Below are 56,255 nucleotides of genomic sequence, written 5' to 3' on the forward strand. Positions count from 1 at the left end.
CGATCGCGAAGCGGTCGTCCCAGGAGCGGGTTTCGCTCAGTTGCTCGCGGATCCGTGACACCTCCTTGCCCCACACCTCGTCGAGGGGCACCGGAGAACCGGCCAGATCGGCCGGGCATACGCCCAGAATCGGGCCCGCGACCACGGGCGACAGCCGCACCTGCACACACTCGGCACGCTCGCCCCACCCCCGGACCCCGCCTCCGGAACCGAACCCGGGGCCCGCGACAAGGCTGCCCCGATGTCGCCGTCCGGAGCCGTCCTCCACCGTGGACGGGATCGCCCCGAAGTCAAGGATCAGCATCACCGCCGGGTGCGGCACCACCCGCAGGCCACCGGCGGGCGAGGTGGCAACCCGGAAGCCCGCCATATCGACGCCGGCCGGCCCGATGCGCCGCTGCGGGCGTGCGACATCCCACGCGGCGGAGTCGTCGCGATGGTCACGTTCACTCGTGGTGGACGCCATTACTCAATGCTACCTAGGCAGACCGAGGAGGGAACATTTGTCCAAGCCACCGGTGTGCACCGGCGGCGACAGTGGAGTCATGACTTCTCCGGACAGGCACCAGCATCCCCGTGCGAACGACGAAGCCCGAGCCTCCGAGGGCTCGGTCATCGACCTGGAGCACGGCGACATCTACGTTCGCCAGGACGGCCCCCGCGACGCCCCTGTGCTCCTGCTCATCCATGGATCCGCCTCCTCGGGCCGTTCGTGGGACGCCCTGGTCCCGCTGCTGGCCGGGCTCCACCGCGTCATCCGGATCGACCTGCCGGGCCACGGCCGCTCGGCCGAGCCGGACGACGGCGATTACGCGCCCCGGGAGCAGGGGCGCAGGATCGGCACGGTGCTGGACCGGCTCGGCGTCGAGCACGCCGTGGTCGTCGGCCACTCCAGCGGTGGCTACGCCGCGACCGCGCTCGCGGAGCAACGGCCCGAGCTGGTGACCGCGCTCGCGCTCATCAACACCGGCCCAGGCATGGATGCCTTCATCGCAGTGGGGCCCGCCGCGTTCCGCCCCGAGCAGTGGCCGCCGCCCGACGAGCAGATCCGCCAGTTCGCGAGCACCGGGTTCCGTGCGGGCTACGACGTGCCACAAGAGCTCGTCGAGGAGCTGCGTGGCCTGCCCCTCCACGGGATCACCGCGATCACGACGGCGATGCGGGCCTCCACCGCCTATCTGAACGAGCGTGCGCTCCCGGACCGGCTTTCGGCCGTCGGTAAGCCGCTGCTGGTGATCTTCGGTGACGCGGACCTCAGATGGCGGCCCTCGTCCGCAGCCGACTACCGCGTCGTCCCGGGCGCGGAGGTCGAGCTGCTGCCCGGCTCCGGGCACACGCCCATCGTGGAGGACCCGCCAGGCACCGCCGCGCTTCTCCTGCCCTTCGCCGAGACCCACGCCGTTCGAGAACGGGAGGGGTGAACGACGGGTCGAATGACGGGCGGCTCCGCGTAACCGGCGGATGGAAACGGCCAGTTCGTCGTACGTGGGGAAGCATGCGGCTTCCTATAGTTTTAAACGGCATCCCGTTGAAGGACGGGTCCGGACCCACCCGTGAGGGAGCTCGCATGGCCTTTGTCCATCGGACCACCATGACACCCACCAAGCTGAAGTTGCTCAGCGACTGGCTCCCGAAGCAGAGCTGGTTCGTAGGCGACCCGAAAGCGACGGAACTCGTCAAGGCAGGTGGGTTCCGTCTGGACGACCCGGAGGGCGCGGTCGGCATCGAGATCATGGTCGTGGCGGATGCCGCCGCGCAGGGGCCGGTGGCGTATCTGGTACCGATGGGGTACCGGGGTGCGCCGCTGCATGGCGCCCCCGGCGAGGCGTTGATCGGAACCTCCGAGCACGGGGTGCTCGGCACCCGGTGGATCTACGACGGCGTCCACGACCCGGTGGTGACGGCGCAGTTGAGTGCTCTCCTGAGAGGCGTGGCTGTGCCGCAGCACCAGAGCGAGAGCGACACCCCTGACCCGACCGTCACCGTGCAGGGAACGGGCCCCGGCGACGGGCTCGACGTTCAGGTCAACCGCGTCCTGCAGTCGGTGGAGGCCGCACAGGGGGCCTCCGGCCGCCTCGTCGCCGGATGGACCTGGCCGGACGGAACGGCTGCACGGGGCGTATTCGCGGCCGTCGTGCCGCGATAGGGGTCGTACGAGCGCCCTGTCCGGCCTCGTGCCCTCACCAGGCCGAGAGCCCGGGTCTCCGGCTTCGGACAGACCGGCTCCCGCTCCGCACCCCCAGTTCACGGGCCTTGACCGATGAACTGGGGGTGGGCGCCAAACAGCTTTGCTCTACGAGTCGTTGGAGCGGGGGAAGGAGACCTCCACGCGGCGGTTCTTCTTACGGCCCTCTTCGGTTTCGTTGTCGGCGATCGGGTACTGCTCGCCGTAGCCGCGAATCTCGAAGGTGACACTCGGGAGCTTGGGTGCGAGCACCCCCTGCACGGCATTGGCCCGTTGCTTGGAGAGGACGTCGCCGTGCGCCGAGGAACCGAGGTTGTCGGTGAAGCCGAAGACGCGGACCTTGGTCGCGTTCTGCTTCTTGATCTCCTCGGAGATGGTGGCGATACGGGCATTGGCCGCACTGCTCAGCTTCGCGCTGTCCTTACCGAAGAGAACCTCGGCCTGAAGGGCGAAAGTGATGTCGGCATTGGTGTCCTCGCGACGCTCCTCGCCGCCCATGTCCTCGACGATGGACTTGATGTCGAGGACGCGGACATCTCCGAGGGTTGCGCCGTCCCCGAGCATCAGCCCGGGTGAGTTCGCGTCGACCTCGACAGGCGGCGAGGCGCTCGGGACGGCGGTGGGGTTGTCGTCCGCCGAGGCCGAGGTGGCACCCCAGAGAGTCGAGGTGCCGAGGACCACCGCAGCGGCGGTGCAGACGCCGATACGGCGTCGCAGTGCGGTTCGGGATGCGGCTGGTGTGGGGGTGGAAGGCTGCATAGCGGTCGTCACCCCGAGATCTTGATCGTCGCGGTGGGCATGGTGGGAATCTGGAAGTCGACCTCGGTGGTCTCCGCCGGCGGGGCGGGGAACTGGGCGAAGAACGGGGTCTCTCCGCCTGGCTGGAGGCCGTCAAACTTCGTGCAGAGGCACCGGCCGTCGGTGTCACGCAGAATTAGGTAGCGCTTCTTTCCCGCCTTGTCCACCAAGCTCGCTCCGGCCATGGATGCGCCGTTGCCCACAACTTCCTGCTCGAGTCCTTGCCATCCGACGGCGGCCCAAATCTGCTTCGATCCGTTCTTCACACGCCCCTTGACCGTGACAAATCCGCCGGACTCACGCTCAGCCGAGCTGACAATGGCCTCTACGCCGTTCTTGCCCTTTATCGTGGCAAGCACCTGGCCTTCGTCCTCTGCTTCAGGCCCGGGCGCCTCACTCTTCCGGGCATCGGAGGACGCGGACGGCTCCTTGGTCTTTCCCTCCGCCTTGTCCGATCCGTCGTCGCCGCCGCATGCCGTCAGCGCGACAGCCATGGCTACAGAAACAGCCGCCACAGCGACTCCCTTGAAGCGAATCCGGGTCATGGCTACACGCATTGGCGTGTTCCTTTCGGTGACGTTCATCTACTTATCGGCCAGGTGGACGGAGAAGAGGTCTGCCAGGTCCGGCAGGAGATCGATGTGCTTCGGGTCGATGTCAAAGTCTTCGTCATCGCAGACGACTTTGTAGGCCTTTTCCTCTTCGGCATCGTCCGTGTCGTCATCGTCCTCCGCCGAGGCGCTCGGAGTGGGACGCGTGTCCTCTTCGATACGGCAGCGGGGCTCGATCACCGCTCGTGCGGTGGCCTCGGCCTTCGTCGTCTTCGTACTAGTGATCACCGATTCGCCGACCGTCTTGTCAGTCTTGACCTTGACGGTGTAGGACGCCTCGGGCCAGAAACCCCTGTTGCAGGAGACCTGGTGGGCGTCGTTCTGCGACGCGAGCCACTCACCGGCGGCGCATGATCCCGCTCCGATGTCCCGGCCGCTCAGGAGGTCGTCCCATGCGTCAAGGTCGAAGGCTCCCGGCCATGACCACTCGTCCCGAGCGTCCTGGGCCGCCGCTAGTGCCGCCGCGTCCGCAGCGGTCTGGGCCTCGTTCTTCTTCATCGACGCCTGGCCGACGGCGAAGTAGGCGAACGCAAGGAAGAGCAGGCCCGCCACCACCATGATGTAGATGGGGAAAGCCTGCCCTGACTCGCGGGTCTGTTTTGTCAGCCCTCGCCCCCACCGGTGATCTTGCTGATCTGCCCGGTGATAGCGGTCCCGATCGTCTCGCCGATGTTCGTCGTCACGAGCGCCGCGATGATCGCCACGACCACCACGATGATGCCCAGGTACTCCACAGCGCCCTGCCCCTGGTCCGCCCGGGCCTTCATGCGCTGGACAGACGTGTTCGCCCAGACCTTGGCATTGACGGAAGCCTTCAGCATCAGGTTGCTCATGATGTTCCCCTCCGGGTTCGGCCGACCGTGAGCCGGCCGACGCGTAAGTCTCGTTGGTGGCACCCGTGTTACCGGCTTCCTCCTGGCCGGTGCCGCTGGTGACATGAGAAACGTACGGCTGGACGGTCTGTCCGGCGGAGGGTCCCAGGGCCCAAAGACGGACCCAAAACGCGCGCTGGGCCCATCTCTCCGTGCGTGCCCCGGGTTCGGGGCCCCTCCTCCGATCAGCCATGGCTGCCTGTCCCCCTCGTCGCAGGTCCCGAGCCCGGCTCCGTGCCGAGCCAGCGGGCAATCGCCTCGCTGCGGCTGCCGCTGCGCAGCTTGGTGAAGATCCTGTTGATGTGGTTCTTGACGGTCTTTTCGCTGATGAAACAGGTAGCGGCGATCTGCTGGTTGCTCATGCCCGACGAGATGAGCTCCATGACCTCCGCCTCCCTCGAACTCAGGTCGTACTGCTGTCTGTTGGCCGCCTGGGGCCTGCTCGGTTCTCTGTCAGACGAAGACTGTGCCACAACAGGTTGCAGTTGCGAAAGACCTCGCAGATGTCCGGCCCGTTGCACCCCCGCCCCCGAAGGGCCCCGCGTGCCGTACGAGTTGTTGCCCGGAGGCTGGGCCGATGAGGTGGGGCCGGCCGGGGAAACGTCCGGTGTCAGGGCCGCACCGAGCCCCTCGGGGAGCTGCGTCGGCCGGTGCTCCCTCCCTTGGCGCATATGGGTGAGCAGTGCGTTGGCCGCCGTGGCGGTGAAGGGGGCCCGGCCGCTCCTCGTGTCGCGTACGGCCTGCACGAGTTCGTCCGCCGTGAACTCGCCGTGCACCAGATAGCCACCCGCGCCCAGACGCAGGGCCTCGTGCACGATGTCGCTCTCGCGGCTGTACGTCAGCATCATCACGGGTGCAACCTGCACCAGGTGCGGCAGGGCGGAGAGGCCGTCCACCCCGGGCATCCGGACGTCGAGCAGGATGACGTCGGGGCGGTGGCGTACCGCCGCGTCGTAGGCCTCGCGTCCGTCCGCCGCCTCTGCCACGACATCGATGTCAGCGCGGCCGCTGAGCAGGACCCCGAGTCCTGCCCGTACGACGGGGTTGTCGTCCGCGACGACGACCCGCAGGGGCCCGGGGGCAGGCCGCTCGGGTGCTGCGGGGAAGGCGGGCATCGGCTCGGGGCCCTGGGGCGACGAAGGCGGGAGGTGGGTGGTGGCCGGGAATGCGGGGGAGCTGAGTTCCGTGCTGAGCGGGGCGCCGTGCGACGACGTGTGCTGGGAGGCGTGGTTCTGTGCCGACCAGTCCTGGCCCGACGCGCGCGATACGTCATCCGACATTCTGCGACCTCCTCTCAGGTCTCGTGGGGGTGGGGACGGAAATAACACGGGGAGTGCTGGAGCGGTGGAGCGCTACGGCCGGTGTCCGGGCCGCCGCAGCGGTTACGGGTCCGCCCCGGCCTGGAACAGTGCGGCCGTCGGGAGTTCCACGCGGACCTCCGTGCCCTTGGCCGCCTCGCCCCTGCCGATGCGGATACGGGCGCCGATGGAGGCCGCGCGTTCGACCATGCCGACGAGCCCGAAGTGGCCGGCCCTTCGCAGGTCGTCGAGCGTGGTGCCCTTGGGAAGTCCTTGCCCGTCGTCGTACACGCTGACGCGCAGGACGTCGCCCTTGATGCCGGCGAGGACGATGAGGTAGGTGGGGTGGGCGTGCCGGTTGGCGTTCTCCATCGCTTCGGAGGCGACGGTGAGCAGCTGTCTGGCGACGACCTGCGGGACCGGCGGTACGGGGGTGTCGCCCGGGCTGCGGAACACCGCCTCCACGCCGTGGCGGCGGCTGAAGTCATCGGTCCTGGTTCGGAGTTCGGTGATCAGGTCCACGCCCCCGTCGAGCCCCGATTCGCGGCGCAGGTCGGAGAGGAGTTCGCGGGACTCGGCGGCGGCCCGCCGGGCCGAGCGAGCCACCAGCTCCGCCTGGTGTTTGACGGTCGGGGGGTCCATGCGGTCGGCGGAGCCGGCCAGGCCGTCGGCGGCCAGGGCCAGGCCGTGCAGGGTCTTGGCAACGGAGTCGTGCATCTCCCGGGCCAGCCGGCCGCGTTCGCCCTCGACGGCCTCGCTGACGGCGAGCCGGGCCCGGGTCTCGGTCAGGGCCTGGCTGGCCGCGCCGACGCGGAGCATCAGATTGCGCAGGGCCACTCCGACAGCGCCGGCCAGGATGCAGAAGCCGGGCAGGAGCAGCACGTCGGCCAGGCTCGACTGGGGGCGGTTGTCGACGCTGTAGGCGGCGGCGAGGATGAGGCTCTGCACAGCCGCGAAGATTCCGGCGGCACGCCAGCCGTAGAGCAGTCCGGCGAGCAGCGGGGTGCAGACGACGGCGTAGCCGAGGGTCGACTCGGGGGTGGCGGTGAACAGCAGCAGCGCGCCGAAGACGGTGTCCACGCCGAGGAGCAGCGGGTGGCGCACGAGGAGCGGCCCGAAGCGTTCCCAGTCGCGGTAGAGGGCGTACGAGCCGACGAACGTCACGAGGACGGCCGATCCCACCAGCCAGCCCGCGACGCCGGGGGCGCTGTTGTCGATGGCCTGCGGGGTGCCGATGGCGATCATGGCGAGCCGGAAGAGGAACACCTGCCTGGCCAGCGCCTGGAGGGCGTTGACCTGGATGGAGACCGTGGGTGCCGGGCCCACCGGGGTGGACAGGGTGTGGCGGGGGTCCGTGGGCTCGGGTCCCGGGTGCAGGGAGATCGTCATCGGCCGGCCGCTCATTCCCCCGTCAGGGACCCGAGGTCGGTACCGGATCCGAGCAGCATGGCGGCGCCCATCAGGAGCACGGTCGCGGGGATCATGAAAGTGGTGACCATCAGGGTGGCCTTGGGGACCGCCTTCGCCGCCTTGCGCCGGGCGTTCTGCGCGTCGGTGCGGCGCATGTCGTTGGCGATGGCGATGAGGGTGTCGACGATCGGTGCGCCCAGCTCCTCACCCTGCTGGAGCGCGGTGACGAACATGGCGACCTGCTCGGAGTCGTTGCGTCTGCGCAGCTCGTCGAAGGCCTGGCGGCGGCTGACGCCCATGTCCATCTGGCGCAGGGTGATGCGCAGTTCGTCGGCCCAGGGGCCCTTGTACTTCTCCGACACCCGGTCGAGTGCCTGCCGGAAGCCGAGTCCTGCGGAGACGACGACGGCGAGGACGTCCAGGAAGTCGGGGAGCGTACGGTCGATGTCGTCCCGGCGTTTGCGGACGGCGGCCCAGATGCCGACCTCGCCCCAGAACAGGCCGAACGCGACCATCAGCAGGGCCATGAAGATCTGGCCGCTGGAGAGCATCGCGAAGGCGGCGAAGGCTCCGAGGGCGCTGTAGACGGCACGGCGGGCGGCGTAGCGGTCGACGGTGAGGCCGTCGGGGTTGCCCGCCATGTCGATCTTGCGGCGCTTCTCGTTGACCCTCTTCGGGCCCATCAGGCGGAGCACCAGAGGCGCCCAGCGCATGCCGAGCCGGTCGATGCCGGAGCCCACGGCCGTGGTGCGGGTCGAGCCCACCTCCAGGGCGAGCGCGAGGTCGCCGGGGAGGGTCGCCTCGGTGCGGTACATCCGTACGCCCTTGAAGACGCCCAGCACACAGAGGCCGACGACGAGAGCGAGCAGCAGTTCCATATCGAGCGGTCCCCTCCTCAGATATCGATCTTCGAAATGCGGCGGATGGCGATGAAGCCGACGGTGTACAGGCCGAGCGAGATGATGACGGCGGTCTGTCCGAGGAACGATCCCGTCATCCGGTCGAGCGCTCCGGGGAGGATCGAGTTGACGAGGAGCATCGCTCCGACGCCGATGGCCGGGACGGCGTACGCGGTGGTGTTGATCTGCGAGAGCTGGGTGCGGACCTCGCGCCGGGTCTCCTTGCGCTCCTCCAGGGTGATGGTGAGGTTGCGCAGCGAGGAGACGACCTGGCCGCCCGCCCGGTTGGACAGGATGAGGGTGGCGACGAGGACGACGAGCTCGCGGGACGGCAGACGGGTCGCCAGTTCGTCCAGGGCGTCGTCGAGGGTGCGGCCCACGCCCAGCTGGTCGGCGACGATGCGGAGTTCGTCGCCCGCGGGCGCCTCCAGTTCGTCGGCGGCCATGGCGATGGCGGTGCGCAGGGAGAGACCGGCCTGGGTGGCGTTGGCCAGTACCCGGGAGATCTCGGGCAGCTGGCCGATGAAGGCCTCGGTGCGTTTGGTGCGGTGCCAGTTCAGGAAGGTGTTGGCGGCCCAGATCCCGGCGAGTCCGGCGAGCGGGCCGAAGAACGAGGCCAGCAGGGAGGCGGCGATCAGCCAGAGGGCCACGACCGACGCCACGACGTAGAGGAAGTACTCGCCGGCGGTGACGTCGAGGCCGGTGGCCGCCAGCTTCCGCTCGATCCTCCTGCCCAGTCCCGTGCGGCGCAGCCGGCGGTCGAGCCCGGGGAAGCGGCGCTGCGGGCCGCCCTCGACCTGGCCGGTGGAGGAGAGCCGGTCGACGAGGGCTTCGCGCTGGGCCTTGCCCGAGTTGTAGGCGTGCAGGCCGAGGACGCCGAGTACGCAGCACAGCAGCGTGACGCCGATGGTGAGCGGTGCGAGGTTGTCCATGTCGGGGTACCTATTCGGCTTCTCGGGTGGCGAGGTACGCGTCGGACGGTGCGACTCCGAAGGCCTGGGGGATCGGTTGTCCGGCCATGTGGAGCCGGTCGGCGATACGGCGCGGGAGGGGCAGTGCCTGGAACTCGCCGTGGATCAGCCCGTCGGTGTCCATCGGCCGGGCATCGAACCGGGCGACGGTGACGATCCTGTACGGGGCCCGCCCGTGCGAGTCGAGTACCGCGAGCTCGGTGATGCGCCGGGAGCCGTCCGCGTGCCGGGTCAGCTGGACGATGACGTCGACGGCGCTGTTGATCTGGTCGTGCAGGGCCTCGAAGGGGATCTTGATCTCGGACATCGACGCGAGGGTCTGGAGACGCATCAGCGCGTCCTCCGCGCTGTTGGCGTGGACGGTGGCCAGGGAACCGTCGTGGCCGGTCGACATCGCCTGGAGCATGTCGAGCGACTCGCCGCCTCGGACCTCACCGACGATGATGCGGTCCGGGCGCATACGCAGGGAGTTGCGGACCAGGTCGCGGATGGTGATCTCGCCCTTGCCCTCCACGTTGGCGGGGCGTGACTCCAGCCGGATCACGTGCTTCTGCTGGAGCTGGAGTTCGGCGGAGTCCTCGATGGTGACGATGCGCTCGCCCTCGGGGATGAGGCCGGAGAGCGCGTTGAGGAGGGTGGTCTTGCCCGTGCCGGTGGCCCCGGACACGATCACGTTGAACTTCGCCTGGACGAGGCCGGCGAGCAGCAGCAGTATCTGCTCGTCCAGTGAGCCGAAGCTGATCATCTCCTGGAGCGTGAAGGACCTGGGGAAGCGCCGGATGGTGAGCGTCGCGCCGGTGAGCGCGAGCGGCGGGATGATGACGTTGACGCGCTCGCCGCTGGGCAGGCGGGCGTCGACCATCGGATTGGCCTCGTCCACACGCCGGTTGACGGTGGAGACGATGCGCTCGATCGTCTGCATCAGCTGCTCGTGACTGGCGAAGCGCAGGGGGAGCTGTTCGACGCGGCCCGCTCGTTCGACGTAGATCTGGTCGGGTCCGTTGACCATGATCTCCGTGATGGAGGCGTCTTCGAGGAGCGGCTCCAGGACGCCGAGCCCGAGTGCCTCGTCGACGACCCGGCGGATCAGCTGGGAGCGTTCGAGGGTGGAGAGGACCGGGCCCTCACGGCTGATGATGTGGCCCAGTACGCGTTCCAGCCTGGCCCGGCGGTCGGCGGTGGCCAGCGAGGACATCTCCGCGAGGTCGATCTCCTCGAGGAGCTTGGCACGGTAGGTGGCGACCATGTGGCCGTCCTCCCGTCCCCCTCCGCGCTCCTCGGGGGCGGTGATGCGTGCCCGCAGACTCATGGGTGGTACTCCTCGGGTGAAAAGGGATGCGCTAGTCGCGGGGCATGGTGGCGGACTTCTCGACGGTCCGGTCACCGAGCAGGCCGAGCAGGACGTCCGGGATGTCGACCGTGACCTTCACCGTGACCGATTCGCCCCCTGTCGGCGCGGCGATCCGGGACCGCTGGGCCACCCAGCCGGTCATCGACGCCTTGCCGACGCGTTCGTAGGACCCGCGCAGGCCGTCCTGCGAGGCGGTACGGGCGGCGGCCCGTGCTCCGGTGCCGGCCTGCTGGGCGGTGTAGGCGACGAGGCCGAGCTGTATGCCCGCGAGGCCGATCAGGATGAGGACCGGGAGGAAGCCGAGGTACTCGATGGCGGTCGAGCCACGGTCCGAGCCGGCGCGCGGTCTCCGTCCGGCCGCTCGTGGAAGTGGAATCCGTACGGATGCCATGTCGCGTCACTTCCCTTCCGCTGCCGCGCCGGCCGTCGCCCTGACGGGGATGGGGAGGCTGGCGAATCCCGGGAACAGGACGGGGGCCTTCAGGGTGATGGTGGCCTTCACCATGTCGTTCTCCTCGTACCCGCAGCGACTGACGTCCGCGGGTCCCTCCCAGGCGTTCGGGAGCCGCTCGTACACGGCGTCCCTGCACCTGCTGTGCCGGTCCCAGGCGCCGGAGGCGACCGCCTTGCGTACGCCCTCGTCCGCCGCGCCGCTCGCCAGCGTGAACGTGTAACCCACCAGGACGGCCTGCCAGAGCAGCACCAGGGTCACCAGGATGATCGGCACCATCCCGGTGAACTCGATACTCAGCTGCCCACGGTCGCCTCCCGGCCGTGCCGACACGGGTGACAGTGCCCGCGCGTGCGCGCGCAACCGTGTGCGTATCCGGCCCGCGTCTCCGCTGCCTGGCATCACTGTCAGCCTCCCCCGCTGGTCGTGCCGCCCTTGCGCTTGCGGCCACCGATCGAGCCCCGGTCGCCCCGCAGCATGCCGCCGCGGGACTCCGTTCCCTTTCCAGGCTTCACGAGTCCGAGCTCACCCGCCAGGGCCCAAAGGGCCTGTTTCACGGTGGAGCGTGGGTCCAGTTCGTGCATTCGGCCCGAATCGACCACCCCCTGGAGCTCCTTGAAGTTCGCGGGTACGGCCGTGGCCGCCATCCGGGTCCCGGTGATCCGCTGGATCAGGGCGGGCTGGATCTCGGTGTTGCGGTTGAAACGGTTGACGAGGGAGACCGTCTCCTCGCCCTTGCGGACCTGGAGCCGTTCCCACATCCGGATGATGCGCTTGGCGCCCCGCACCGAGACGACGTCCGGGGTGGTCACCAGCACTGCGGTGTCGGCCATCTCGATCGCCGCGGCGTTGGCCCCGTTCATCTGGCTTCCGCAGTCGATGACGACGACGTCGTAGCGTGAGCGCAGGGCGCTGACGATCTGGCGGGCGGACCGGTCGCTGACCTCTTCGCCGCGCTCGCCCTCCCCCGGGGCCAGCAGCAGGGCGAGGCCCGTGTCGTGCGAGAACACGGCGTCGGAGAGCACCCTGGGCGATATGTCGGTGATGGCCGCCAGGTCGACGACGGAACGCCGGAACTGCACGTCGAGATAGGCGGCGATGTCACCGGCCTGGAGGTCCAGGTCCACGAGCGCCGCGGCGTGCCCGGACGCCTGTGCGGCCAGGGCGAGCTGTACGGCGGTGACGGTCGTGCCGACCCCGCCCTTGGCCCCCGTGACGGTGACGACGGTGCCGCCGGGGCCGGTGAACACATCGGCGCCCGACCCGAGATGGCGTCGTACGCCGGTGGACCACTGGGCGGCGGCCTGGACACGGTTGGCGAGTTCCTCGTAGCTCAGGGGGAGAGTGACCAGGCCCCGGGCCCCCGCGTCCATCGCCGCGGCGAAGAGCACGGGGCTCGCGTCCGCGGTGATCAGCACGACCCCCACGGCGGGGAACCGCAGGGAGACCTCCCTGATGAGTTCGAGGGCGGGCACCGGGCCGATCCGCTCGTGGACCAGGACGGCCTCGGGCAGTTCGTCGACGGCCTCGCCCGCGAGACGGGCGAGCGTGTCGATGAGCTGTGTGGAGTCGCTCACCGGTGCCGCGGGTTCCGCGTCGGGGAGCTGGCTGAGCAGGGTGGTCACTGACCTGGCCGCGTCGGCGTCACCGACCGCCGGGAGGATTCTGATGGTCATCCCGCCCTCACTTGTCGTTGTCGAGCGTGTAGGTCCGGTCGCCCGGGCGGATGGTGCCGTCGCTGCCCGGGGCGATCAGGGCGAGACGTACGTGCTGGGCGAACGACTCGGCGTAGGCCACGCGCTGGGTGTCGAGGGTGTTGAGGGCGAAGGTGATCGGCACCGCCTGGGTCGCCTGGTTCCGGTCCTCCTTCCTCGGTTCGAGGGCGGTCAGTTCGCCGACGTCGAGGACCTTGGCGTTGGAGACGATGATCTTTGACTGGGAGGCCTCGCCCTCCCGCTCGCCCGTGAACGTGGCGTAGATGTTCACCTTGTCGTTGGGCCGGATCTTGCCGGCCACACCCGTCGCCGCGTCGATCATGATGGCGATCTCCTGCTCACCCGGCCGCAGTTCGGGGCTCCGCACCATCATGTCGCTCTGCATCAGCGAGCCCTTCTGCAGCTCGGTGACGGCGATCTTGCCGTCGATCTCGTCGATCTTCGTGACAGCGTTGCCGGACAGCCAGCGTTTGGGCATCGAGACCTTCTCGAACTGCCCGGCGGACAGGGCCGTGTACGGGGCCACATCGGTCTTCAGCCGGTAGGCGTCGACCTCGGGGCCGACCTTCGAGTTGACGTCGCTGATGACCGAGAGCACCCCGGCGAATGCGGCGAAGGCGCACAGGACCGAGAGGAGCAGGAGTATCACGCCGCGGCGCTGGCGGGAGTTCATGGGCCGGACAACCTCGTTCGAATCGGATACGTGGAGCAGCGGACAGAGACGGATGCGCGGTGTCTGAGAGGAGCTACGCGGTCGGCGGCGCGGGCGCTCCGGGGCTCAGGACAGCGGGGGAGAGCATTCGGTTCTCCGACGGCGCCAGCGGGGAGGAACAGAACCCGCAGCGGTCGCCGATGAGCTCCATTCCGCACCAGTGGCAGTTTTCCCTGCGTACGGAGGAAACGAGCTGGTAGATCACGGAGATGTCCGGGAGGAAGGAGGCAAATTCCACCAGCTTCCCCGTTCCCCACCAACGCGCCGAGCCGGAAGGCAGGGGGCACTCCGTAACGGCTTGGACCCCCCAGGCGGGGGCGAGGGTCTGCTGCACCCATTCGGATGTCAACTGCCCCTTGGCCACCAGGAGATGACTGCTGAAGGCGGGCCCGGACGGCGGCTCGACCGTCGGCCCGATCTTGACCAGCTGCGGGCTGGGTCCCGCGAGCACGGCGAACTGTGAGCCCGGCACCCAGGACTTGGCGTGGCTCTTGAGGCTGACGGGGACCCGGTCGAGCCTGGCCACCGAGTTGAGCAGGGCTCCGGCGTGGATGTAGTGGGAGAGCAGCCGGGCCGCCGATGCGACGACTCCCGGGCTGAAGTCGCAGATGGAGAGCTGGCGCAGCTGGCGTACGAGTACGGCCACGCCCAGCGGCGGCAGGTCGGTCCTGAGCAACGCGATGCGGTCGCTCTCCAGGACCGAGCGGATGGCGTGCAGCCGGCGCTCATGGGCGGGGCTGATGCCCGACGGGTAGACCGCGATCACATGACCGTGCTGCTCCAGGAGCAGGTTCATGTCGCCGATCGCGAGATCGAGGGGCTGCTCTCCCGGCGCCTGGAGCAGGGCGGCGGTGGGCGTCTGCTGATCGGTCGGCGGTAGCACGAGATCGGCGCTGGTCACTGCTATTGCGGTCGGCACGCACTTCCCCGTTCGCTTCCGGCCGTGGTCGGGGACGACTCCGGCCGCAATCACTCTGCCCCCGTGCTTCTGCCCAGCACTTTAACCACGTCACACCAGGCAGAGAACAGATATCGGATCCCAGTACGAAGACGTACTGCACGCGCGTTCGCTCCGCCTCCGTACGAAATCGGACGAAAAGCAGACCGGTTAACTCCTGTACCACTGCACAGAGTTACCCCGGCCGTCCGGGTTTGAAAACCGTCGGAATTAATCCGCCCACGTCAGAACGGATGTCGGCGATTCCGCCCGCTTTCCCGGACCGCCCCCGATATCCGCTCCGTCACGTTCCGGGCACGCGGGCCGAGTCACCCGAAGGTGTGCACGCGCCCGTCCCGCGAGGTCCCCCGACGCCGGCGCGCACCGCGCTCGGCACATCCGTACCGCCAGAGGTCTTGACATCTTGATTGGTCTGGACCAGTTTATCAGGCCAACGGGTGGCCACCGTTTCCGCAAGCATCCCCCAACTCCCCCCACCGGAGGCAGCAAGTGGAAAACTCCGTAGGCAGCAGCACGCACAGAAGGCGTCGGATCAGGCCTCTCGTCGGCGGGATCGTGGCCGCGGTCGCGGCCGGGGCGCTCGGCGTCACCGGGCTCGTCACCACCGCGCAGGCGGGCGACACCGACACGGCCGCGAAGGCCGGCGAGGCGGCGGGCGCGGGTGTCGCGTCGGTCCCCGCCCACGCGGTCACGGGCTACTGGCAGAACTTCGACAACGGTGCCACCGTCCAGAAGCTCGGCGACGTCCCCGAGAACTACGACATCATCGCCGTGGCCTTCGCGGACGCCACGGACACGCCCGGCGGTGTCACCTTCAACCTGGACTCGGCGGGCCTCGGCGGCTACACCGTCGACCAGTTCAAGGACGACATCAAGGCCAAGCAGGCCGACGGCAAGAACGTCATCATCTCCGTCGGCGGCGAGAAGGGGGCCGTCGCCGTCAACAGCGACGCCTCCGCGACCGCCTTCGCCGACTCTCTGTCCGACCTCATCCAGGAGTACGGCTTCAACGGCGTCGACATCGACCTGGAGAACGGCCTCGACTCCACGTACATGACGAAGGCGCTGCGCTCCCTGTCGTCGGAGGTCGGCTCCGACCTCGTGATCACCATGGCGCCGCAGACCATCGACATGCAGTCGACGTCCGCCGAGTACTTCAAGACGGCGCTCGACATCAAGGACATCCTGACCGTCGTCAACATGCAGTACTACAACAGCGGTTCGATGCTGGGATGCGACGGCAACGTCTACTCGCAGGGCTCGGTGGACTTCCTCACCGCGCTCGCCTGCATCCAGCTGGAGGGCGGTCTCGACCCGTCCCAGGTCGGCATCGGTGTCCCCGCCTCGTCCAGCGGCGCCGGCAGCGGCTATGTCGAGCCGGCTGTCGTGAACGCGGCCCTGGACTGCCTGACCGAGGGCACGAACTGCGGTTCGTTCAAGCCCGACACCACCTACCCGGGGCTGCGCGGCGCGATGGCCTGGTCGACGAACTGGGACGCCGCCGCGGGCAACGCCTGGTCCGACTCGGTCGGCGCACACGTCCACGGACTCCCGTAGCCGTAGCCGTAGCCGTACCCGTCATCGACACCCCGTGACCCGGGCACACCCCCCACGACCCGGTCACACCCCGTGACCCGGTCACGCCTCGGGCCGACGAACCAGCAGCGCCGCCGCTCCCCCGGCGGCGCTGCTGTGTTCGTCCCGTGTCATGTCACCAGGGCAGTTCGCGCACCTGCTGGACGCACAGCACGACGAACAGCAGACCCGCCGCGCCCAGCATCCCGTTGCTGAGCCAGCCGTTACGCCACTCCCTGGGCGTACGGGAGGAGTTGAGCAGCCAGATCAGGGTCAGCGCCAGGAACGGCATGAAGAACGCGCCCAGCACCCCGTAGCCGATGACAAGCCCGAAGGGCTCGTCCAGCCACAGCAGCGTCATCGGCGGGAACGTCAGCCAGAGCAGATACGCGCGGAAGGGCACGGACCGCTCCTGCCGGCCGACCGTCTCGCTGCCCGCCCTCTCCACGTCGGCGCCGCCCCGGCCGCCCCTGAACCGCTCCACGAAGTCGGCGAACATCAGGCTCACGCCGTGCCACACACCGATGAGCGACGAGAACGACGTCGCGAAGAAGCCGATCAGGAACAGCTTCGCCGTACCCGTACCGAAGCGGTCCTCCAGGACCTTGCCGAGATCGACCAGCCCCCGGTCACCGCTCGTCAGGGCGATCTGCGAGGAGTGCAGCAGCTCCGCCCCGACGACGAGCATCGCCACGACGAAGATGCCGGTCGTGATGTAGGCGGCCCGGTTGTCGATCCGCATCACCTTCATCCAGGCGGTGTTGGACCACCCCTTGGCGTTCACCCAGTACCCGTACGCCGCCATGGTGATGGTGCCGCCGACCCCGCCGATCAGTCCGAGTGTGTAGATCAGCGATCCGTCGGGCAGGACGGGGAGCAGCCCGGCGAAGGACGCGCCGATGTCCGGCGCCACCCGGATCGCGACGTAGACCACGACGACGAACATCACGCCGATCAGGACCGTCATGACCTTCTCGAAGACGGCGTACTGGTTGAACCAGACGAAGACCAGACCGATCAGCCCGGTGATGATCGCCCAGGTCTTCAGGCCGGGACCGTCGGGGAAGAGCGCCACGACGGGCAGGGCGCTCGACGACATGGCCGTCGCGCCGTACACGAAGCCCCAGACGACGACGTACACCGCGAAGTAGCCGGTGGTCCACCCGCCGAGGGTGCGCCAGCCGTCGAAGAGCGTGCGGCCCGTCGCCAGATGCCAGCGGCCCACCGCCTCCGCGAGGGAGATCTTGACGAGGCAGCCGATCACGGCCGCCCACATGAGGGTGTAGCCGAATTTGCTGCCCGCGATGAGCGTCGCGACCAGATCTCCCGCTCCGACGCCGGTGGCCGCGACGACGATGCCGGGCCCGATGTAGCGCCAACTGGACTTACGCGGCCGGGAGCTCAGCTCCCCCGCACCTGTGGTCTCACTTGTCTCCGCCATGCCGGTCAAGGAAGCGCATGGCGAAGGATCGCACAAGGGGGCGCGGGCACAGGGCCGTCATGCCCCCTCCACTCGCGTACGTCTGTGGATGTTCCGTGACAGGAGAGGGTGGTGCACCGCCCGGTTCCCCGTGGGACGCTTGACCCGCTGGACAGAAGGCCGCTGAACGGGGGAAGTGGCATGACAGGCCCACGCGTCGACCCGCTGGAGCACGGCGATCCGGCGACGCTCGGCAGCTACGAGCTGCTCGGGAGACTGGCGTCGGGTGGCATGGGGAGGATCTACCTCGCCCGGGACGGTGAAGGGCAGCCGGCAGCTGTGAAGACCCTGCTCGCCGAGGGCGTCGTCAGCGACGTCGACCGGCGGCGCTTCGCCCGTGAGGTGCGGCTGGCGCAGCGGATCGACAGCGCGTTCACGGCGCGGGTGCGGGAGGCGGACCCTCGGGCGGAGCGGCCGTGGATGGCGATCGACTACATAGCCGCCCCCTCCCTGGCCGAACTGGTGCGTGCCGCAGGGGTGTTACCCGCCTTCACCGTACGGTGGCTGGCGGCGGGCGTGGCGGAGGCGCTGGTCACGCTGCACGGCGAGGGCATCATCCACCGGGATCTCAAGCCGCAGAACGTCCTGCTGCCGCTCCCCGGCCCCCGCGTGATCGATTTCGGCATCTCGCACGCCAGCGATATCACCCGTACGAGTCTCACCCTGGGCACGATCGCCTTCACCTCACCCGAGCAGGCGCGGGGTGAGCCGTCGACCGAGGCGTCGGACGTGTACTCGCTCGGCGCGACCCTGTTCCATCTGGCGCTCGGTCGGCCTCCGTACCGTGCCGACAGCGACACGCTCGGCCTGCTGGCCCAGGTGCAGCGGGGCCGGCTCGATCTCGACGGGCTGCCCGAGGAGTTGACGACGCTGATCCGCCCCTGTCTGGCGGTCGACCCCACGCAGCGGCCGGCGCCGGCCGAGATGCTCACCCGGTTCCAGGAATCACTGGCCGGGCTCCCGGAGTCGCAGGACGGTCGCCCGTGGCTCCCGCAGCGCTGGACGGATCTGATCGAGACGTACGAGCGTCACGGGCGTGAGCTGGTGCGGGGCGCCGGTGGCGGGGGCGTCGATCCCGAGGGGGGCACCGTCGACCAGGTCACGAGCGTGGTACCGCCGCCGGATCCGACCCGGGTGTACACGAAGGACCGGGAGCGGCTGCGCGAGGCGGAGCATCGGAGCGAGGTGGCGCGCAGGAAGGTGGAGAGGGACCAGCGGGAGCGTGCCGAGAGGGAGGCCGCGCGCGCCAGGGCCGCACAGGCCCTGGCGCGGCGTGTGGCCAGAGGGTCACCCGCGTCGGCGCCGGCCGACGGGGCGGCTCGTACGCCGGGCCCGGCATCCCGCACCGGAGCGGCCAGGACGCCCGGAGCCGCCAGGACGACGCCCGGACACGCGTCCGCCTCGGACAGCGGGGCGCCGACCACCGTGGACAGCAAGGTGCCGGGCGCCGTCGGCTGGCTGATCGTGCTGGTCTTCGTCGCGCTGGTCGTCGGCTGGCAGGCCTACAAGTCCGGCACCGGGACGGGCGATCACAGCGGAGCGAGCACGAGCGTCAGCGCGAGCGCCGACACGGACAGTGGCTCCGGCACGGATGAGGACGAGTACGGGGACGAGGACGAGTACGGGGACGACGAGGACACCGACGCGGACACCGACACCGACTCCGACTCCGGCTCCGGCTCCGAGCCGTCCGAACCGGAGACCGAGCCGACTCCCGACGAGGACGACGAGGCGTTCGGCGACGTGGCCTCGGGTGACTGTCTCAACGCCTACGACGACGGGTACGGCGACTGGTCGACCGACACCCCCGAGACCGTGCGCTGCGACGCCGCCGACGCCTACCTCAGGGTGACCTCGACGGACGACGACATCAGTCCTTCCGAGTGTCCGTCCGGCGCCGGAAAGTCGTCCTGGACCCACGTGGGTTCCGATTCGGAGTTCAGCGCCACGCTCTGTGTGACACGTCAGTTCCGCGTGGGCCAGTGCCTCGTCTCCAAACACGAGGGCGACCGGCTGACGGACGCCCAGTTGATGACGGTGTGGAGTTGCGGCGCGGGCACCGTCCCCAGCGGCTACGACGTCATCCTCCAGATCACGGGCCGCTGGCGCGCCCAGTCCAGCTACCCTGCCGGATTCTGCTCGCAGAGCCGGAGCGACCAGGAGCGCTACTGGACCCTGGAGGTGGACGACAACAGCACGGTGCTGTGCGTCAAGTGGGTCTGAGGACGGGGCGTTCCGGGCCGTGCCGCGGGGAAACGGCACGGCCCGGACCTGCGGGCGTCAGATCACCAGGCTCAGCGCCGCCGCGACCACGAAGCCGGCGACCGAGAGGACCGTTTCCAGGACCGTCCAGGTCTTGAGGGTGTCGCGCTCGGAGATGCCGAAGTACTTCGAGACCATCCAGAACCCGCCGTCGTTGACGTGCGAGGCGAAGATGGAGCCCGCCGAGATCGCCATGATGATCAGCGCGAGGTGGGCCTGCGACATGCCCTGTCCCTCGACGAGCGGAACGACGATGCCGGCGGTGGTGACGATCGCGACCGTCGCCGAGCCCTGGGCGACCCGCAGGACGACGGAGATCAGCCAGGCGAGCAGGATGACCGGGAGGCCGACGTCGTTGAAGGTGTCGGCGAGCGCGCCGGCGATGCCGCTGCCCTTCAGCACCGCTCCGAAGATTCCGCCGGCGCCGACGACCAGCAGGATGTTGCCGACGGGCTTCAGCGAGGACGTGGAGACGGCTTCGAGGGACTTACGGGACCAGCCGCGCCTGATGCCCAGCAGGTAGTAGGCGAGGAGCAGGGCGATCGTCAGGGCGACGAAGGGGTTGCCGAAGAACTCGATGACCGAGCGGCCCGTCGAGGGGTCCAGCGCGATGGAGGAGAACGTCGCGGCCAGGATGAGGATCAGCGGGGTCCCGATGATCGCGAGGACCGTGCCGAGCGGGACGGGCCGCTCCTGGGGGGTGACACCCGCGGCATGCTGTTCGGCGACGACCGCGGCCTTGGCCTCCTGGGCCGCTTCGACCATGTCCTGCGGTACGTCGACGAAGATGCGCTTGCCGATCCAGGCGGCGTACGCCCAGGCGGCGAGTACGGACGGGATGCCGACGAGGGCGCCCATCAGGATGACCCAGCCGAGCGAGACGTGGAAGAGGCCCGCCGCGGCGACCGGCCCGGGGTGCGGCGGGAGGAACGCGTGGGTCATGGAGAGCCCGGCCAGCAGCGGCATCGCGTAGAGAATGATCGACTTGCCGGACCGTTTGGCCGCGGCGTAGACGATCGGTGCGAGGACGAAGATGCCGACGTCGAAGAAGACCGGGATGCCGAAGATGAGGCCGGTGAGGCCCATGGCGAGCGGGGCGCGCTTCTCGCCGAAGAGGTTCAGCAGGCGGGCGCTCAGGACTTCGGCGCCGCCGGAGACCTCCAGGATCGCGCCCAGCATCGTGCCGAGGCCGATGATGATCGCGACGTGCCCGAGGATGCCGCCCATGCCGGATTCGATGACCGAGACGGCGGCCGAGTTCTGGACGGTGCCGAAGAGTTCGGTGACGGAGAGACCGGCACCCAGGCCGACGGCTATGGATACGGCGAGGAGGGCGACGAACGGCTGGAGCCTGGCTTTGATGATCAGGAACAGCAGGAGCACGATCCCGAGGGCGGCGACGGTCAGCAGACCGGGGGTTCCACCGATCAGGAGGAGCAGTCCACCGGTGTGGGGTGGCGCGTCGGGTGCGGGGGCGGCGGCGAGCAGCATGAGCGGTCAACTCCGTTGGTGACGGGGCCCTTCGGGCAGGGGGGAGCGCGGCACGGCGCCCCCGTGCGGGGAGGGCGGCGCCGTGCCGTGGCGGTCAGTGGTTCAGAGGGTGGTCAGCCGATGACCGCGAGGGCGTCGATCTCGATGAGCAGGCCCTTGGGCAGGCCGACGTACACCGTCGTACGTGCGGCCGCGGGGGCCTTCAGGCCCTGCTCCTCGAAGTACTCGTTGTAGATCGCGTTCATCTCGGCGAAGTGGTCGACGTCCGTGAGGTAGACGCGCATCATCATCACGTCGTCCCAGCTCGCGCCGCCCTCCTCCAGGATCGCCTTGACGTTGGCGAAGGTCTGGAGGGTCTGCTCACGGAGCGTCGGTCCTGCCGGGGTGGGGGCCTGGCCCTCCACGGCGGGCAGGAAGCCGACCTGGCCGGCGACCTGGAGGATGTTTCCCTTCCGCACGCCGTGCGAGAACTTGGCGGGCGGGGTGGTGTGGGTGCTGGGGGTGAGGGCGGTCTTCTCGGTCATGGCGGTTTCAGGCTTTCTTGGTGGGGGCTGTGCCGGAGTACTCCCGGCTGATGGCGTCCGCGGTGCGGCGCACCAGGGGAAGCAGGGTGAGGAGTTCCTCGGCCGTGACGACCACGTTCGGTGCGGACACCGACATGGCGGCGACGACCCGCCCGTCCGCGCCCCTGATGGGGGCGCCGACGCAGTTGATGGACTCCTCGTGGCCTCCGAGATCGGTGGCCCAGCCCTGTTCGCGTACGACGGCGAGTTCCTTGAGGAAGGCGCCGGCGTTCGGGAGCGAACGGGACGTGTACATGGGGTAGTCGAGGCGTTCGGCGATCGCGCGCCGTTCGGGCTCGGCGAGGTCGGCGAGGAGCAGCTTCGCGACGGCGGCGACGGTGATCGCGACGGGTTTGCCGATCCGTGAGTACATCCGCACGGGGTAGCGGCTCTCGACCTTGTCGATGTAGAGGACCTCGTTCTCCTCGTACACCGCGAGGTGGACGGTGTGCCCGCACTGTTCGTTGAGCGCGACGAGGTGGCTGTGGGCGATCTCCCGTACGTCGAGGTTCTCGACGGCCTCCTGGGCGAGCGCGAAGAGCCGGGCGCCGAGGCGGTAGCGCTGGTCCTCCTGGCGGTAGACGAGCCCGTGCTCGTGCAGCGTACGGAGCAGGCGCAGCGCCGTGGACTTGTGGACGCCCAGCCGGTCCGCGACCTGGCCGAGGTCGGCGGGGCCCTGGGCGAGCAGCGGCAGGATGCTCAGCGCACGGTCGACGGTCTGGCTCATGGGACTCGTACCTCCTCGTTCGCCCCGGGGACGACTGTCCAGCCGGGGCCGAGACGAAGTGTGCCCCAGGCCTCGTCGTCCAGGGCGGCGAGCCGGTCGGCGTACGCGCGGGCCGGGGGGCCCGTGAGGTCGCCGGGGACGGTGAGGACGGCGGCGGCCATGAGGTGGCCGTGCCGGGCCCGGTCGCGTACGGACAGGCCGCGGAGGGTGGCGGAGAGGAACCCGGCGGCGAAGGCGTCGCCCGCTCCGACCGCGGCGACGACGTCGACGCGCAGGGAGGGGACGGCGGTGACGGTGTCCTGGCCGTCGGCGCCGCGGGAGTGGACGACGACGCCCTCCGGACCCCGCTTGACGACGAGGACGTCGGGCTCGGGCAGGGCCGCGCGGATCGCTTCGGCGCCGTGGACGCCCCAGGCCTCCTCGGCCTCGTCCTCGCCGACGAAGACGAGGTCGCAACGGCGGGCGAGGCCGAGCAGGACCTCGGGGCCCGGCTCGCCCTCGCGCCAGAGACCGGGGCGGTGGTTGACGTCGAAGGAGATCAGGGGGCGGCCTTCGCGGGGGGCGGTGAGGTCGTCGAGGAGTGCCAGGCAGTCGGCGGAGAGCGCGGCGGTGATGCCGGACAGGTGCAGGACGCGGGTGGCGATGAGGTCCTCGTACGGGATGTTGTCCGGGGACATCGCGGAGGCCGCGGAACCGGCCCGGTAGTACGCCACCTCGTGGGTGTCGGTGGCACGGTCCGTCGCCGTGCGGAAGTAGATGCCGGTGGGGCGGCCCGGGTCGCGGCGGACGGCCGAGGTGTCGACGCCGTAGCCGGTGATCGCCTGGACGAGGTGGTCGCCGAAGCCGTCGGCGCCGACCCTGCCGACCCATTTCGTCCGGTGGCCGGCCGCGGCGAGCGCGCAGGCGACGTTGGACTCGGCGCCTCCGATGCCGCGGCTGAAGGAGGGGACGTCGGCGAGGCTGCCCGGCTGCGAGGGCAGGAACGTCACCATGGACTCGCCGAGGCAGACGACGTCCATGGTGGCTGTCCTGGCTGCGGATCCGGGCACTCTGGGCTCCTCGTGGTCGGCGCGGTCGGCTGCGGGGGCACCGGGCTCACCATTGACCCGGCATCGGCTCGGATGTTAGACAGCCATGAGCGATATACGCAACGCCTGTTGCACAGGTTGCAACGGCGACTTTCCCGAGGAGCCCCCTTGGCCGCCGAGCAGTCCCCCGAACAGTCCGCCGCGCCATCCGTGGCGCCGTCCGTGACCCGGCCCGTGGCGGCGCTCGCCGGTGAGCGGGTCGACCACCGCTTCAAGGCGCTGCCGCCCGACGCGGAGGGACTGACCGTGGGCGCGCTGGCGGCCGAGCGCCGCAACCTCTTCACCGGTGGCTTCACCACCCCCGTGCTGGCCCTGTCCGCCGAGTCCGTCGAGGCCAACCTCGCCCTGCTGGAGACGTACGCGGAGCGGCACGGTCTGGCGTTCGCGCCGCACGGCAAGACGTCGATGTCACCGCAGCTCTTCGCCCGCCAGCTGGAGTACGGCGCCTGGGGCATCACCGCCGCCGTCCCCCACCAGGCCAGGGTCTACCGCGCCTACGGCATCCCGCGGATCTTCCTCGCCAACGAGCTCGTCGACGCGGTCGCGCTGCGCTGGCTGGCCGCCGAACTGGACGCCGACCCCGGCTTCACGTTCGCCTGTTACGTGGACTCCGTGCGCGGTGTCGAGCTGATGGACGAGGCCCTGCGCGCGGCGGGTGCCGTGCGCCGCGTGGACGTCGTCGTGGAGCTGGGTGCGGGCTACGGCGCCCGCACCGGCGCCCGTACGGAGGCCGACTGCGCGGCGGTCGCCGACGCGGTGGCGGCCACGTCCACCCTGCGCCTCGTGGGCGTCGCGGGTTACGAGGGCGAGGTACCGGAAGCCTCCCCCGAGCGCGTACGGGAATGGCTGCGCCGACTCGTCGCGCTGGCCGCGGACTTCGACGCGGCCGGCCGCTTCACGTCACTCGCCGACGGCGAGGAGATCCTGATCAGCGCGGGCGGCAGCGCCTGGTTCGACGCGGTCGCCGACGTCTTCGCCCAGGTACCCGCGCTGAGCCGGCCCACGCTGAAGCTGCTGCGCTCCGGCGCGTACGTCAGCCACGACGACGGCCACTACCGCCACATCACCCCCTTCAACCGCATCCCCGACGAGGGCGCCCTTCAGCCCGCCTTCCGCCTCTGGGCCCAGGTCGTCTCCCGGCCCACCCCGGAGCAGGCCTTCGTCAACGCGGGCAAGCGCGACGCCGCCTACGACCTGGACCTCCCCGAGGCGCAGGTCGTGCGCTCCGCGCGCGACGGCTCGGTGCGCCCGGCCACCGGCATCACCGTCAGCGGTCTTTCCGACCAGCACGGCTGGGTGCGGACGGAGGCGGGTGCGGATCTCGAGGTCGGCGACTGGGTCGGCATGGGGCTCTCGCACCCCTGCACCTCCTTCGACAAGTGGCAGCTGATCCCGCTGGTCGAGGCGGACGGCACGGTCACGGACTACGTCCGCACGTTCTTCTGATCCCGTGACCGGCTGAAATACCAGCCTCGCCGGCGTTCGAGGCGCGGGGATCCGGGGGCAGAGCCCCCGGTTCCGGGAAGGGGCGGGGCGGGGAACGAACACTCCTGAAAGGCGAGCAACACCATGGACCTGGTCATGCGCAACGCGTCCGTCGTGGACGGCACCGGCGCCCCCTCCTACCGCGCAGACGTCGGCGTCACGGACGGCCGGATCACCGAGATCCGCGAGGAGGGCACCGGCCCCCGCCCCACAGCCACCCGCACCCTGGACGCCGACGGCCTCGCACTCGCGCCGGGCTTCATCGACATGCACGCGCACAGCGACCTCGCGCTGCTGCGCGACCCGGACCACAGCGCGAAGGCCGCCCAGGGCGTCACCCTGGAAGTCCTGGGCCAGGACGGCCTGTCGTACGCCCCCGCCGACGACCGCACCCTCGCCGAGGTCTGTCGCGCCATCTCCGGATGGAACGGCGACGGCAGCGACATCGACTTCGACTGGCGCACCGTCGGCGGCTACCTGGACCGCCTCGACCGGAACTTCGACGGCCAGGGCATCGCCGTCAACGCCGCCTACCTCATCCCGCAGGGCTCGGTCCGGATGCTCGCCGTCGGCTGGGACGACCGCCCCGCCACCGCCGCCGAACTGGACCGGATGAAGGAGCTCGTCGCCCAGGGCATGGCCGAGGGCGCGGTCGGCATGTCGTCGGGACTGACGTACACCCCCGGGATGTACGCGAAGGACGCCGAACTCACCGAGCTGTGCCGGGTGGTGGCCGCCCACGACGGCTACTACTGCCCCCACCACCGCTCGTACGGCGCGGGCGCCCTCGCCGCGTACGAGGAGATGGTGCGGCTCACCCGCGACGCCGGCTGCGCGCTCCATCTCGCCCACGCCACCATGAACTTCGGCGTGAACAAGGACAAGGCCCCCGAGCTTCTCGCCCTCCTGGACGACGCCCTCGCGGCGGGCGCGGACATCTCGCTCGACACCTATCCGTACACCCCGGGCTGCACGACCCTCGTGGCGATGCTGCCCAGCTGGGCGAGCGAGGGCGGGCCCGAGTCGATCACGGCCCGGCTGGCGGACGAGGACACGGCCGAGCGGATCCGCCACCATATGGAGGTCATCGGCTCGGACGGCTGTCACGGCGTCCCGATCGAGTGGGACACGATCGAGATCTCCGGCGTCGGCTCCCCGGCCCTGGCCGAACACGTCGGCCGTACGGTCGCCGAGTCAGCCCGGCTGCGCGGCGAGGAGCCCTGGGTGACGGCCCGGCGGGTGCTCCTCGACGACCGGTTGGGCACGACGATCCTCCAGCACGTCGGCCACGAGGAGAACGTCCGGCAGATCATGCGCCACCGGGTGCACACCGGCGGCAGCGACGGCATCCTCCAGGGCGACAAGCCGCACCCCCGCGCCTACGGCACGTTCCCCCAGTACCTCGGCCGCTACGTACGGGAGCTGGGCATCCTCTCGCTGGAGGAGTGCGTCGCCCACCTGACCTCCAGGCCGGCCGCCCGTCTGCGCCTGCCGGACCGCGGACTGGTCCGCGAGGGCTACCGGGCGGACCTGGTCCTCTTCGACCCGGCCACGGTGGCGGCCGGCTCGACCTTCGACGAACCACGCACCCTGCCGGTGGGCATCCCGCACGTCCTGATCGACGGCCGCTTCGTCATCGAGAACGGCACCCGCACCTCCACCCTGGCGGGCCGGGCGGTGCGGGGCGGCGGCCGGGGAGCGGTCTGAGACCGCCGGCCGCCGCCCCTGTGCTGCCTTACGGCTTCGGGAGTGCGCAGCCTGACAGGTTCAGGTCGATCTTGTTGCCTTCGCCGATGCACGGCACGATGCCGTACGTCTGCTGGGCGTAGTTGGTGCCCTCGCGGACGGTGACGGTGCCGTCCTCGGCGACCTCGCACGGGTTGTTGTCCGTGCACTCCTGGCCGTCCTCGTTACCCGTGTTGTTGACGGCGACCACCTTCCCGGTCGCGTCGTCGATCACGGGTGAGCCGGATGTGCCGCCGATGGTCTCGCAGGCCGGGGTGTAGCGGATGGAGTCCTTCCAGGTCCAGGAGCCTTCCTTGAGCTGGTAGGCGAAGCCGTCGATGTCGCAGCTGTAGGTGCGCTTCCAGTAGCCGGAGGCGACGGTGATGGCGGTGCCCTCGGTCGGGCGGGCGGCGTCGAGTTCCAGGGCCTCGATGCCGTAGTCGCTCTCGATCTCGGCGTAGGTGCTGGTGAGTTGGTACAGCGAGACGTCCGTGTCCGTCATGGTCCCGTACGCGACCTTGTCGGCACGCAGCGTGCCGACGCCGGTGCCCGCGCCGTCCAGCAGCGTGAAGGTCCGGCTCGACGCCTGGTCGAGGACGACCTCACCCGGGCCGGGGAAGCCGGATTCCAGGCAGTGCCCGTTGGACATGACGAGGGCAGGGTCGTCGTCCCCCGAGGACGGCGCCCGGACGACCGAGCCGGAACAGTTGCTGAGCGCGACCGTACCGGCGAAATCGACTGCCTTCGTGTGGACTTCGGTGGTGTCGGGCGCGGGTGCCGCGGTGGCCGCCGTTGCGGGTGCGATGCCTGCTCCGAGGAACAGAACAGAAAGAAGTGCGCCGACGAGAGGCTTGTTCATGTGGGGGGTCCCCTCCAGATATGCCAGTGACCGGAGTTCTTCCGGTTTTTGACATGCGCATGTTTGCGTATGAAGGGTGACCCCACAAGGGGCGAATTCAAGCCGCCGGATGGATCAGCTCATCGAGCCCACCGATCCTACGGCACGCCCCTTACGGACCTTCCGGACCACGGGCCTACCGAGGACGACCCCGGCCAGCACCAGAACCAGCCCGCAGAACTGCCGCACCGTGAGCACCTCGCCCGCGATCAGCGTGCCCAGTAGAACGCCGGTCACGGGGTTGAGCAGGCCGACCAGGCCCACCGTCGCGGCGGGCAGATGCCGCAGGCCCGCGAACCAGGCGGCGAAGGCCAGGGCGGTCGCCACCACGGAGACGTAACCGAAGCCGAGCAGGGCGGGCCCGTCCAGACGGGGCGGCGCCCCCTCGAAGAGGCACGCGAACGGCAGCAGCAACAGCCCTCCCGCGGTCAACTGCCAGGCGGTCGAGGCGAGTACGTCCACCTCGCCGCCCCACCGCTTGGCCAGGACATACCCGAGCGACGACAGGAGCATGGCCGCGACCGAGGCGGCCACCCCCAGCGGCGCGGCCGACGCATCGCCCATGAGGAGCATGAGCGCCACTCCCCCCGCGCCGATCGCCGCCCCGGCCAGATGCCGCACATGCGGGCGTTCCGCGACCAGTCCCCAGGCGATCATCATCATGACCATCGGCGAGGTCGCCATGACGGTCGAGGCCAGGCTGGTGGGGAGCGTCTGGGCGGCGATGTAGACGAGGGCGAAGAAGACGCCCGTGTTGAGCAGCCCGAGCACGGCGCTGCGCCACCACCACGATCCGCGCGGCAGCCGTCGGCGTACGGCGAGGAGGAGCAGCCCGGCGGGCAGCGCCCTGATCGCGGCGCCGTACAGCGGGTCGCCGGCCGGCAGGTACTCATGCGTGACGAAGTAGTTCGTGCCCCAGGCCACGGGTGCGATGGCCGTGACCAGCGCCCAGCGAACATTGGCTTCCATGGAAGGTATTATGCCTTCCCGGGAAGCTATAGTGGAAGTCATGCAGGACCAGGAGCACTCCGAAGAACCGCCGAGCGGTCCCCCGGACCGACCGCTCGACCACGTGGCGCGCATCCAGGCCGAGTGGGCCAGGGAGCGCCCGGATCTCGATGTGCGCCCGCAGGCCGTGATCGGCCGGCTGCACCGGCTGGGCGCGCTGCTCACCGAGCAGTTGTGCGCCGTGTACCACCGCCACGGCCTGGGCGAGGGCGAGTTCGACGTCCTCGCCGCGCTCCGGCGCGCGGGTGCCCCCTACGAACGCGCCCCTGGCGAGCTCGCCGCTCACACCATGGTCACGACGGGCGCGATGACGAAGCGGATCGACCGCCTGGAGCGGGACGGGCTCGTCAGCCGGCGCCGCTCGGCGGCCGACGGCCGAGGGCGGGTCGTGGCGCTCACCCCGGCGGGACGCGACCTGATCGACCAGGCGTTCGGCGCGCACATGCAGAACGAACGCCGCCTCCTGGACGCCCTGTCCCCCGACGAGGCCGCGCAGCTGGAGACCCTGCTGACCACATGGCTGGCCCACGTCGAACCGCCGCAGCCGACCCCCTGAGCCGGCCGCGCGGGCGGCTACCGGGCCGTCCGGTCAGATGGCTCCCAGGTCCACGGTGGCGGAGAAGGGCGCGGCGACCTTGATCACGCCGGTGTACATCTCGCCATCCCGGTAGACCTTGGTGGCGGGGTCCAGGACGTAGGTGTAGATGATCGGGACACCTGTGGGGGGCTGTTCCACTCGCCAGTAGAAGGGGATGCCGGCCTTGGCGTACTGGTCCGCCTTCACGATCCGGTCAGTGGTCTCCGATCCGGGCGACACGACCTCGACGACCAGGAGCACGTGTTCGGGGCGAGTGGGCGTGAGGTCGATGGTTTCGGCACGATAGACGACGACGTCGGGGCGGCGGTTGGTGAGGGGGACGTCCTGCAGACGGACATCGAAGTCCGTGTCGGCCTTCCAGTCGGAGCCGGCGGCGGCGTCCAGGGCATTGGCCAGGATCCGGGCCAGGCGGTTGTGCCGCTTGGACGCGCGCGGGCTCACGACGACCATCCCGTCCACGATCTCGATGCCGGCGCACTGCTCCTCGGACCAGGAGTCGTACTGTTCCGCGCTGATCTGCACATGCATCCACGCGGGCGCCACCATCTCGGCGGTCATGGTGCATCTCCTTCGATGACGCTCGTCAGCACCGCTCGGCCCAGCCTACTGTTCCGCACCCCCGGACACGCGCGCTCCGGCCAGGACGTGCCCCGGCCGAGGCATGCTCCACCGACCTGGCCGTGCACGACCGATGTGGTCGGCCGCACCCCTAGGGTCGGAGCATGACACTCGACCTCGACGCCTACTTCGCACGCATCGGCTGGTCCGGGGAGCGCCGCCCCACCGTGGAGGTGCTGCGGTCCGTGCACCGCGCTCATCTGCTGGGCATCCCGTTCGAGAATCTGGAGCCCCTCCTCGGCAGCGCCCCGTCCCTCGCGGTGCCCGACCTGGAGCGCAAGCTCGTCCGCAGTGAACGCGGCGGGTACTGCTACGAGCACAACACCCTGCTCACCGCCGCCCTGACCCAGCTCGGCTTCCATGTCACGCTGCTGACCGCGCGGGTGGTGGTGGGCGCGGCCCCGGGTGACATCCGGCCCCGTACGCACATGCTGATGCGGGTGGACGTGGAGGGTGAGCGCGCCCCCTGGCTGGCCGATGTCGGCTTCGGCTCGAACGGCGGGCTCGTGGAGCCGATCCCGCTCGTGGTGGACGCCGAGCTCCTCGACACCCCGCGCCGCCACCGGCTCGTGCACGCCCCGCACGACGGGCCGCTGGAGATGTGGGAGCTCCAGACGGACAAGGGCGGCTACTGGGAGCCGCAGTACGAATTCACCCTGGAGCCCTTCGAGGCTCCGGACTACGACGTCATCAACTGGCACATCGCGACGAACCCGCGCTCGCCGTTCCGGCAGGCGCTGTACGCCCAGCGCACCCTGCCGGGCGTACATCGGGCGCTGTCCGGGCGGACGCTGGTGTACACCGCCGACGACGGCTCGGTCGACGAGCGGGAGCTGAGCGACTCCGCCGAGGTGCTGCGGGTGCTGGCCGAGGACTTCGGCGTACGCATGCCGGAGGGCACGGTCCTGCCGGGCTGAGCCACGGAGAGCCGGGCCCCGGGTGGTCCCCCGGTCCTCCGGGCCGAGCCCCAGGGAGCCGGACGCCCAGGCGCCCCCGGTGACGCATCTCACCCGGCCTCCTCGCTCACGCCCGCATTCCAAGCCCTGGCCCCGCCGCGACCGGCCGTTCCCACGGTCCGCGGCCGGGGTGGCATGCCGATGGAAGACCCGGCGTGGCCGCGCGCACCCCCGGAGGGAGCAACCGGCGCCCGGCCTGGGCGCACCACTCGAAACACGGTCGTAAGCTCGCAGCCATGCAGGTCATCCAGTCCACGAAGCTCTCCGGCGTCTGTTACGAAATCCGCGGCCCCGTGCTCGAGGAAGCTATGCGGCTCGAAGCCGCAGGTCATCGCATCCTCAAGCTGAACACGGGCAACCCCGCGGCGTTCGGGTTCGAGTGCCCGCCGGAGATCCTCGAGGACATCCTGCGCAACCTCTCGGGCGCCCACGGCTACGGCGACGCGAAGGGCCTGCTGTCCGCGCGGCGCGCGGTGATGCAGCACTACCAGACCAAGGGGATCGACCTCGGGGTCGAGGACATCTACCTGGGCAACGGCGTCTCCGAGCTGATCCAGATGTCGATGCAGGCGCTGCTCGACGACGGTGACGAGGTGCTCGTACCCGCCCCCGACTACCCGCTGTGGACCGCCTCGGTCTCGTTGTCCGGCGGTACGGCCGTGCACTACCGGTGCGACGAGCAGGCCGACTGGATGCCCGACCTGGCGGACATCGAGCGTAAGATCACCGACCGCACCAAGGCGATCGTGATCATCAACCCGAACAACCCGACCGGCGCGGTCTACGACGACGAGATGCTGCGCGGGCTGACGGAGATCGCCCGGCGCCACAACCTGGTGGTCTGCTCGGACGAGATCTACGACCGCATCCTCTACGACGGTGCGACGCACACCCCCACCGCCGCCATCGCCCCCGATCTGATGGTGCTCACCTTCAACGGGCTCTCCAAGAACTACCGGATCGCGGGGTACCGCGCGGGCTGGATGGCGGTCTGCGGCCCGAAGGCGCACGCCTCCTCGTACATCGAGGGCCTGACGATCCTGGCCAACATGCGGCTGTGCGCCAACATGCCCGCGCAGCACGCGGTGGCCACCGCGCTCGGCGGGCGGCAGTCGATCAACGAGCTGGTGCTGCCCGGCGGGCGGATCCTGGAGCAGCGGGACGTGGCGTACGACCTGCTGACGCAGATCCCCGGGGTGACCTGTGTGAAGCCGAAGGGGGCGCTGTACCTCTTCCCGAAGCTCGACCCCAAGGTCTTCAAGATCAAGGACGACCGGCAGATGGTCCTCGACCTGCTGCGGGCCGAGAAGATCATGGTGGTGCAGGGTACGGGCTTCAACTGGCCGGATCCTGATCACTTCCGGGTGGTCACGCTGCCGCCGGCCAAGGACCTGACCGACGCGGTGACACGGATCGGGAACTTCCTGGACGGCTACAGCCAGCCCTGAGGGATCCGGATCTCCCGGCCCCTCCCGGCCCCTCCAGGATCCAACACAACTTTAGACTGAATCTAAGATAGGATGGGCCTACCGCGATAGCAGGAGGCCATCCCATGTACGAGCCGATCCGTACCAAATCGGTCCACACATCGGCCGACAGCGCCGATTTCCCCCACCGCAGCCGCGAGGACGAGCTGGACATCCAGCTCGCCGGGCATCTCGCGGCCCTGCTCGCCGTCACCGATGAGCTGGGCATCGCCGTCATGGGCGACCGCATCGCCGCCCAGGTCGCCCGGCTGCGCGGCGCGCCGCCCGCCCGGCACGCAGGACGGAGCGAGGCCCCCGTGGCGGATCTGCACCGCCGCGCCCACGCACTCGCCGGCCGCGTCCTCGTGGTGGCCGCGTCCCGCGCCGACACCGCCGTGGCGATCCTCGCGGCCGAGGCCATGGACGCGCACACCGCCGCCCTGTCCGCGCCGACCGCCCTGGTCGGCGCCCCCTGACGGCACCGGTCCACGGGTCGCGAAGACGCGTGGACCGGTGCCGCACGACGAGCCCACGGGGTCCCGGAGACGCGTGGACCGGTGCCGCACGACGAGCCGGGTGCCCAGCGCACCCGGCTCGTGCATGTTCCCCTCCCGTTGCGTACCGGTATGAGCCCTTCACCTGCCGTCCACCCGACGAAGCGCGGAATGTGGGTTTCCGCGAGCACGCTGCCTGCGTGAGACGCATCGTAGGAATCGTCCTCGCGGTTCTGCTGATCGGCGGAGTGGTGACAGCCGTCGTAGCGGGCCGCGACAGCGGGGACAGTGACACGGCCACGAAGACCGTGCGTGGGGTGATCGGGTCGGAGAAGGCCGAGTTCTTCGACGACCCCGAGGTGGTGAAGGCCTTCGCCGCCAAGGGCCTCACCGTGAAGACACAGACGTCCGGCTCCTGGGCCATGGACCAACAGGCCCTCGAAGGAGCCGACTTCGCCTTTCCCGGCTCCAAGGCCCCGGCCGACGAGCTGAAGAGCGTCGCGCGGACGAACGGCTCCCCGCTGCGGCCCTTCTACTCACCGCTGGTGATCGTCGCCCACCGGGCCGCCGCCCAGGTCCTGGCGGACAACGGGCTCGCCACTCTGGAGACCACGTCAGGGGGGAAGCCGGCCGGGCGCGGGCGCCTGCTCATGAAGCCGTATCTGGAGGCGGCGGAGGACGACAGGACCTGGCAGCAGCTCAAGGGCTCCGAGCAGCACGCCGAGCTCGGCGGAACGGTGTTCGTCACCAGCACCGACCCCGTCTCGTCGAACTCCGGCGCCCTCTTCCTCGCCGCGGCGAGTTACGTCGCCGACGGCGGCCGGGTCGCCGACGGCCCGGCGGCCGTCACCCGCACCGCTCCCCTGATGCGCAAGCTCGTCCAGGTCCAGGGCACCCAGATGACCAGCAGCGACGCGCCGTTCCGCGACTTCGTCAGCGGGGTCGGCAATCCGCTCGTCCTCGTCTACGAGTCGCAGGTGGCCTCGCTGCTGCTGCACAAGCAGGAGACCGGCGACCTCGTCGTCCTGTATCCCGACACCACGGTCTCCAGCGACCACACCGTCGTACCGCTCACCGAGCCGGGCCGGCAGCTCGGCGAGCTGCTCTCCACCGACCCGCGCCTGCGCGAGCTCGCGGTACGCCACGGCTTCCGCCCCCAGGGTGCGGCCGCCGAGTTCACCGCCGCCACCGCGCCCCACACCGCCTTCATCGACCAGCGGCTCACCGGGGTCCACCAGGCCCCCGTGCCCACCGCCGATGTGCTGCGCTCGATGGCCGACCGGGCCCGCGGCTGACCCGCCCACGCCTTCCAGGAGACCGCCCATGCCCAGTCCGCAGACACCGCCGCTCACCCCGCCGGAACCGGAGGACCCCCAGCTCCTCCTCACCCCGCCCGAACCCGTCGCCCCCGTACGCACGGAGCAGGCCGCAGGGCTCGTCCCCGTGGACGACGCCGTACGCACCGAGATGACCCGCCGGGCCACCGAGTACGTCGCCGGGCTCACCGGACTCGACGCGCGTTCCCCGGAGTTCACCACCCGCATCGGTGAGATCACCGCACTCGGGCAGAGCGACATCAGGGCCGCGGCCCAGCAGTCCAACCGGATGCTGGACCGCACCGTCCGTTCGCTCTCCGTCGGCGCTTCCGGCGAAGGCGACGCCCAGCAGCGGGTCGGCGCCTCGCTCCTCGAACTGCGCCGCACCGTCGGGGACCTCGACCCCCGCGACACCCCCGGCAAGGGGGCCAGGCGACTGCTCTCCCGGCTGCCCGGAGGTAACCGGCTGCGCGACCACGTCGCGTCCTACGCCTCCTCCCGGTCCACGCTCAACCGGATCGTGGGCGCCCTCCGCTCCGGCCAGGACGAACTGCGCCGCGACAACGCCGGCCTGCACACCGAACGCACCCGGCTCTGGGAGTCCATGGGCAAGCTCCAGGAGTACGTCGTACTGACCGACGCCCTGGACCAGGCGGTGGAGCAGCGCATCGCCGACGCGGAGGCCACCGCCCCCGACCAGGCCGACGCGCTACGGGCCGACGTCCTCTTCCCCGTACGGCAGAAACACCAGGACCTGCTGACCCAGCTCGCCGTGTGCGCCCAGGGGTACCTCGCGATGGACGTGGTGCGCCGCAACAACGAGGAGCTGATCAAGGGCGTCGACCGGGCCGCCACCACCACCGTCTCCGCCCTGCGGATCGCCGTGATGCTGGCCTCGGCGCTGGAGAGTCAGCGCAAGGTCACCGAGCAGGTCCAGGTGCTGCGCTCCACGACCGAGGACCTGATCCGGGGGAACGCGGAGATGCTCGCCACCCAGAGCGGCGAGATCCAGCGGATCGCAGCGGAGCCGGCGGTCGGCGCGGAGACGCTGAGCACCGCCTTCCAGCAGATCTACCGGACGCTCGACGCCATCGACACGTACAAGGTGCAGGCGACGGAGTCGATGGCGGCGACCGTGGAGTCGCTGACCTCCGAACTCCAGCAGGCCAACGACTACTTGGAGCGCAGCAGGTCCGCCGGCCGGCTCGACGGCGGTGGGCTCGGATGAGCGCCGTACCCCTGACCCCGGCGAGCTCCACGCCCCTGGCCCGGACGAGCCCGGCGGCCCGGCTGAGGAGGGCCCGACGCCGGGCCGCGCGGGCGCTGGCGTCGCTGCTGGCGGCCGCCGTGCTCGTGCCCGTCGCCGCCTGCTCGACGGACTCCGGCGGCGACGGCGGCAGCGGTGACAGCGGCGGGGGCGGTGACGCGGCCCGCCGGCCGGGCACCGTCCGGGTGCTGGCCTCCAGTGAACTCTCCGATCTCGATCCGCTGCTGGAGCAGGCCAGGAAGGACACCGGGATCACGGTGGTGCCCACCTGGACCGGGACGCTCGACGCCGTGGAACTGATCGCGTCGGGACGGGCGGACGGCCGCTACGACGCGGTGTGGCTGTCCTCCGACGACTATCTTCGGCTGCGCCCCGAGGCCGGCCGGCGCGTCACCTCCCAGACCCCGGTGATGGTCTCCCCGGTGGCGATCGGCGTACGCCCGCAGGCGGTGGAGCGTCTTGGCTGGGACCCGGAGTCCGTGACCTGGTCCCAGATCCACCGGGCGGTGGCCGACGGCAAGCTGACGTACGGGATGACCGACCCGGTGCGCTCCAACTCCGGTTTCTCCGCGCTGATCTCGGTGGCCTCCGCGCTGTCCGGCGCGCAGGCCGCGCTCACCGACGCGGATGTGCGCGCGGCGACCGGGAAGCTCAAGGAGTTCTTCTCGGGCCAGCGGCTGACCTCGGGGTCGTCGGGCTGGCTGGCCACCGCGTACACCCGGCGGGGCGATGTCGACGCGCTGATCAACTACGAGTCGGTCCTGCACTCCCTGAACCGCGACAGCCACACCGGTCTGACGGTGATCCGCCCGCGCGACGGGGTGGTGTCCGCCGACTATCCGCTGAGCCTGCTGACGAGCGCAACGCCTGAGGCCGGTGACTCCGTACGCGCCCTCACCGCCTATCTGCGGACCCCGGCCGCCCAGAAGCGCATGACCCGGGACACCTACCGGCGCCCCGTGGTCACCTCCGTGCCGCCCGCGCCACCGCTGCCCGCCGAGGCGCGCCGCGAACTCCCCTTCCCCGGCACCCGGTCGGTCGCCGACGGGCTGCTCGCCGCGTACGACGACAAGCTCCGCCGCCCCTCGCGCACCGTGTACGTCCTGGACACCTCGGGGTCCATGGAGGGTGACCGGCTGCGCCGGCTGAAGGAGGCGCTGGACGGGCTGACCGGGGACTTCCGGGAGCGGGAGGAGGTCACGCTGCTGTCCTTCGGCTCGTCCGTGAAGCGGGTCACCACCCACACGGTCGATCCGGCCGGCCCCGAAGCGGGGCTGAAGGCGATCAGGGCGGACACCGCGGCACTGACCGCCAGTGGGGACACCGCGGTCTATTCGAGCCTGAAGGACGCCTACGGCCGTATCGGCAAGGACACGGAGTCCGCGTTCACCTCGATCGTCCTGATGACGGACGGCCAGAACACGACGGGTGACACGGCCGCCGAGTTCACCGCCTTCTACCGGGGTCTGCCCGGCGCCCGGCAGAGCACCCCGGTCTTCCCGATCGTGTTCGGCGACTCCGACCGCTCGGAGCTCGACCGGATCGCGGACCTGACGGGCGGCCGGCTCTTCGACGCGACGAAGGACAAGGGCCCTGGTTCGCTGGACGCGGCCTTCGAGGAGATCCGTGGCTACCAGTAGAGGGCGCGGCAGGGTGACGGCCTATCTGGAGTCGGCGAAGAACCTCACGGGCTGCGCCTGCGGTCTGGCCGGTCTCGCGCTGACCTTCACCGGGCTCGCGGGAGCGTACTGGCCCGTCGTGGTCGCCGGGCTGTACGGGGCAGGCGCGCTGATCGCTCCGCCGGCCCGGCCCCCGGTACCCGACTTTCCCGATGTGTCCACCCAACTGGAGGAACTGCGCGCCGACTTCGCGACCCTGCGTGCCTATCTGGCCGAGGTGGACCTGCCACCGGCCGCTGCCGGCCGGCTGGTGGAGCTGGTGGACCTGCTGGACGGGCTGCTGGCCCCCGGCTGGGTCTCGGACGCCCTGGGCGCGGATCCCGAGGGCGTACACGCCCTGTCGCGCGCCGTCCACCAGGACATCCCGGAGGCGGCCGACACCTTCGTACGGACGCGCTGGTGGACCCGGATCACCCCGGGCGCCGAGCCCCCCGAGCGGCATCTGGAGCGCCAGCTCGAACTGCTGCACAGGGAGGCGGAGGAGCTCGCCACGGGGCTGCGGGAGGCGGAGTCCCGGCGCCAGGAGACCCACACCCGCTATCTGGAGGACCGCGGCGGCCACTGATCCGGCCGCCGCGGGTGCTGCTCCACCACGGGTGCTGCTCCACCGCGGGTTCAGCCCAGGCGCCGGACCAGCGCGCGGTACTCCTCCCACAGTTCCTCCGGCGTGTGGTCACCGAAGGTGTTGAGGTGCTCGGGGATCAGCGAGGCCTCCTCGCGCCAGACCTCCTTGTCCACCGTGAGGAGGAAGTCGAGGTCGGAGTCGGAGAGTTCGAGGCCCTCGGTGTCCAGGGAGCCCTTCGCCGGCAGGACACCGATCGGGGTCTCGACGCCCTCCGCCGTGCCCTCCAGGCGCTCCACGATCCACTTCAGGACACGGCTGTTCTCGCCGAAGCCGGGCCACACGAACTTGCCCGCGTCGTTCTTGCGGAACCAGTTGACGTAGTAGATCTTCGGGAGCTTCGACTGGTCGGCCTTGTCGGCACCGACCTCGACCCAGTGCTTCATGTAGTCGCCCATGTTGTAGCCGCAGAACGGCAGCATGGCGAACGGGTCGCGGCGCAGCTCGCCGACCTTGCCCTCGGCGGCCGCGGTCTTCTCGGAAGCGACGTTGGCCCCGAGGAAGACACCGTGCTGCCAGGTGAAGGACTCCGTGACCAGCGGGACGGCCGAGGCGCGGCGGCCGCCGAAGAGGATCGCCGAGATCGGCACGCCCTTCGGGTCCTCCCACTCGGGCGCGATGATCGGGCACTGGCCTGCCGGGACGGTGAAGCGGGCGTTGGGGTGGGCGGCGGGTGTGGTGGACTCGGGGGTCCAGTCGTTGCCCTTCCAGTCCGTGAGGTGCGTGGGCAGCTCTTCGGTCATGCCCTCCCACCAGACGTCCCCGTCGTCGGTGAGCGCGACGTTGGTGAAGACGGAGTTGCCCCACATGGTCTTCATGGCGTTGGCGTTGGTGTGCTCGCCGGTGCCGGGCGCGACGCCGAAGAAGCCGGCCTCGGGGTTGATGGCGTACAGCTGGCCGTCGTCACCGAACCGCATCCAGGCGATGTCGTCGCCGATGGTCTCGACGGTCCAGCCGGAGATCGTGGGCTCCAGCATGGCCAGGTTGGTCTTGCCGCAGGCACTGGGGAAGGCGGCGGCGACGTACTTCGACGCACCGCGCGGCGGAGTCAGCTTGAGGATCAGCATGTGCTCGGCGAGCCAGCCCTCGTCCCTGGCCATCACCGAGGCGATGCGCAGCGCGTAGCACTTCTTGCCGAGCAGGGCGTTGCCGCCGTAGCCGGAGCCGTACGACCAGATCTCGCGGTCCTCGGGGAAGTGCGAGATGTACTTGGTGGAGTTGCACGGCCACGGCACGTCTTCCTGGCCTTCGGCCAGCGGGGCGCCGAGGGTGTGGACGGCCTTGACGAAGAAGCCGTCGGTGCCGAGCTCGTCCAGGACGTCCTGGCCCATGCGCGTCATCGTGCGCATGGAGACGGCGACGTACGCGGAGTCGGTGATCTCCACCCCGATCGCGGAGAGCGGGGAGCCCACGGGTCCCATGCAGAACGGGACGACGTACATCGTGCGCCCGCGCATGGAGCCGCGGAAGACGCCCTTCTCGCCGGTGAAGATGTCCCGCATCTCGGCGGGGGCCTTCCAGTGGTTGGTCGGGCCCGCGTCCTCCTCCTTCTCGGAGCAGATGAAGGTGCGGTCCTCGACGCGGGCGACATCGCTCGGGTCGGAGGCGGCGTAGTACGAATTCGGGCGCTTGACGGGGTCGAGCCGGGTGAAGGTGCCCTTGGCGACGAGCTCCTCGCACAGGCGCTCGTACTCGGCCTCGGAGCCGTCGCACCAGACCACCCGGTCCGGCTGGGTGAGGGCGGCGATCTCGTCCACCCAGGAGGCGAGCTCCTGGTGCCGAGTGGGAACAGTGAGGGGAGCCGCGATGTCTCGCGCCACGATCGCTCCTTGTAGAGAGGTGGTGTTGTCAGGCCCCGTGGGGGCTGCGACCCGGATGCTGACTCCTACTGACTTCCCCTGGCGCTCATCCGGTGCCGACCGCGCTCATTCGATCATCCGGCCATCGCGCCCATATGTCCAGGGGGCTGCACACGTGAGCATGGCCACTGGCAGGAGCAGGGCCGCTCGGGTTACGGGAGCGTAGGTAGCATGCCCATATGACTTCTGCCGCCCCCGGGTCCGGACCCGTCGCGCTCACCGAACCCGTCCCGGTCAAACCACGGATGCGGGGCTGGCTGCACGCCGGAATGTTCCCGGCGGTACTCATCGCCGGGATCACGCTGATCGTCCTGTCCGAGAGCACACGGGCTCGCGTCGCCTGCGCCGTGTACATACTCAGCGCCTGCCTGCTGTTCGGGGTGAGCGCGGTCTACCACCGGGGCACCTGGGGGCCGCGTGGTGAGGCCGTCCTGCGCAGGCTGGACCACGCGAACATCTTCCTGATCATCGCGGGCACCTACACCCCGCTGACGCTCCTCCTGCTGCCCGAGTCCACCAGCCGCCCGCTCCTGTGGGCGGTGTGGGGCGCCGCGGCGGCCGGCATCGCCTTCCGGGTGTTCTGGGTCGGCGCCCCGCGCTGGCTCTACACCCCGTGCTACATCGCCATGGGCTGGGCCGCGGTGTTCTTCCTGCCGGACTTCATGCGCACCGGCGGGATCGCCGTGCTGGTCCTGGTCGTCGTCGGCGGAGTCCTCTACAGCGCGGGAGGCGTCATCTACGGCCTCAAGCGCCCGAACCCGTCACCGCGCTGGTTCGGCTTCCACGAGGTGTTCCACTCGCTGACGCTGGCGGCGTTCGTCGTGCACTACGTCGGCATCTCCCTGGTCGCCTACCAGCAGTGACCTGACGTGACCTGACCGCGTGCGGCGAAGGGCCCGCGTCCGTCAGCCGCCGAGCTTCACCGCCAGCTCCGTCACGTCCGTCGTGGGCGCGTCGCAGACGAAGTGCCGGCAGACGTACGCCGTGGGCTCGCCGCCCACCGGCGGCCGGTCCACCAGCAGCGGGAACTCGGTGCCCGCGTCCGGCCCCTCGCCCGCCGCGACGACCGCGCCGGGCGCACGCCCCAGCAACGCCGTGCGGTGCAGCTCCCCGGCGACCGGCCCGGCCACCGCGACCTCGCGCGGACCGTCCAGCAGCGCCTCGGCGACGGCCAGCCCCCAGCCGATGAACCGGGGAGCCTTCGGCCCCAGCGCCCCGACGATCCCGAGGGCACCCTCGGCGGCTGTGCGGTGCGGCTCCGACCCGGTGTGCGCGGCGTACGAGAGCAGCGCACCGGCAGCCGCGGTCCAGCCGGCCGGGGTCGCGCTGTCGGTGGGGTCCTGGGGGCGGCGGATCAGCTGCTCCGCATCATCCGCGGTATCGAACATCTGTCCGTTGTCGCCGGTGAAGTGCTCCAGCACGATGTCAAGCAGGAAGCCCGCGAAATCCAGCCAGGCGCCCTCGCCGGTGACGGAGGCGAGAGCGAGGAACCCCTCGGCGACATCGCCGTAGTCCTCCAGGACCCCGGAGTTCTCCCCCGCACGGCCGTCCTTCGACGTACGGCAGAGCCGGGCGACATCACCCATGTGCACCCGCACGAGCAGGTCGGCGGCCTCGGTGGCCCGCTCGACCAGATCAGGGCGGTCGAAGTACGCCCCGGTCTCGGCCAGCGCGGCGATCGCCAGGCCGTTCCAGGCGGCGACGATCTTGTCGTCCCGCTCGGGCCGTGCGCGCAGCTCACGCGCGGCGAGCAGCCGGGCGCGCACGGCGGCGGCCCGCGCGGCATCGTCCCGCTCGTCTCCCTCCGCCTCCCCGTCCGCGCCCCCTCGCACGAGCCGCAGCACGGATGAACCCTCCTCGAAAGTGCCCTCATCGGTCACCCCGAAGTACCCGGCGGCGAAGGCGGCATCCTCCTCCCCCAGCACCTCACGCAGCTGCGCGGGCGTCCACACGTAGTACGCGCCCTCGACATGACGCCCCTGGGCGTCCTCGCTGTCGGCGTCCAGCGCGGAGGCGAAGCCGCCCTCGGCGGTCCGCAGCTCCCGGACCATGAAGTCCGCCGTCTCCAGGGCCACCCTGCGAGCCAGGTCCGAACCGGTGGCCCGCCAGAGGTGGGCATAGACGCGGCAGAGCAGCGCGTTGTCGTAGAGCATCTTCTCGAAGTGCGGGACGACCCACTCCCGGTCCACCGAATAGCGCGCGAAGCCGCCGCCGAGCTGATCGTAGATCCCGCCGCGCGCCATGGCCGCACAGCTGTCGGCGGCCATCTGCAGGGCGCCCTCGGCCCCCGTACGGGCATGGTGGCGCAGCAGGAACTCGATGACCATGGACGGCGGGAACTTGGGCGCACCACCGAAGCCGCCGTGCTTCTCGTCGTAGTCACGGGTCAGCCGCAACAGGGCCTGCGCCAGCTCGGATTCACCCGGCAGACCCCCCTCGGCGGGGGTCAGGGAACGCCCCGCGAGATCACGGACGATCCGCCCGGCAACCTCGGCGACCTCCTCACGCCGGTCGGTCCACGCGGCCACGACCCCCTGGAGCACCTGCTGGAAGGAGGGGCTGCCGTGGCGGGGCTCGGGCGGGAAGTAGGTGCCGAAGTAGAAGGGTTCGGCATCGGCGGTCAGGAAGACGGTCATCGGCCAGCCCCCCTGACCGGTCGCGGCCTGCACGGCCTCCATGTACACGGCGTCGACGTCGGGCCGCTCCTCACGGTCGACCTTCACGGGCACGAAGTGCGCGTTGAGGTACTCGGCGACAACCGGATCCTCGAACGACTCGTGGGCCATCACATGACACCAGTGACACGCGGCGTAGCCGACGCTGAGCAGCACCGGGACGCTCCGCCTTCTGGCTTCCTCGAACGCCTCGGGCGACCACGGCCACCAGTCGACGGGGTTGTCGGCGTGCTGGAGGAGATAGGGGGAGGTGGTCTGCTCAAGTCGGTTGGCCATGACTCCATCCTTACGCACGCTCCCCCGCCCGCCAACGCGCCACAGGGGCGGGGCGCGAACGGGGCGGGCGGGACACCATGACCGCCGAGATGGTGGCGCCCACATGGACGCATACGCAGATCGGTGCGGAGCAGTACGACTCCTGGTCCGATGAGCAGTGCGCCGGCATCGAGGGCGCCGCCGCAGGCCCGGACCGGAACGCCGACACGGACGTCGACGTCCGCCCGGCCTCCGGGGTCCAGCCCTTGCGCGCAACGCGGCGCAGCCGACGCTGGGCTGCACGGGGACCGCACGGACTCCCCCGTGGCGGGTTCTCACCGCAACCGCGGCGGTGCTTCCCGGCGTCAACGGCGGGAGACGGGCAAGCGTGGGCTTTCGTAGGGTGGGCGGCATGGTGACGGAGGGGGCGGGGCGGGCCGTCGACGGGCGGTTCGAGTTGCTGGAGCGGCTCGGTGGTGGGGGCATGGGCCTCGTGTGGCGGGCACGCGACACGGAGTTGCACCGCGAGGTGGCACTCAAGGAGGTACGCCCCCTCGATCCGAGGATCGCGGAGAACGGCTCGGCGGAGGCTGCCGTGCTGCGGGAACGAGTGCTGCGCGAGGCCCGGGCACTTGCGCGGCTGCGACATCCGCATGTGGTGACCATCTTTCATATCGTCACCGGTCATGAGCCTCAGTTCCCGTGGCTGGTCATGGAGTTGGTGCCCGGCGGCTCGCTCGCCGACCGACTGGAGCGCGGACCGCTGCTGCCGGCCGAGGCGGCCCGGCTGGGGCGGGGAGTGCTGTCCGGGCTGGTCGCCGCGCACTCGGCGGGCATCCTGCACCGCGACGTGAAGCCGGCCAACGTGCTCATCCGGGAGGACGGCAGCCCGGTCCTCACCGACTTCGGGATCGCCGCGCTGGGCGAGCTGTCCACTCTGACCACGAGCGGCGCGCTGATCGGCTCGCCCGAGTACATCGCCCCTGAGCGGCTGCGCGGCCGGGAGGGTGACCCCGCGTCCGACCTCTGGTCGCTCGGCATGCTGCTGTACGTCGCGGTGGAGGGCACCCACCCGCTGCGTCGCGGCACGGTCCTGGCGACCCTCACCGCGGTGCTGGAGGAGTCCGTGCCCCCGCCCACCCGCGCCGGAGCGTTCGCCCCGGTGCTGACCGCCCTCCTGGACCGCGACCCCGCCGCCCGCCCGGACGCGGCGAGGCTTGACCGGCTCCTCGCGGCGGTGGAGGCGGGGACGGCAGGCGATGCCCTCTCCGATACGGAGACCGGCGCGCCGGAGCCCGCGCCGGACGCGCCCGGATACGCCGATCTGCCGACCCGCTCCGCGACCGTCCCCCGCCCCGATGCGGGACAGCCGGCCGACGCGGAACCAGCCCCGGATGAGCCTTCCGACGCCGCGCCGGAGGACACCGGCGCGACAGCGCCTCCCGCAGGGCGCCGCCTCCGCCGCGTGGTCCTCGCCTTCGTGCAGGTGGCCGTCGTACTGGCCCTGATCGGTGCCGGGGTGCGCTTCCTGCCGGGGCTCGTGGAGAAGGCCGGGACAGCTACCGGCGCCGCCCCGCCGGAGCACCGGTCCGACGGCTACTTCCTCACCCCGAAGGGCATGCGCGAGGCGGTTGCCGCGCTGAAGACGAAGACCGGCGGCACCGTCGTCCAGGAGGTGACCGCGCACGGCTACCTGGTCTCGGTCAGCGCCCAGCGCAAGGACCGGCCCGAGGTGCGGGTCAGCTACGACTACCGGGGCGACAAGGTCGAGGGCGGCACCCCTGCCGGGACGGTCGGCGCACCGGACGCCCTCGACATGGCCGCGTTCGACTGGGACCTGCTGGACGACCTGTGGCCCAGAGCCCGGACCGAACTCGGCATCAAGAACGCCGAACCCAGTCACCTGATCCTCACCTACGACCCCGGGATCAAGGGGCCCGCCATCGCCCTGTACGTCAGCGACGAATACGGCGCCTCGTACCTGATGGCGGACGGCAGGGGAAGGATCGTGTCCCGGCACCCCAGAGAGGCTCCCGCGAAGGGATAGCGACCGCCCTGGGGTCCGGTGCGTGTGATCAGACGAAGTACCGGGCCTGTAGGCGGTACAGCTCGGCGTAGGGGCCGTCGGCGATGAGCAGATCCGGTCTCACCGACGGCCGCGGCGGCATACGCCTCGCGGAGTCTGCGCTTGAGCACCTTGCCCGTGCCACCGGCCGGGATCGACTCCATTTCGGCCGCCCGGAGTTCGGCGAGCACCGTCTTGTCCGGGCCGCGCCTGTACGGCATGTACGGCATGCGCGGCTTGCGCGGAAGGCGCGCGTTGCGGCACCGGGCTGCTACAGGTTCACAGTTGATTAAATCTGCACAGTATCTATAGAGTTACTACGCGGTCAGGGTAGGTCGTGACCAGATCGCAACAGGACTTGACCAGTCTGCACATCACTCTCGGGGGAGGGCGCATAGGACACTTATGCTCTGCGCCGTGCGCCGTTCTCACGGCCGCTACAGCAGTCACATTCGAAGCAGCCGAATCCGGCGCGCCACAGCACTGTCCAGCAGCGCGTCGTCGGGACTCCTGATCCTCGTCCTTCACGAGAACCAGGAGCCGAACCGCGGCATTCTTCGGGTCAGCGGCCGTCGACGGACTCTCTCACTTCGCGGACCAGAATTCCGGCCTCACGAATCTTGATTCCGGGACGAGCGGCTCGGAGTGCCTGAATCGCCTTGGTCTCCTTGCCGAACGGATCGATACCGGCAACAGCCAATGTGGTGCGGGCCCACTCCACGGTGGCCGGGCCCTGGTCTGCCCTGATCAGGGTGTCTATGACCTCAAGGGCCTTGTTCAGACCGGGCCGTTCGACCTCGGAGGCGTCGTTCAATGCCTGCTGCACAGCCGACTTGACCGGACCGAGATCGGGCTTCGGGGCCGATCGACCCATTTTCAGATAGTACATCGCCACTTCCCTCACATGCCGTTCAAGCTGATCAAATTCGCACCACCGCCCGCCCGGTTCACCGGGACACGGGCTGTGTGGCGTAGATGAGTAATCGGGAACTTTTACTCCACTGGGGATCTAATGCTCAGCCCACTCAGGGAAAATTCCAACGCCATACCTTATCAAAGTACCCCCAATCGCCTGCATCAAGTGCTGCAACCCGAATCGGCCCGACTTCGCCTGGATGAAATGTCCCGTGGCGTTCGGCACGATGTTTTCGGTGCCTTGCGTGTCGACCGCATGCAGGCTGCACACTTCGAACTGCACCAGCACCTGGCATTCAGTTGTCTACGCAGGGGAGCGAGTGTCAGGTATCTCTTCCCCTCCGCGTGCCTTCAGGACGCGGCGGCCACGTCGTTCCTGCGCCGTATCGCGGCGGAGGGCGCCGAGGTGCGGATCGCGAAGGAGCTGGAGAGCAATCTGCTGGTGTGCGACCAGCAGACCGTCCTCCTCTCGGAACACCCCGACGCCCCCGACCGCAAGGCGCTGCTCTCCCAGGAACCCGGCCTCGTGCGCAATGTGACCGGACTGTTCGGTACGGCGTGGGCCCATGCCACGGATTTCGCCGAGCCGTCGCCGCCCACGCCCCTCACACCCGGTCACAAGCAGCTGCTCGCACTCCTGCTCCGCCCCGGCAAGGACGTCACCCGGGCACGTGAACTCGGTGTGTCCATCCGCACGTTCCATCGCCGGGTCGCGGGCCTCTACGAGCACCTCGGGGTGACCAGTCGTACCGAAGTCGCACTCGTGGCCCGTGAATACGTGGGCGACTGAGGGCCCGTACCGTTCCACCGTCAGCCGCCGGGGGCTCAGTAGGCGGTCCTGGTCATGCGCTTGCGGTCCCGGTCGGACAGGCGGCTTCCGGACTCCTTGAGGGTCATCCGCCGCAGCAGCACCGGGGCCAGCAGGAAGCCCGCGACCGCCCAGGCGCCGAGCACCCCCGCGGTGAGCGGGAGTTGCCAGCTGCCCTCGACCTCCAGCGCCTGGGCGCTTTCCGGAAGCATCGCGGAGCGCAGCCCCTGGGCGATCCACCGGAGCGGGAACACCGAAGCCGTGTGCTGGAGCCAGCCAGGCATGTTCCCGAGCGGCAGGAACGCCCCGGAGATCACCATCAGGCCCGTCATGGGCAGCATGTAGACGCCCACCGCCTCCCGGGAGGCCGGCAGCAGTGCCCCGACGGCGGCTCCGGCCGGCACCACCGCCACCACGCCGAGTGCCAGCACCCAGCAGAGGGTCATCCACTGGCCGGCCCCGTTCGGCGGGTCGGTGCCCAGCAGCACGGTGCCGCCCACGAGCAGCAGCGCTTCGGAGCAGGCGAGCGCGGCCAGGAGGAAGACGGTCTTGCCCACCAGGTACGCGGCCACCGCCCCCGGTATCCCGCGCAGGCGCAGCATCGTGCCGTCCTCCCTGTCTCCGGAGAGGACCTGGGGCACTGTCAGCAGGCCGAACATGAAGATGGTCGCGGCCATGCCTCCGGCGAGGACCAGCTGGGTGGCATGGGTGTCGCCGTCCCCGGAGCGCCAATAGGCGACGGCGAGGAAGAACACCGGCGGCAGCAGGTAGTTGTAGAGGTCCTTCCGGCTGCGGGCCGCCTGCCGCAGCTCCAGGGCGCCGCGTGCGAGGCCGAGGCGGATGGGGGTCACTGTGCCTCCTTGTGTGCGGTGTCCGCCGAGGTACGGGCGCGGCCTTCACTGATCATCCCGAGGTAGACGTCCTCCAGGCTCGGGCGGCGTACCTCGAGGCCGGGGACCGGTCCGTCGAACTTCTGGTGCAGTTGCCAGACCAGCTCCGAGGGGTCCGCGGTGCGCTGCCGCTGCTGCATACCCTCGACTGTCCAGGTGACCTCGGACTGCGAGCGGGCGTGGGCCGTCAGCTCGTCGAGAGTGCCGTGAGCGGTGACACGGCCGGCCTGCAGTACACCGATGCGGTCGGCGAGTTGCTGCGCCTCGGTCATGTCGTGCGTGGTCAGCACGATGCTCATGCCGCGTTCGTCACGCAGCTCCCGCAACAGGTCATGGAAGTCTCGGCGGGCTTCCGGGTCAAAACCCGTGGTGGGCTCGTCCAGGAAGAGGAGTTCGGGGCGTCCGACGATGCCCAGCGCCACATCGAGGCGGCGCCGCTGACCGCCGGAGAGCGTGGACGCCGACTGCTCGGCCTGGGCCGTGAGCCCGACCCGCCGCAACAGCTCGGCGGGGTCCCAGGGATCCGCGTAGTAGCGGGCGAAGTGGCCGAGCAGCTCACCGACCCGCCACCTCCCGTGGTCCCGGCTCGACTGCAGCACGATACCGATCCGGGCACGCCATGCGGCGTCGTCCCGCTGCGGGTCACGGCCCAGGACCCGCACCGAGCCCGCCGTACGCCGGCGGTGTCCCTCCAGCACCTCGATGGTGGTTGTCTTGCCTGCGCCGTTCGGACCGAGCAGACCGAAGAGTTCGCCTCTGTGTACGTCCAGGTCCAGTCCGTCCAGGATGCTCCGTCGGCCGTAGCTCATCCGGAGGTCCCTGACGTGGATGACGTGGTCAACGTCCACCAACTACTCCCCGCTTTCCCCGTGTCGCGTCGAGAGGTTCCTGCCGGCCCTCTGTTCCGATGTCTTCCGACATCCATGTCTTGGCAGGAAGTACTTTCCTCCTAGGAAAGTACATGCCAGTATGGGAGTCAGCAACCCACCGACGGACGGAGATGCCATGTCCCAGACCCCACGCCCCAGTCCGGCCGAGGCTTCCGCGGCCCTGCGGACGGCGGAGCAGGCCCGAGCGGCGTCCGCGCGCCCCCGGCGTCCACTCCCCCGCTGGTACGCACCCGCCAACGGGCTGCTCCTCCTCGTGGGCCTGTCCCTCATCGGGGTGTCGTGGCTGCTCCCGTCGGACGACTGGAAGCCGACCACCGCGGTCCAGCTGGTGGGAGCCCTGTTGATCGCCCTCCAGTGCGTGCTGACCCAGCGGATCGAGCACCGGCCGGGCATCATCAGGACCACGGTCAGCTTCCTCGGCCGCGGGCAGCTCCTCGCGCTGTATCTGACCCCGGTGGCACTGGGTGTTCTGCTCGCCATCCCCTTCGGCCGGCCTGCCCTGTTCCTCACCGTGGGCATCGGGGTCGGGCTGACGAACTGGGGCCTGCTGAGCCGGGAACGCGTCCTGGACCGGGCTGCCGCGTCCCCTTCCGCACAGGCGGAATGAGCATGCCCACTCCCCCCGAGCGCTCCTCGGCCCCGGTACTCAACGAGCTGATCCACCAGCCGACCCGGCTCACCGTGCTGTCCTTCCTGTCCGGCTGCTCCGAGGCGGAGTTCCGCGCCGTCAAGGAGGAGTGCGCGTTGTCGGACTCCTCCCTGAGCAAGATCGTCAAGACGCTGGAGGACGCCGGATACCTCACCGTGCGCAAGGGCTACGTCGGCAAGCGTCCCCGCACCTGGCTGAGGATCAGCCCGGAGGGGCGGCGCGCTCTGGCCGAACACCTCACGGCCCTCCAGGCCATCGTCGACAGGGCGGCCACCCGGGGCGGCGCGGCGGGCTCCGCTCCGGAGCCCGGTTCCGACGGCCTCTCTCACAGGGAGTCCAGGTAAGCGTCGCGCCCCAGCAGCACACCGCTGGAAGGACCGGCCCCGAACAGCCGTCCTGCCGCAGGTGACACGTCCTCGGGGGCGACGGCGTGCAGCCGCTCGGGGAAGGCCATCGTGTCCGCGGCGGTCCAGCCTCTCGTGCCGAGCCGGGAGAGCGCATCGGCGAGTGCCGACGGGGAGTCGTACACGGACGCCAGCTGTCCCGCGCAGAACTCCGCCGCCTGTGCCACCTCGGCCTCGGCGGGCACCTCATCGCCCAGCCGGGCGCACTCCGCCCGCACGGTCTTGAGCAGCAGCCCGGCCTGCTGTCCCGGCACCCGCGCCCGGATCCAGGCGCGGGGCGCGCCCACGAACAGGTCCCGCCCGGTGAACAGTTCGCTCACTCCGAGGCCCTGAGCCCCGGCCGCCAGGCCGAGGCGGCCGCGGAAGTAGCCCCCGAGCAATGCCGTGGCGAGATAGCGGGCCGCCTCGTCTTCGTGCCCGGGTGGCTCGGGCCGGCAGAGCAGAATCCGTACGTCGTCGGTCTCCTGCTGCCTCACCCGCACCAGCCGGCCGGTGTGCCAGACGGCGGCAGTGGGCTGCCCGTCGCTGTCCTGCGTGCCGTCCGGGAACAGCCGGTGCACCGCCCGCGCCACTCGGGCCCCCGTCCACCCCGCGACGACGGCGAGGCTTCCGCCCCGCGGACCTGGCGGCACCGGATCCCGCACATCCGCCGCCGCGGCCCAGAGTTCCCTGTCCAGGTCCTGGCCGAACACGGCCGCGCCCCGACCCGCGCCGCCCTCGGCGTCCGCGTTCCCGTCGGCCTCTGCGAGGACGGTGCGCAGGTGCACCGCGAGTGCGGCGAAGGGGCCGAGGGCAGCCTCGGGTTCCTCGGCGGGTGCGTACCCGGCCGCCTCCAGCCACTGGCCGTCCTCGGTGACCCTCACCGTGAGTCCACCGCCGAGTTCCCGCAGCGAACGGTCCGCGCCCGTGCCCCGGACCAGTGCCCGGACCAGGGAGGTGGTCGCGTGCGGCGCGGTCAGCGCGAAGGCGCCCAGATTCAGTCGGAGCCGTATCTCCGCGGGGGCGCCACGGCTGTCGGTGACGGCCAGCAGACGCAGCCCGGACGGCAGCACCTCGTCGTACGTGGCCCGCGCAGGCATCGGGTGCTGCGGGTCCGCCGCCGGCACGGGCCTGGGCCCTTCCGGGCTCCTGGCGAGCTGCCCGGCGCTGCGGTACGCACCGCGGCCACGGTCGGCGGGGGACGGTGCGCCATGGGTGAGCGGGGCCGGGCGCCCCTCCTCTCCTGGCCACGACCCCACGGCGAGCACTCCTTGACGCGCCCCGGCCAGGGAGGCCGCCGCACCCGATATCCGGTCCGGCGTCAGTTCAAAGAGGCGCCGCGGGGTTTCGTCCAGCAGGCTCACATCGTCAAACAGCTGCTCGAAGCGCCCCAGGCTCCGGCTCCGGGCGCTCAGGTCGGCCTGCGTGCGCAGATGCCGCACACCGAGACCGCGGGCGTGCGCCGTCACCTCGGCAGCGGGAAGGCGGGTCACGGCACGCTCCTCCAGGGCGGACCGCACGTTCCCGGCGAACCGCTCCGGGTCCGCGCCGTGCGGCAGCGAGCCCACCACGATGAAGGCGTCCGGGTCCCGGGCGTCCAGCGGTCCGAAGAAGCCACAGCCGGCGTTGGCCGACAGGCCAGGGCCTGCCCCTCCCGGTTCCGACAGCGGGCCTCGTCCGCCGAGGACACGGGCGAGGACCATCGCCGCCAGATAGCCGTCCAGGTCACGGTCGGGGCCGAGCAGCGGGTGGCCCACGGCGACCGCGGTACCCGGCACGCCCGCCCCGGTGTAACGCAGCCATCGGTCCTCGCCGTCCAGCGGCTCGTCCAGCACCGGTCGGGCCGGCAGCCCACGGGCCGGGATGTCCCCGAAGTGCCGTTCGATCAGGGCCATCGCCCGGTCAGGTTCGAAGCCACCGACCAGGGTGAGCACGGCATTGCCCGGAGCGTAGTGCGTGTCGAAGAACTCTGCGCAGTCGTCCAGGCCGACCCGCCTGAGCCGTTCGATGTCGCCGAACCCGTCATGCGCGTTCGCGGGTTCGCGGTAGAGCACCCGGGGAAGGAGCGGCCACGGAAACCCGCCCAGCGGCGTGTCGACCGTCCGTTCCCGGATCTCCTGCTCGACGCCCGCCAGCTGCCCGCCGAGTGTCTCGGGGGTGAACCGGGGGGCCCGCATCCGGTCGGCCTCGCCGAACAGCGCGGGTTCCAGAACGGCCGAGGGGACCACCTGGTAGTAGTCCGTGTAGTCCTGGTGCGTCGTTCCGTTGGCCGCACCGCCGAAGCGGTGCACGTGCTCGAAGAACTTCCCGTCGGGCAGGCTTTCGCTGCCACGGAACATCAGGTGCTCGAAGAGGTGCGCCAGGCCCTCCTGGCCGGGGCGCTCCGACCTGAAGCCCACTCCGTACGTGACGCAGAGCGCGACCCTGGCCGCCTCTGGGCGCGGCTCGAGGAGCACCCGGAGTCCGTTGGACAGAGTGGCCCTGAGCGGCCCGGCGCCCGCTGTGTCGCCCGCGGACGTCCACGTCTGCTTCCTGCCCGCGCTGCGCATCGCCACGGCTCCCCGCTGTCGTTCTTGGTTCTCGGTCACAGATCGATGAGGTAGGCCAGGAAGTCGGCATAGCGCCGTACCTCGGCGTCGGGAAGTGCCGCCACGTAGGCGCCGTAGTCGTGCAGATGCAGAGCGATCCGTACGGCGGCCGCGCGGGACCAAGGGGTGCCCGGCTCGCGCCCGTAGCCCTCTTCCAGCGCGTCCAGCAGCGCCTGCCACTTCCCGAAGTCGCCGCCGCACTGCCAGCAGAGCTCGATCAACTCCCCCGCGACCCAGCCCAGATCCAGGTACCAGGGCGCCAGGCACAGGTCCTCGCCGGTCAGCAGCTCGGCGCCGGCCGTGCCGTCACCGTCCGCCACCGGCACCGCCGAGCCGAGGCCGGGGGCGCCGTGGGACAGCACCGGGTACCGCCGGTCCTCGACGGTGAGCGCGCACCAGCGCCGCAGCGCACTCCAGCGGCGGGGCCCCAGCCGGTCACGGAGCAGCACATCGGTGCGCTGCCCCGGAGCGCCGGCATCTGGTCCGGTGCCGGCTCCGTCGGCCGTGAGCCGGCGCAGGAGCCGCTCGGCCCCACGGGCGGGGGCGGTGGGAAAACCGGGTCCTGGCTTCAGCGCGTGCAGCCGGGCGAGCGTACGGCCCACAGAGCGCAACGCCGATTCAGCTGCGGGTACGGGTCCCTCGCGCAGCAGCAGAGCGGCCAGCGACTCCGCACCGTCCACGTCGTAGACGCGGGAACCGCCGTCCGGTGTGCCCGTCACCAGGCGCCCCGCGGATGCGGGGCCGGCGTCCCGGTCACCGAGCCGCCGGAGCTCGGCGAGCAGGTGCGGCGCGGGTACGGGCACGAAGGGGCGTGGCGCGAGCGGGCCCGGAGTACGACGCCACCGGCAGGTTCCCGCCGCGCCACGACGGATCTCGGTGCGCAGGAGGCCGGTGCCGTACGCGGCGACGAGGACACGGTCGGTCACGGTCGGGCCGCCCCTGCGGGGTCGTGCGGCTCCGGGCTCTCGCCGACCTGGCGTTCCCTCAGACGCTCGATTTCCCGTACGGCCTCGGGAAGGACGGCCGGGGCCCAGGCGTCCTTGCGGCCCGTGGTGCGGCTCATGGCGGGCACCGGTGGGACCACGGCGGTGTTCGGGCGCCCGGCGAGGGCGGCGACGTGCCCCGCGCACACGGGGCTCTGCCAGCCTCCGGGGGGAAGGGCGGGCGCGAGCACCACCGGCACGGTGCAGCACTGGATGGCGAGCAGCGCGGGGCTGTCGGCCAGTCCCAGCGCACAGCGGGCCAGGAAGTGGAAGGTCGCCGGATACACGAGGACGGCTTCGGCCCACTCCGCCCACTCGACGTGCAGGGCGCCGGGCTCGTCGGCGGGCCAGGTGTCGGTGCGTACATCGGTGGACCGGTGGTCCATGAGTGCTTGCAGCGTGACGAAGCGTTGCGCACTGCGCGTCACGACGACCCTGGTCTCCAGATCCGGGTACACCTGGCCCAACCAGGTGAGCCAGAAAGGCATGTTGGACGCGGAAGCGGATCCGGTGACCACCACCAGCAGCCGCGAGATGCCGAGCGGCGGTACGCCCGGCGCAAGCGTGGCTCCGGTGCTCACAGCGCGGCCTCACGGATGATCTCGTCGAGCTCGGTGAGGGCGGTCTGCGACCCGTACAGCGTGTGCACACCGGACAGGTTGACGACCACCTCGTCCACACCGGAATCCCAGTAGCGGTGGATGGCCTCCGCGAGCTCCTGCACGGTTCCGTAGAGGAAGGCCCCGCTGTCCAGCAGACCCTTGGCGCCGGACTCCAGGTCCGACGGATCGGTGTCGACTCCCGCCTTCCGCAGCATGTCCTGGTAGTGCGGCAGCCGCAGGTGTCCGGTGTTGCTGGCGAGAGCGAGCCGCACCGGGTCCCGCTTCGCTCCGCGGATCGCCATCGGCACCATGGACACGACCTGGGGCGCCGTACGCCGCCCCGTCTCGGCGCCTTCGGCGAGTGCGGGCCGCAACGTCCGTCGTACGTAGTCGGCGGGTGTGAGCCAGGTGATGGCGACGTCGGCGAGTTCGCCGGCCACCCGGGCCATGCCGGGGCGCAGCACTCCCAGCCCGATCTGCACGGGGGGTGCGGGCAGCGGGTGCAGTCCGCCGTTCACCCGGTAGATCTCACCGTCGAGTACCGTCCCCTGCTCGCCTTCGAGCAGTCCCCGCACCACGGACACGTACTCCCTGACCGCGGTCAGCTGGCTGGGGTAGGGGGATCCGAGCAGACTCTGCTGGAAGGTCCTGGCACCGGGGCCGAAGCCCGCGACCACGGGGTGTCCGGTGGTCGCCGCCAGCGAACGGGCCTGGAGGGCGGCCTCGTAGGGGTGTCGCAGCGGCATCAGTGTGACGCCGGTGCCGACCGGTACACGGAAGCCCGCGGCGGCGGCGTAGGAGAACGACTGGAAGGGGTCGATCAGGGTTCCCTGCCCCTGCCAGAGGCGGTGCGCCGGGCTCCACTGCAGATACGCTGCGTACGGGACGATATGTTCCGGCCGGTGCGGAACGAACGGGACCAGAACGGAAAGTACGGGCAAGGTATGTCTCCTGGAGGGCCGAACCGGCCGAACCGGACGGCATGATGGGGCCCGGGGCGCTGCCGGTCGGCACCGTGGCACACGGACCGCCGCAGCGGGCGCCGTCTCTCCCGGCACCCGCTGCGGCTCGGCTTCACGCCCTCGGGGCGTGAAGCCCGTCAGCAGCCGTGGTCGACCGTGGCGGTGACGGCCTGCGACGTGGCGAAGCTGGCGGCGGCGCTCTCGATGGCGCTCAGCACGCACAGCGGCGTGGTGGCCGGCGCGTCGACCGTGGCCTCGACGGTCAGGCCCTCGGCCGACACGTACTCCCCGTAGTGGGAGATCAGCTCCATGGTGGTGGCATTCTGCGACATTTTTTGTGCGCTCCTGTTTTGTGTGTTGTTCGGAAGGCGTCTGCCGATCGAGAAGGGGTCAGCAGCCCTTGTCGAAGGTGGAGGTGACCACGCTCACCGCGGCCGAGGCGCTGGCGGCACACGCGGCCGAGCTCTCGGCGGAGATCACCGAGACGCAGACGAACGTGGTGGCCGGTGCCTCGGAGGCGGCGGCGTCCAGCTCGGTCGCGTCGGCGTAGGTGCCGTAACCGGCGATCAGCTCCATGGTGGCGTTCTGCATCAGATTTCCCCTTGTTTCGTTTTTCCTTGATTCCCCGTATGCGGAGGCGATCCAGCCGGACCGGGGCGGAAGCAGGGGATGTCGAGCCCTCTCCCTGCAACCGTCCCGGGCCGGTGGCACGCCCGGGTCCTACGGGGCCGTGATGTTCGCCGACGGGTCGTCCGGGTCGATGCCGGCCTCGGTGAAGCGGTCCACGATCACATCGGCCAGCGATCCCCCGTCCTTGCGGTGCTCGATCAGGGCCTGCGCGAGCACCCCCGCACGGTGCTGACCGAAGCTCAGTCCGCGCATACCGCTTCGGGAGTCGGCGGGTTCCCAGGCCACGGCCACTCCGTCCGCGAGCGGCCGCGCGAAGGCCGAGACACCCACGCCCAGCCCCGGTGTGCCCGACAGGGCGTCCGCGAGCGGGCCTGCCAACTCCCAGGAGTCCTTGCGGAGGTAGACCACCAGGCCGTCGCGCCGCGGGTACAGGCGGCGGACCGAGAGCACCTTCGCCCGGTAGTGCGCCTGGCGCTCCTCGAGGAATTCCAGGGCCCTCCCCCAGACCTCTCCCGCCCGATCCGCGTCGGTGACGTGTACGTACACCCTGAGTACGGCCCCGCCGCCCGATGCCGGCCGGGAGCCGTCGACGAGGAAGAACCCGGGTGACAGGGCAGGTCGGGCGGCCGGCACGTCCAGGGCCACCCGTACTCCCTCGACCAGCGGTCCCGGGGCGCTGATCCGGTCGAGAGGCGTCCAGACACGTACCCCTTCGCGCTCCAGCAGCACCCGGGTGTCGTCCGCCTCCGGTTCGGCGCACACCCGTCCGGACGCCCGCGTGGTCCGGTGCGGAACCCGGCCGGCCAGCTCCTCTTCGAAGCGGGCGTCCCTGGTGTGCCACGGGACCGGGGTGGGCTCGACGGGCAACCCCGCGTGCAGCACCTCGTAGATGCCCAGAGCCAGCAGCCTCTGGAGCTCACGCGGGTTGTCCGCCTCGATCTCACGACCGGCGACGGTGGCCGTGCGGAGGTCATCGGCGATCTCCACCGATCGCGCCACATCCTCCACCGGGCGCGCCGGGGTGCGGACTCCTGCGGTCATCACGCGACACCTCCCAGACCGAGCGTCGCGGCGAACCGCTCGGGGGCCAGCAGCGCGGCCCGGCCGACTCCGGCCGCCGCGCGTTCGATACCGGAGACCCGTGTGCTGCGTTGCGCACTCGCGATCAGCCGGTCCAGCGCGTGCCAGCCCGCGAAGGCGGTGGCCCGTACCGCGAGTGACGCGTCGGCCGAGGGGCGGACCTCGCGGTACCCCCGCCAGAAACTCTCCACCCGGGGACGCAGCCGCTCCAGCTTCGCCGCACCTCGTTCCACGATCACTTCGTGTGTCAGATCGAAATCCACGAACGAGCTGTCACCGCGGTCCGTGACAATGTCGAGAACGGCACGGTACAGCCATTCACCGGCGAAACTCCCGATGTCCCGCGCCGCGTCCGCAAGGCGGAATTCCTCCCAGTCCGTGATGTGCAGAGTTCCGTTGGACACAAGAATCTGATCCAGCCGGAGATCGCAGTGACTGGGCACCTTCACTGCGCCCTTCTCACTCTCCAACA

At 70.5% G+C, this 56,255-nt stretch carries 55 protein-coding genes and 1 pseudogene (2 of these 56 running past the window's edge); 20 read left to right on the top strand and 36 right to left on the bottom strand.

Annotated elements, in window-relative coordinates:
• Positions 1-466, bottom strand: partial view of a helix-turn-helix domain-containing protein gene (locus OG623_RS12040; protein WP_406146257.1) — the 5' portion only. 461 nt of this gene lie to the left of the window's left edge; 466 of the gene's 927 nt are visible here — the first part of the coding sequence; the start codon lies at positions 464-466; the stop codon falls past the left edge of the window.
• Between the two features lie 79 nt (positions 467-545).
• Between OG623_RS12040 and OG623_RS12045 the strand changes: the two genes are divergently transcribed.
• Together OG623_RS12045 and OG623_RS12050 are read left to right on the top strand one after the other, a co-directional pair.
• A complete protein-coding gene (locus OG623_RS12045) occupies positions 546-1,421 on the top strand; it encodes an alpha/beta fold hydrolase (protein ID WP_406146258.1) in 876 nt (291 codons plus the stop codon).
• Positions 1,422-1,567: 146 nt separating this feature from the next.
• On the top strand, positions 1,568-2,146 hold the full coding sequence (locus tag OG623_RS12050) for a maltokinase N-terminal cap-like domain-containing protein (protein WP_406146259.1): 579 nt from the start codon (positions 1,568-1,570) through the stop codon (positions 2,144-2,146).
• A 147-nt stretch (positions 2,147-2,293) separates the two neighbouring features.
• Here the strand turns inward: OG623_RS12050 and OG623_RS12055 are convergent, their stop codons facing one another.
• From OG623_RS12055 to OG623_RS12120, 14 genes are all read right to left on the bottom strand, one after another.
• Entirely contained in the window at positions 2,294-2,944 is a 651-nt protein-coding gene (locus tag OG623_RS12055; RefSeq protein WP_406146260.1) for an OmpA family protein, read from the bottom strand.
• An 8-nt stretch (positions 2,945-2,952) separates the two neighbouring features.
• Positions 2,953-3,567: a hypothetical protein gene (locus OG623_RS12060; protein WP_406146261.1), complete on the bottom strand. Its 615-nt coding sequence runs from the start codon at positions 3,565-3,567 to the stop codon at positions 2,953-2,955.
• Positions 3,568-4,200, bottom strand: a complete 633-nt coding sequence (locus OG623_RS12065) for a pilus assembly protein TadG-related protein (RefSeq protein WP_406151790.1) — start codon at positions 4,198-4,200, stop codon at positions 3,568-3,570.
• Complete coding sequence (locus OG623_RS12070; RefSeq protein WP_406146262.1) at positions 4,197-4,427, bottom strand: hypothetical protein; 231 nt, start codon at positions 4,425-4,427, stop codon at positions 4,197-4,199. Before OG623_RS12070 ends, OG623_RS12065 begins: the two co-directional genes overlap by 4 nt.
• 224 nt (positions 4,428-4,651) lie before the next feature.
• Positions 4,652-5,746 carry a response regulator gene (locus OG623_RS12075; protein ID WP_406146263.1) on the bottom strand — a complete coding sequence of 365 codons (1,095 nt, stop codon included), beginning with the start codon at positions 5,744-5,746 and terminating at the stop codon, positions 4,652-4,654.
• A 102-nt stretch (positions 5,747-5,848) separates the two neighbouring features.
• A complete protein-coding gene (locus OG623_RS12080; protein ID WP_406146264.1) occupies positions 5,849-7,153 on the bottom strand; it encodes a sensor histidine kinase in 1,305 nt (434 codons plus the stop codon).
• A gap of 11 nt (positions 7,154-7,164) precedes the next feature.
• The gene (locus tag OG623_RS12085) at positions 7,165-8,052 is read right to left on the bottom strand and encodes a DUF5936 domain-containing protein (RefSeq protein WP_406146265.1); all 888 of its coding nucleotides are present in this window, start codon (positions 8,050-8,052) and stop codon (positions 7,165-7,167) included.
• Between the two features lie 17 nt (positions 8,053-8,069).
• A complete protein-coding gene (locus OG623_RS12090) occupies positions 8,070-9,005 on the bottom strand; it encodes a type II secretion system F family protein (protein ID WP_406146266.1) in 936 nt (311 codons plus the stop codon).
• Positions 9,006-9,015: 10 nt separating this feature from the next.
• Entirely contained in the window at positions 9,016-10,353 is a 1,338-nt protein-coding gene (locus tag OG623_RS12095; protein WP_406146267.1) for a CpaF family protein, read from the bottom strand.
• 31 nt (positions 10,354-10,384) lie between these two features.
• Complete coding sequence (locus OG623_RS12100; protein WP_406146268.1) at positions 10,385-10,786, bottom strand: TadE/TadG family type IV pilus assembly protein; 402 nt, start codon at positions 10,784-10,786, stop codon at positions 10,385-10,387.
• A 6-nt stretch (positions 10,787-10,792) separates the two neighbouring features.
• Positions 10,793-11,248 carry a pilus assembly protein gene (locus OG623_RS12105; RefSeq protein WP_406146269.1) on the bottom strand — a complete coding sequence of 152 codons (456 nt, stop codon included), beginning with the start codon at positions 11,246-11,248 and terminating at the stop codon, positions 10,793-10,795.
• 5 nt (positions 11,249-11,253) lie between these two features.
• On the bottom strand, positions 11,254-12,522 hold the full coding sequence (locus OG623_RS12110) for a CpaE family protein (protein WP_406146270.1): 1,269 nt from the start codon (positions 12,520-12,522) through the stop codon (positions 11,254-11,256).
• A gap of 7 nt (positions 12,523-12,529) precedes the next feature.
• On the bottom strand, positions 12,530-13,234 hold the full coding sequence (gene cpaB, locus OG623_RS12115; RefSeq protein ID WP_406146271.1) for a Flp pilus assembly protein CpaB: 705 nt from the start codon (positions 13,232-13,234) through the stop codon (positions 12,530-12,532).
• 73 nt (positions 13,235-13,307) lie between these two features.
• The gene (locus OG623_RS12120) at positions 13,308-14,192 is read right to left on the bottom strand and encodes a hypothetical protein (protein ID WP_406146272.1); all 885 of its coding nucleotides are present in this window, start codon (positions 14,190-14,192) and stop codon (positions 13,308-13,310) included.
• 570 nt (positions 14,193-14,762) lie between these two features.
• Between OG623_RS12120 and OG623_RS12125 the strand changes: the two genes are divergently transcribed.
• Entirely contained in the window at positions 14,763-15,788 is a 1,026-nt protein-coding gene (locus tag OG623_RS12125; protein WP_406151791.1) for a chitinase, read from the top strand.
• 154 nt (positions 15,789-15,942) lie between these two features.
• Here the strand turns inward: OG623_RS12125 and OG623_RS12130 are convergent, their stop codons facing one another.
• The gene (locus OG623_RS12130) at positions 15,943-17,247 is read right to left on the bottom strand and encodes an Nramp family divalent metal transporter (protein WP_406146273.1); all 1,305 of its coding nucleotides are present in this window, start codon (positions 17,245-17,247) and stop codon (positions 15,943-15,945) included.
• Between the two features lie 180 nt (positions 17,248-17,427).
• Here OG623_RS12130 and OG623_RS12135 point away from each other — a divergent pair, with 180 nt between their 5' ends.
• Positions 17,428-19,509 (top strand): serine/threonine-protein kinase, encoded by a 2,082-nt coding sequence (locus OG623_RS12135; RefSeq protein WP_406146274.1) that lies wholly within the window; start codon positions 17,428-17,430, stop codon positions 19,507-19,509.
• A gap of 57 nt (positions 19,510-19,566) precedes the next feature.
• Here the strand turns inward: OG623_RS12135 and OG623_RS12140 are convergent, their stop codons facing one another.
• From OG623_RS12140 to OG623_RS12155, 4 genes are all read right to left on the bottom strand, one after another.
• A complete protein-coding gene (locus OG623_RS12140) occupies positions 19,567-21,039 on the bottom strand; it encodes a GntP family permease (RefSeq protein ID WP_406146275.1) in 1,473 nt (490 codons plus the stop codon).
• Positions 21,040-21,152: 113 nt separating this feature from the next.
• Complete coding sequence (locus OG623_RS12145) at positions 21,153-21,563, bottom strand: RidA family protein (RefSeq protein ID WP_406146276.1); 411 nt, start codon at positions 21,561-21,563, stop codon at positions 21,153-21,155.
• A 7-nt stretch (positions 21,564-21,570) separates the two neighbouring features.
• Positions 21,571-22,329, bottom strand: a complete 759-nt coding sequence (locus OG623_RS12150) for an IclR family transcriptional regulator (RefSeq protein WP_406146277.1) — start codon at positions 22,327-22,329, stop codon at positions 21,571-21,573.
• Positions 22,326-23,378 carry a sugar kinase gene (locus OG623_RS12155; RefSeq protein WP_406146278.1) on the bottom strand — a complete coding sequence of 351 codons (1,053 nt, stop codon included), beginning with the start codon at positions 23,376-23,378 and terminating at the stop codon, positions 22,326-22,328. The genes OG623_RS12150 and OG623_RS12155 overlap by 4 nt, the downstream gene beginning before the upstream one ends.
• Before the next feature lie 189 nt (positions 23,379-23,567).
• Between OG623_RS12155 and OG623_RS12160 the strand changes: the two genes are divergently transcribed.
• Complete coding sequence (locus tag OG623_RS12160; protein WP_406151793.1) at positions 23,568-24,863, top strand: alanine racemase; 1,296 nt, start codon at positions 23,568-23,570, stop codon at positions 24,861-24,863.
• A gap of 123 nt (positions 24,864-24,986) precedes the next feature.
• Complete coding sequence (locus OG623_RS12165; protein WP_406146279.1) at positions 24,987-26,609, top strand: amidohydrolase family protein; 1,623 nt, start codon at positions 24,987-24,989, stop codon at positions 26,607-26,609.
• 28 nt (positions 26,610-26,637) lie between these two features.
• Here OG623_RS12165 and OG623_RS12170 read toward each other — a convergent pair whose 3' ends face one another.
• Together OG623_RS12170 and OG623_RS12175 are read right to left on the bottom strand one after the other, a co-directional pair.
• On the bottom strand, positions 26,638-27,486 hold the full coding sequence (locus OG623_RS12170) for a trypsin-like peptidase domain-containing protein (protein WP_406146280.1): 849 nt from the start codon (positions 27,484-27,486) through the stop codon (positions 26,638-26,640).
• Between the two features lie 114 nt (positions 27,487-27,600).
• Positions 27,601-28,494 (bottom strand): EamA family transporter, encoded by an 894-nt coding sequence (locus tag OG623_RS12175; RefSeq protein ID WP_406146281.1) that lies wholly within the window; start codon positions 28,492-28,494, stop codon positions 27,601-27,603.
• Between the two features lie 40 nt (positions 28,495-28,534).
• Between OG623_RS12175 and OG623_RS12180 the strand changes: the two genes are divergently transcribed.
• A complete protein-coding gene (locus OG623_RS12180; protein ID WP_406146283.1) occupies positions 28,535-29,089 on the top strand; it encodes a MarR family winged helix-turn-helix transcriptional regulator in 555 nt (184 codons plus the stop codon).
• Between the two features lie 33 nt (positions 29,090-29,122).
• On the opposite strand, the gene OG623_RS12185 is transcribed toward OG623_RS12180, so the two are convergent.
• Positions 29,123-29,689, bottom strand: a complete 567-nt coding sequence (locus tag OG623_RS12185) for a Uma2 family endonuclease (RefSeq protein ID WP_406146284.1) — start codon at positions 29,687-29,689, stop codon at positions 29,123-29,125.
• 164 nt (positions 29,690-29,853) lie between these two features.
• Here OG623_RS12185 and OG623_RS12190 point away from each other — a divergent pair, with 164 nt between their 5' ends.
• From OG623_RS12190 to OG623_RS12220, 7 genes are all read left to right on the top strand, one after another.
• Entirely contained in the window at positions 29,854-30,666 is an 813-nt protein-coding gene (locus OG623_RS12190; protein WP_406146285.1) for an arylamine N-acetyltransferase, read from the top strand.
• Positions 30,667-30,941: 275 nt separating this feature from the next.
• Positions 30,942-32,153, top strand: a complete 1,212-nt coding sequence (locus OG623_RS12195) for a pyridoxal phosphate-dependent aminotransferase (RefSeq protein WP_406146286.1) — start codon at positions 30,942-30,944, stop codon at positions 32,151-32,153.
• 104 nt (positions 32,154-32,257) lie between these two features.
• On the top strand, positions 32,258-32,647 hold the full coding sequence (locus OG623_RS12200) for a hypothetical protein (RefSeq protein WP_406146287.1): 390 nt from the start codon (positions 32,258-32,260) through the stop codon (positions 32,645-32,647).
• 191 nt (positions 32,648-32,838) lie between these two features.
• A complete protein-coding gene (locus OG623_RS12205) occupies positions 32,839-33,960 on the top strand; it encodes a hypothetical protein (protein ID WP_406146288.1) in 1,122 nt (373 codons plus the stop codon).
• Positions 33,961-33,988: 28 nt separating this feature from the next.
• Entirely contained in the window at positions 33,989-35,209 is a 1,221-nt protein-coding gene (locus tag OG623_RS12210) for a toxic anion resistance protein (RefSeq protein WP_406146289.1), read from the top strand.
• Positions 35,206-36,888 (top strand): substrate-binding and vWA domain-containing protein, encoded by a 1,683-nt coding sequence (locus tag OG623_RS12215; protein WP_406146290.1) that lies wholly within the window; start codon positions 35,206-35,208, stop codon positions 36,886-36,888. Before OG623_RS12210 ends, OG623_RS12215 begins: the two co-directional genes overlap by 4 nt.
• Entirely contained in the window at positions 36,875-37,492 is a 618-nt protein-coding gene (locus tag OG623_RS12220; RefSeq protein WP_406146292.1) for a hypothetical protein, read from the top strand. The genes OG623_RS12215 and OG623_RS12220 overlap by 14 nt, the downstream gene beginning before the upstream one ends.
• A 50-nt stretch (positions 37,493-37,542) precedes the next feature.
• Here OG623_RS12220 and OG623_RS12225 read toward each other — a convergent pair whose 3' ends face one another.
• Entirely contained in the window at positions 37,543-39,369 is a 1,827-nt protein-coding gene (locus OG623_RS12225) for a phosphoenolpyruvate carboxykinase (GTP) (protein WP_406146293.1), read from the bottom strand.
• Between the two features lie 218 nt (positions 39,370-39,587).
• On the opposite strand from OG623_RS12225, the gene OG623_RS12230 reads away from it, so the two are divergent.
• A complete protein-coding gene (locus tag OG623_RS12230; RefSeq protein WP_406146294.1) occupies positions 39,588-40,271 on the top strand; it encodes a hemolysin III family protein in 684 nt (227 codons plus the stop codon).
• A 42-nt stretch (positions 40,272-40,313) separates the two neighbouring features.
• Here the strand turns inward: OG623_RS12230 and OG623_RS12235 are convergent, their stop codons facing one another.
• Complete coding sequence (locus OG623_RS12235; protein ID WP_406146296.1) at positions 40,314-42,359, bottom strand: thioredoxin domain-containing protein; 2,046 nt, start codon at positions 42,357-42,359, stop codon at positions 40,314-40,316.
• 77 nt (positions 42,360-42,436) lie between these two features.
• Here OG623_RS12235 and OG623_RS12240 point away from each other — a divergent pair.
• Positions 42,437-42,583, top strand: a pseudogene (locus OG623_RS12240) (Uma2 family endonuclease); the annotation flags it as partial.
• A gap of 167 nt (positions 42,584-42,750) precedes the next feature.
• Positions 42,751-44,385: a protein kinase domain-containing protein gene (locus OG623_RS12245; protein ID WP_406146297.1), complete on the top strand. Its 1,635-nt coding sequence runs from the start codon at positions 42,751-42,753 to the stop codon at positions 44,383-44,385.
• Positions 44,386-44,965: 580 nt separating this feature from the next.
• On the opposite strand, the gene OG623_RS12250 is transcribed toward OG623_RS12245, so the two are convergent.
• Positions 44,966-45,292 carry a hypothetical protein gene (locus tag OG623_RS12250; RefSeq protein ID WP_406146298.1) on the bottom strand — a complete coding sequence of 109 codons (327 nt, stop codon included), beginning with the start codon at positions 45,290-45,292 and terminating at the stop codon, positions 44,966-44,968.
• A gap of 282 nt (positions 45,293-45,574) precedes the next feature.
• Between OG623_RS12250 and OG623_RS12255 the strand changes: the two genes are divergently transcribed.
• On the top strand, positions 45,575-46,108 hold the full coding sequence (locus OG623_RS12255; protein ID WP_406146299.1) for a hypothetical protein: 534 nt from the start codon (positions 45,575-45,577) through the stop codon (positions 46,106-46,108).
• 35 nt (positions 46,109-46,143) lie between these two features.
• Here the strand turns inward: OG623_RS12255 and OG623_RS12260 are convergent, their stop codons facing one another.
• The gene (locus OG623_RS12260; RefSeq protein WP_406146300.1) at positions 46,144-46,977 is read right to left on the bottom strand and encodes an ABC transporter permease; all 834 of its coding nucleotides are present in this window, start codon (positions 46,975-46,977) and stop codon (positions 46,144-46,146) included.
• The gene (locus OG623_RS12265; RefSeq protein WP_406146301.1) at positions 46,974-47,864 is read right to left on the bottom strand and encodes an ABC transporter ATP-binding protein; all 891 of its coding nucleotides are present in this window, start codon (positions 47,862-47,864) and stop codon (positions 46,974-46,976) included. The genes OG623_RS12260 and OG623_RS12265 overlap by 4 nt, the downstream gene beginning before the upstream one ends.
• Positions 47,865-48,021: 157 nt before the next feature.
• On the opposite strand from OG623_RS12265, the gene OG623_RS12270 reads away from it, so the two are divergent.
• Entirely contained in the window at positions 48,022-48,513 is a 492-nt protein-coding gene (locus tag OG623_RS12270) for a hypothetical protein (RefSeq protein ID WP_406146302.1), read from the top strand.
• A gap of 2 nt (positions 48,514-48,515) precedes the next feature.
• Entirely contained in the window at positions 48,516-48,899 is a 384-nt protein-coding gene (locus tag OG623_RS12275; protein ID WP_406146303.1) for a winged helix-turn-helix domain-containing protein, read from the top strand.
• Here OG623_RS12275 and OG623_RS12280 read toward each other — a convergent pair.
• From OG623_RS12280 to lxmK, 8 genes are all read right to left on the bottom strand, one after another.
• Complete coding sequence (locus tag OG623_RS12280; RefSeq protein ID WP_406146304.1) at positions 48,881-51,526, bottom strand: insulinase family protein; 2,646 nt, start codon at positions 51,524-51,526, stop codon at positions 48,881-48,883. The genes OG623_RS12275 and OG623_RS12280 overlap by 19 nt on opposite strands.
• A complete protein-coding gene (locus tag OG623_RS12285; protein ID WP_406146305.1) occupies positions 51,523-52,452 on the bottom strand; it encodes a hypothetical protein in 930 nt (309 codons plus the stop codon). Before OG623_RS12285 ends, OG623_RS12280 begins: the two co-directional genes overlap by 4 nt.
• Positions 52,449-53,090 (bottom strand): flavoprotein, encoded by a 642-nt coding sequence (locus OG623_RS12290; RefSeq protein WP_406146306.1) that lies wholly within the window; start codon positions 53,088-53,090, stop codon positions 52,449-52,451. The genes OG623_RS12285 and OG623_RS12290 overlap by 4 nt, the downstream gene beginning before the upstream one ends.
• Positions 53,087-54,052: an LLM class flavin-dependent oxidoreductase gene (locus OG623_RS12295; RefSeq protein ID WP_406146307.1), complete on the bottom strand. Its 966-nt coding sequence runs from the start codon at positions 54,050-54,052 to the stop codon at positions 53,087-53,089. The genes OG623_RS12290 and OG623_RS12295 overlap by 4 nt, the downstream gene beginning before the upstream one ends.
• Positions 54,053-54,210: 158 nt before the next feature.
• The gene (locus OG623_RS12300; protein WP_406146308.1) at positions 54,211-54,405 is read right to left on the bottom strand and encodes a hypothetical protein; all 195 of its coding nucleotides are present in this window, start codon (positions 54,403-54,405) and stop codon (positions 54,211-54,213) included.
• 58 nt (positions 54,406-54,463) lie between these two features.
• Positions 54,464-54,664, bottom strand: coding sequence for a hypothetical protein (locus OG623_RS12305; RefSeq protein ID WP_362888128.1), 201 nt, complete (start codon positions 54,662-54,664; stop codon positions 54,464-54,466).
• Positions 54,665-54,793: 129 nt separating this feature from the next.
• Entirely contained in the window at positions 54,794-55,744 is a 951-nt protein-coding gene (locus tag OG623_RS12310; protein ID WP_406146309.1) for a T3SS effector HopA1 family protein, read from the bottom strand.
• A protein-coding gene (gene lxmK / locus OG623_RS12315) for a class V lanthionine synthetase subunit LxmK (RefSeq protein WP_406146310.1) crosses the window boundary here: on the bottom strand, positions 55,744-56,255 show its 3' portion. Its footprint extends 583 nt past the window's final position; only the last 512 of its 1,095 coding nucleotides appear in the window; its start codon lies off the right edge, out of view — the gene reads right to left on this strand; it ends in the stop codon at positions 55,744-55,746. The genes OG623_RS12310 and lxmK overlap by 1 nt, the downstream gene beginning before the upstream one ends.

The organism is Streptomyces sp. NBC_01012 (assembly GCF_045162755.1).
Lineage (GTDB): Bacteria > Actinomycetota > Actinomycetes > Streptomycetales > Streptomycetaceae > Streptomyces.

What these genes read in the sequence shown, in the direction of transcription:
- OG623_RS12195 (WP_406146286.1), top strand. Translation starts at nt 30,942, where the DNA reads ATGCAGGTCATCCAGTCCACGAAGCTCTCCGGCGTCTGTTACGAAATC.
- OG623_RS12200 (WP_406146287.1), top strand. Translation starts at nt 32,258, where the DNA reads ATGTACGAGCCGATCCGTACCAAATCGGTCCACACATCGGCCGACAGC.
- OG623_RS12305 (WP_362888128.1), bottom strand. Translation starts at nt 54,664, where the DNA reads ATGCAGAACGCCACCATGGAGCTGATCGCCGGTTACGGCACCTACGCC.
- OG623_RS12145 (WP_406146276.1), bottom strand. Translation starts at nt 21,563, where the DNA reads ATGACCGAGAAGACCGCCCTCACCCCCAGCACCCACACCACCCCGCCC.
- OG623_RS12110 (WP_406146270.1), bottom strand. Translation starts at nt 12,522, where the DNA reads ATGACCATCAGAATCCTCCCGGCGGTCGGTGACGCCGACGCGGCCAGG.
- OG623_RS12235 (WP_406146296.1), bottom strand. Translation starts at nt 42,359, where the DNA reads ATGGCCAACCGACTTGAGCAGACCACCTCCCCCTATCTCCTCCAGCAC.
- OG623_RS12075 (WP_406146263.1), bottom strand. Translation starts at nt 5,746, where the DNA reads ATGTCGGATGACGTATCGCGCGCGTCGGGCCAGGACTGGTCGGCACAG.
- OG623_RS12250 (WP_406146298.1), bottom strand. Translation starts at nt 45,292, where the DNA reads ATGTACTATCTGAAAATGGGTCGATCGGCCCCGAAGCCCGATCTCGGT.
- OG623_RS12255 (WP_406146299.1), top strand. Translation starts at nt 45,575, where the DNA reads ATGCAGGCTGCACACTTCGAACTGCACCAGCACCTGGCATTCAGTTGT.
- OG623_RS12070 (WP_406146262.1), bottom strand. Translation starts at nt 4,427, where the DNA reads ATGAGCAACCTGATGCTGAAGGCTTCCGTCAATGCCAAGGTCTGGGCG.
- OG623_RS12190 (WP_406146285.1), top strand. Translation starts at nt 29,854, where the DNA reads ATGACACTCGACCTCGACGCCTACTTCGCACGCATCGGCTGGTCCGGG.
- OG623_RS12215 (WP_406146290.1), top strand. Translation starts at nt 35,206, where the DNA reads ATGAGCGCCGTACCCCTGACCCCGGCGAGCTCCACGCCCCTGGCCCGG.
- OG623_RS12185 (WP_406146284.1), bottom strand. Translation starts at nt 29,689, where the DNA reads ATGACCGCCGAGATGGTGGCGCCCGCGTGGATGCATGTGCAGATCAGC.
- OG623_RS12270 (WP_406146302.1), top strand. Translation starts at nt 48,022, where the DNA reads ATGTCCCAGACCCCACGCCCCAGTCCGGCCGAGGCTTCCGCGGCCCTG.
- OG623_RS12310 (WP_406146309.1), bottom strand. Translation starts at nt 55,744, where the DNA reads ATGACCGCAGGAGTCCGCACCCCGGCGCGCCCGGTGGAGGATGTGGCG.
- OG623_RS12165 (WP_406146279.1), top strand. Translation starts at nt 24,987, where the DNA reads ATGGACCTGGTCATGCGCAACGCGTCCGTCGTGGACGGCACCGGCGCC.
- OG623_RS12135 (WP_406146274.1), top strand. Translation starts at nt 17,428, where the DNA reads ATGACAGGCCCACGCGTCGACCCGCTGGAGCACGGCGATCCGGCGACG.
- OG623_RS12055 (WP_406146260.1), bottom strand. Translation starts at nt 2,944, where the DNA reads ATGCAGCCTTCCACCCCCACACCAGCCGCATCCCGAACCGCACTGCGA.
- OG623_RS12245 (WP_406146297.1), top strand. Translation starts at nt 42,751, where the DNA reads ATGGTGACGGAGGGGGCGGGGCGGGCCGTCGACGGGCGGTTCGAGTTG.
- OG623_RS12150 (WP_406146277.1), bottom strand. Translation starts at nt 22,329, where the DNA reads ATGAGCCAGACCGTCGACCGTGCGCTGAGCATCCTGCCGCTGCTCGCC.
- OG623_RS12210 (WP_406146289.1), top strand. Translation starts at nt 33,989, where the DNA reads ATGCCCAGTCCGCAGACACCGCCGCTCACCCCGCCGGAACCGGAGGAC.
- OG623_RS12060 (WP_406146261.1), bottom strand. Translation starts at nt 3,567, where the DNA reads ATGAACGTCACCGAAAGGAACACGCCAATGCGTGTAGCCATGACCCGG.
- OG623_RS12050 (WP_406146259.1), top strand. Translation starts at nt 1,568, where the DNA reads ATGGCCTTTGTCCATCGGACCACCATGACACCCACCAAGCTGAAGTTG.
- OG623_RS12080 (WP_406146264.1), bottom strand. Translation starts at nt 7,153, where the DNA reads ATGACGATCTCCCTGCACCCGGGACCCGAGCCCACGGACCCCCGCCAC.
- OG623_RS12140 (WP_406146275.1), bottom strand. Translation starts at nt 21,039, where the DNA reads ATGCTGCTCGCCGCCGCCCCCGCACCCGACGCGCCACCCCACACCGGT.
- OG623_RS12130 (WP_406146273.1), bottom strand. Translation starts at nt 17,247, where the DNA reads ATGGCGGAGACAAGTGAGACCACAGGTGCGGGGGAGCTGAGCTCCCGG.
- OG623_RS12090 (WP_406146266.1), bottom strand. Translation starts at nt 9,005, where the DNA reads ATGGACAACCTCGCACCGCTCACCATCGGCGTCACGCTGCTGTGCTGC.
- OG623_RS12170 (WP_406146280.1), bottom strand. Translation starts at nt 27,486, where the DNA reads ATGAACAAGCCTCTCGTCGGCGCACTTCTTTCTGTTCTGTTCCTCGGA.
- OG623_RS12180 (WP_406146283.1), top strand. Translation starts at nt 28,535, where the DNA reads ATGCAGGACCAGGAGCACTCCGAAGAACCGCCGAGCGGTCCCCCGGAC.
- OG623_RS12045 (WP_406146258.1), top strand. Translation starts at nt 546, where the DNA reads ATGACTTCTCCGGACAGGCACCAGCATCCCCGTGCGAACGACGAAGCC.
- OG623_RS12300 (WP_406146308.1), bottom strand. Translation starts at nt 54,405, where the DNA reads ATGTCGCAGAATGCCACCACCATGGAGCTGATCTCCCACTACGGGGAG.
- OG623_RS12095 (WP_406146267.1), bottom strand. Translation starts at nt 10,353, where the DNA reads ATGAGTCTGCGGGCACGCATCACCGCCCCCGAGGAGCGCGGAGGGGGA.
- OG623_RS12100 (WP_406146268.1), bottom strand. Translation starts at nt 10,786, where the DNA reads ATGGCATCCGTACGGATTCCACTTCCACGAGCGGCCGGACGGAGACCG.
- OG623_RS12230 (WP_406146294.1), top strand. Translation starts at nt 39,588, where the DNA reads ATGACTTCTGCCGCCCCCGGGTCCGGACCCGTCGCGCTCACCGAACCC.
- OG623_RS12105 (WP_406146269.1), bottom strand. Translation starts at nt 11,248, where the DNA reads ATGCCAGGCAGCGGAGACGCGGGCCGGATACGCACACGGTTGCGCGCG.
- cpaB (WP_406146271.1), bottom strand. Translation starts at nt 13,234, where the DNA reads ATGAACTCCCGCCAGCGCCGCGGCGTGATACTCCTGCTCCTCTCGGTC.
- OG623_RS12175 (WP_406146281.1), bottom strand. Translation starts at nt 28,494, where the DNA reads ATGGAAGCCAATGTTCGCTGGGCGCTGGTCACGGCCATCGCACCCGTG.
- OG623_RS12275 (WP_406146303.1), top strand. Translation starts at nt 48,516, where the DNA reads ATGCCCACTCCCCCCGAGCGCTCCTCGGCCCCGGTACTCAACGAGCTG.
- OG623_RS12085 (WP_406146265.1), bottom strand. Translation starts at nt 8,052, where the DNA reads ATGGAACTGCTGCTCGCTCTCGTCGTCGGCCTCTGTGTGCTGGGCGTC.